Annotated in this window: 36 protein-coding genes (1 of these 36 only partly in view); 21 read left to right on the top strand and 15 right to left on the bottom strand. The window is 68.7% G+C overall.

Going from position 1 to position 45,683, the window contains the following annotated elements; translation table 11 throughout:
* Nucleotides 1–165: 165 nt before the first annotated feature.
* Together JTE92_RS00655 and JTE92_RS00650 are read left to right on the top strand one after the other, a co-directional pair.
* On the top strand, nucleotides 166–555 hold the full coding sequence (locus tag JTE92_RS00655; protein WP_063237775.1) for an OsmC family protein: 390 nt from the start codon (nucleotides 166–168) through the stop codon (nucleotides 553–555).
* Between the two features lie 412 nt (nucleotides 556–967).
* The gene (locus JTE92_RS00650; protein WP_063237794.1) at nucleotides 968–1,789 is read left to right on the top strand and encodes a hypothetical protein; all 822 of its coding nucleotides are present in this window, start codon (nucleotides 968–970) and stop codon (nucleotides 1,787–1,789) included.
* 207 nt (nucleotides 1,790–1,996) lie between these two features.
* On the opposite strand, the gene JTE92_RS00645 is transcribed toward JTE92_RS00650, so the two are convergent.
* The 6 genes from JTE92_RS00645 to JTE92_RS00620 form a co-directional block, all read right to left on the bottom strand.
* A complete protein-coding gene (locus JTE92_RS00645) occupies nucleotides 1,997–2,770 on the bottom strand; it encodes a lipoyl protein ligase domain-containing protein (RefSeq protein ID WP_063237774.1) in 774 nt (257 codons plus the stop codon).
* A 53-nt stretch (nucleotides 2,771–2,823) separates the two neighbouring features.
* A complete protein-coding gene (locus JTE92_RS00640) occupies nucleotides 2,824–3,165 on the bottom strand; it encodes a carboxymuconolactone decarboxylase family protein (protein ID WP_063237773.1) in 342 nt (113 codons plus the stop codon).
* Nucleotides 3,166–3,240: 75 nt separating this feature from the next.
* Nucleotides 3,241–4,356, bottom strand: a complete 1,116-nt coding sequence (locus JTE92_RS00635; protein ID WP_063237772.1) for an acetoin dehydrogenase dihydrolipoyllysine-residue acetyltransferase subunit — start codon at nucleotides 4,354–4,356, stop codon at nucleotides 3,241–3,243.
* Nucleotides 4,356–5,372 carry an alpha-ketoacid dehydrogenase subunit beta gene (locus tag JTE92_RS00630; protein WP_063237771.1) on the bottom strand — a complete coding sequence of 339 codons (1,017 nt, stop codon included), beginning with the start codon at nucleotides 5,370–5,372 and terminating at the stop codon, nucleotides 4,356–4,358. The genes JTE92_RS00635 and JTE92_RS00630 overlap by 1 nt, the downstream gene beginning before the upstream one ends.
* A 47-nt stretch (nucleotides 5,373–5,419) precedes the next feature.
* Nucleotides 5,420–6,421: a thiamine pyrophosphate-dependent dehydrogenase E1 component subunit alpha gene (locus JTE92_RS00625; protein ID WP_063237770.1), complete on the bottom strand. Its 1,002-nt coding sequence runs from the start codon at nucleotides 6,419–6,421 to the stop codon at nucleotides 5,420–5,422.
* A gap of 33 nt (nucleotides 6,422–6,454) precedes the next feature.
* Nucleotides 6,455–7,534: an ATP-NAD kinase family protein gene (locus JTE92_RS00620; protein ID WP_063237769.1), complete on the bottom strand. Its 1,080-nt coding sequence runs from the start codon at nucleotides 7,532–7,534 to the stop codon at nucleotides 6,455–6,457.
* A 366-nt stretch (nucleotides 7,535–7,900) separates the two neighbouring features.
* Between JTE92_RS00620 and JTE92_RS00615 the strand changes: the two genes are divergently transcribed.
* From JTE92_RS00615 to JTE92_RS00600, 4 genes are all read left to right on the top strand, one after another.
* Nucleotides 7,901–8,845, top strand: a complete 945-nt coding sequence (locus tag JTE92_RS00615; protein WP_063237768.1) for a YncE family protein — start codon at nucleotides 7,901–7,903, stop codon at nucleotides 8,843–8,845.
* A gap of 126 nt (nucleotides 8,846–8,971) precedes the next feature.
* Nucleotides 8,972–10,324 carry an MFS transporter gene (locus JTE92_RS00610; RefSeq protein ID WP_084254480.1) on the top strand — a complete coding sequence of 451 codons (1,353 nt, stop codon included), beginning with the start codon at nucleotides 8,972–8,974 and terminating at the stop codon, nucleotides 10,322–10,324.
* On the top strand, nucleotides 10,321–11,289 hold the full coding sequence (locus JTE92_RS00605; RefSeq protein ID WP_063237767.1) for an amidohydrolase family protein: 969 nt from the start codon (nucleotides 10,321–10,323) through the stop codon (nucleotides 11,287–11,289). The genes JTE92_RS00610 and JTE92_RS00605 overlap by 4 nt, the downstream gene beginning before the upstream one ends.
* 60 nt (nucleotides 11,290–11,349) lie before the next feature.
* A complete protein-coding gene (locus JTE92_RS00600; protein WP_063237766.1) occupies nucleotides 11,350–12,348 on the top strand; it encodes a LysR family transcriptional regulator in 999 nt (332 codons plus the stop codon).
* On the opposite strand, the gene JTE92_RS00595 is transcribed toward JTE92_RS00600, so the two are convergent.
* Both JTE92_RS00595 and JTE92_RS00590 read right to left on the bottom strand, forming a co-directional pair.
* Nucleotides 12,345–14,351 (bottom strand): sigma-54-dependent Fis family transcriptional regulator, encoded by a 2,007-nt coding sequence (locus tag JTE92_RS00595; protein WP_063237765.1) that lies wholly within the window; start codon nucleotides 14,349–14,351, stop codon nucleotides 12,345–12,347. The genes JTE92_RS00600 and JTE92_RS00595 overlap by 4 nt on opposite strands.
* Nucleotides 14,352–14,577: 226 nt before the next feature.
* A complete protein-coding gene (locus JTE92_RS00590) occupies nucleotides 14,578–15,618 on the bottom strand; it encodes an LLM class flavin-dependent oxidoreductase (RefSeq protein ID WP_063237764.1) in 1,041 nt (346 codons plus the stop codon).
* A 212-nt stretch (nucleotides 15,619–15,830) separates the two neighbouring features.
* Here JTE92_RS00590 and JTE92_RS00585 point away from each other — a divergent pair, with 212 nt between their 5' ends.
* Nucleotides 15,831–16,586 (top strand): IclR family transcriptional regulator, encoded by a 756-nt coding sequence (locus JTE92_RS00585; protein ID WP_063237763.1) that lies wholly within the window; start codon nucleotides 15,831–15,833, stop codon nucleotides 16,584–16,586.
* Between the two features lie 22 nt (nucleotides 16,587–16,608).
* Here JTE92_RS00585 and JTE92_RS00580 read toward each other — a convergent pair whose 3' ends face one another.
* The gene (locus JTE92_RS00580) at nucleotides 16,609–19,395 is read right to left on the bottom strand and encodes a hypothetical protein (protein ID WP_063237762.1); all 2,787 of its coding nucleotides are present in this window, start codon (nucleotides 19,393–19,395) and stop codon (nucleotides 16,609–16,611) included.
* Between the two features lie 178 nt (nucleotides 19,396–19,573).
* Here JTE92_RS00580 and JTE92_RS00575 point away from each other — a divergent pair, with 178 nt between their 5' ends.
* From JTE92_RS00575 to JTE92_RS00550, 6 genes are all read left to right on the top strand, one after another.
* The gene (locus JTE92_RS00575) at nucleotides 19,574–20,287 is read left to right on the top strand and encodes an IclR family transcriptional regulator (RefSeq protein WP_063237761.1); all 714 of its coding nucleotides are present in this window, start codon (nucleotides 19,574–19,576) and stop codon (nucleotides 20,285–20,287) included.
* Between the two features lie 82 nt (nucleotides 20,288–20,369).
* Nucleotides 20,370–21,977, top strand: a complete 1,608-nt coding sequence (locus JTE92_RS00570; RefSeq protein WP_063237760.1) for an OPT/YSL family transporter — start codon at nucleotides 20,370–20,372, stop codon at nucleotides 21,975–21,977.
* A gap of 55 nt (nucleotides 21,978–22,032) precedes the next feature.
* On the top strand, nucleotides 22,033–23,217 hold the full coding sequence (locus JTE92_RS00565; protein ID WP_063237759.1) for an aminotransferase class V-fold PLP-dependent enzyme: 1,185 nt from the start codon (nucleotides 22,033–22,035) through the stop codon (nucleotides 23,215–23,217).
* 29 nt (nucleotides 23,218–23,246) lie between these two features.
* On the top strand, nucleotides 23,247–24,002 hold the full coding sequence (gene pepE, locus JTE92_RS00560) for a dipeptidase PepE (RefSeq protein ID WP_063237758.1): 756 nt from the start codon (nucleotides 23,247–23,249) through the stop codon (nucleotides 24,000–24,002).
* A gap of 181 nt (nucleotides 24,003–24,183) precedes the next feature.
* Nucleotides 24,184–25,344: a porin gene (locus JTE92_RS00555; RefSeq protein WP_063237757.1), complete on the top strand. Its 1,161-nt coding sequence runs from the start codon at nucleotides 24,184–24,186 to the stop codon at nucleotides 25,342–25,344.
* Nucleotides 25,345–25,403: 59 nt separating this feature from the next.
* Complete coding sequence (locus JTE92_RS00550) at nucleotides 25,404–26,360, top strand: DUF1177 domain-containing protein (protein WP_063237755.1); 957 nt, start codon at nucleotides 25,404–25,406, stop codon at nucleotides 26,358–26,360.
* A 10-nt stretch (nucleotides 26,361–26,370) separates the two neighbouring features.
* Here the strand turns inward: JTE92_RS00550 and JTE92_RS00545 are convergent, their stop codons facing one another.
* Nucleotides 26,371–27,351, bottom strand: a complete 981-nt coding sequence (locus JTE92_RS00545; protein WP_063237754.1) for a DedA family protein/thiosulfate sulfurtransferase GlpE — start codon at nucleotides 27,349–27,351, stop codon at nucleotides 26,371–26,373.
* Between the two features lie 347 nt (nucleotides 27,352–27,698).
* Here JTE92_RS00545 and kdgD point away from each other — a divergent pair, with 347 nt between their 5' ends.
* Both kdgD and JTE92_RS00535 read left to right on the top strand, forming a co-directional pair.
* Complete coding sequence (gene kdgD / locus JTE92_RS00540) at nucleotides 27,699–28,613, top strand: 5-dehydro-4-deoxyglucarate dehydratase (RefSeq protein ID WP_063237753.1); 915 nt, start codon at nucleotides 27,699–27,701, stop codon at nucleotides 28,611–28,613.
* Between the two features lie 103 nt (nucleotides 28,614–28,716).
* Complete coding sequence (locus tag JTE92_RS00535; protein ID WP_063237751.1) at nucleotides 28,717–30,243, top strand: aldehyde dehydrogenase (NADP(+)); 1,527 nt, start codon at nucleotides 28,717–28,719, stop codon at nucleotides 30,241–30,243.
* Between the two features lie 322 nt (nucleotides 30,244–30,565).
* Here the strand turns inward: JTE92_RS00535 and JTE92_RS00530 are convergent, their stop codons facing one another.
* The 3 genes from JTE92_RS00530 to gudD form a co-directional block, all read right to left on the bottom strand.
* A complete protein-coding gene (locus JTE92_RS00530) occupies nucleotides 30,566–31,576 on the bottom strand; it encodes a Bug family tripartite tricarboxylate transporter substrate binding protein (RefSeq protein WP_063237750.1) in 1,011 nt (336 codons plus the stop codon).
* A 104-nt stretch (nucleotides 31,577–31,680) separates the two neighbouring features.
* On the bottom strand, nucleotides 31,681–32,706 hold the full coding sequence (locus JTE92_RS00525) for a Bug family tripartite tricarboxylate transporter substrate binding protein (RefSeq protein ID WP_063237749.1): 1,026 nt from the start codon (nucleotides 32,704–32,706) through the stop codon (nucleotides 31,681–31,683).
* Nucleotides 32,707–32,751: 45 nt separating this feature from the next.
* Complete coding sequence (gudD, locus tag JTE92_RS00520) at nucleotides 32,752–34,125, bottom strand: glucarate dehydratase (RefSeq protein WP_063237748.1); 1,374 nt, start codon at nucleotides 34,123–34,125, stop codon at nucleotides 32,752–32,754.
* 112 nt (nucleotides 34,126–34,237) lie between these two features.
* Between gudD and JTE92_RS00515 the strand changes: the two genes are divergently transcribed.
* Complete coding sequence (locus JTE92_RS00515) at nucleotides 34,238–35,038, top strand: FadR/GntR family transcriptional regulator (RefSeq protein ID WP_063237746.1); 801 nt, start codon at nucleotides 34,238–34,240, stop codon at nucleotides 35,036–35,038.
* Nucleotides 35,039–35,121: 83 nt separating this feature from the next.
* Here JTE92_RS00515 and JTE92_RS00510 read toward each other — a convergent pair whose 3' ends face one another.
* A complete protein-coding gene (locus JTE92_RS00510; RefSeq protein WP_063237745.1) occupies nucleotides 35,122–35,751 on the bottom strand; it encodes a response regulator transcription factor in 630 nt (209 codons plus the stop codon).
* Nucleotides 35,752–36,005: 254 nt separating this feature from the next.
* On the opposite strand from JTE92_RS00510, the gene fusA reads away from it, so the two are divergent.
* Nucleotides 36,006–38,114, top strand: a complete 2,109-nt coding sequence (gene fusA, locus JTE92_RS00505; protein ID WP_063237744.1) for an elongation factor G — start codon at nucleotides 36,006–36,008, stop codon at nucleotides 38,112–38,114.
* An 85-nt stretch (nucleotides 38,115–38,199) separates the two neighbouring features.
* Here fusA and JTE92_RS00500 read toward each other — a convergent pair whose 3' ends face one another.
* Nucleotides 38,200–39,222, bottom strand: a complete 1,023-nt coding sequence (locus JTE92_RS00500; protein WP_063237742.1) for a DUF1338 domain-containing protein — start codon at nucleotides 39,220–39,222, stop codon at nucleotides 38,200–38,202.
* A gap of 187 nt (nucleotides 39,223–39,409) precedes the next feature.
* Between JTE92_RS00500 and JTE92_RS00495 the strand changes: the two genes are divergently transcribed.
* The 4 genes from JTE92_RS00495 to JTE92_RS00480 all read left to right on the top strand — a co-directional run.
* A complete protein-coding gene (locus tag JTE92_RS00495) occupies nucleotides 39,410–40,345 on the top strand; it encodes a LysR substrate-binding domain-containing protein (protein WP_063237741.1) in 936 nt (311 codons plus the stop codon).
* Between the two features lie 423 nt (nucleotides 40,346–40,768).
* Nucleotides 40,769–41,854, top strand: a complete 1,086-nt coding sequence (locus tag JTE92_RS00490) for a porin (protein WP_063237740.1) — start codon at nucleotides 40,769–40,771, stop codon at nucleotides 41,852–41,854.
* 172 nt (nucleotides 41,855–42,026) lie between these two features.
* The gene (locus JTE92_RS00485; RefSeq protein ID WP_063237738.1) at nucleotides 42,027–42,452 is read left to right on the top strand and encodes a PRC-barrel domain-containing protein; all 426 of its coding nucleotides are present in this window, start codon (nucleotides 42,027–42,029) and stop codon (nucleotides 42,450–42,452) included.
* 91 nt (nucleotides 42,453–42,543) lie between these two features.
* Nucleotides 42,544–45,683, top strand: the 5' portion of a protein-coding gene (locus JTE92_RS00480; RefSeq protein WP_371136892.1) for a response regulator. 1,225 nt of this gene lie beyond the right edge of the window; only the first 3,140 of its 4,365 coding nucleotides appear in the window; it begins with the start codon at nucleotides 42,544–42,546; its stop codon lies off the right edge, out of view.

Here is a 45,683-nt window from a genome sequence, read left to right as displayed (position 1 = left end):
GGGCGAATATTAAGGGAGCGTGACAGGGTTGGCAAGCACTTTTTCGGAAAACGCCGAAATCACCGAAAAAGTGAAGTAAACGACGCCTTCGATCGTTGGCAGCACCCTGTATAGAATGACTGCTCCGGCCCGCCGGGCCGCATTCTTATCAGACAGGGACGACCGATGACTATCCAAGCGACCTGGCAGCCGAGCCAGGGCAACACCACCTGCCACCTGAACAACGGCACCGCCAAATGGCAGGCCGACCTGGATGCCTCCGCGGGCGGCGATACCAGCTACCCCAGCCCTCACGACTTGCTCGACTCCGCGCTGGCCGCCTGCACGACCCTGACACTGCAACTCTATGCCAAGCGCAAAGGCTACGCCATCGCCAGCATCGACGTGTCGGTGGCCCATGAAGAAGCCAACGGCACCTATACGCTGAAGCGCGAGGTCAAGGTCAGTGGTGAACTGACGCCCCAGATCCTGGACGATCTCCTGCGGGTCGCCAACCGTTGCCCGGTACACAAGACGCTGTCGGGGCAGATCGCTATCGAGACATCGATCGGCTGAGAATCGAGGGATTCCTGTTGCTATCGAGAATGATAATCGTTATTATTTGTACTCTCGGGTTCTGACACGGCCTGAGTCAGCAAATGGGTTACCGGACACGCTTCGTGTCCGGTTTTTTCTTCCCGCCCGCGCCTCAATCCCTGGCGCGCTCGCCTCGCATTGGCATGTCATCGTCCTGACGGCATGTCATCGTCCTGACGCCAGCCAAGGCTACCGTGCGGCTGACGGCCGCCAGGCCCCACCCGATCGGGGGGATGCAGCCACCAATGTGTTGGCTGTCCCACGAAGGTTGCGTCGTATTCAGGCTAATCCGGCACCGCGCGCTTTGTCTGTGATTCAGCGCCGGCTTACCATGATCGAAACGCAGAACAAGAAAAAAACGCACCAGAAGCGTCGCGAGCGGGGGGAGTCCTTGACCAACTTCATTGAAGCGTATTGCTCTCAGGTACGGCTTGCCGGCGCCGTCGGCGTCATTGCCAGGCCAATCCTGGTCGCGCAAGATGGCATGTACGCCATGCACTACGTACCGTGCGAGTACCTGAACACACAGGCGCGGCTGGTGCTCGTCAGCACCACCCCGGGCCATGCCCATGTGCGGCTGGCAGCGTCCGTGACCGAGGAACTGATGCGCAGCCACACGGCGGGCCGCGTGATCCAGCGCGAGAACAAGCGGCGCGTGGAACTGGGCGGCAAGCTGGTTCGCCCGAACCTGATCCGCATGCTCGACCACTTCCGCGTACCCGAGCTGGTCGGCCTGCCACATGCCGCGGCGCTGTGGAACGAAGGCTTCGAGCAACTGCAGCCACTGGCCTTGTTGCCGCATGCCACCACCCGGCGCGGGCTCGTCTTCGACGGCCCCTTCGAAGACTTGATGGCGGCGCCCATGCTTCGCGAAGTCTTCGAAAACCAGTTTCTCGACACCATCCGGCAGATGCGCACCGACGCTTTCTATATCGCGCTGGGCCGCACCGCCTGGGCCGGGCTCCGGCATGCTGTCAGCCGGCGGCTGATCGCGCCCCACCAGTTGCTGGGCATGATGCCGGTACCCGCGCGAGCGGGCAGCATGGTGCGCTATTTCCTGCGTGAACTGTCTGTCAGCGACCTGTCGCCGAAGGATCCCGTGCGCCATCGCGTGGGATGGCTGGACGCCGCCCATGCCGAACTGGAAGCCAACGTCCGCAAGGTCAAGGCGGCGGCCGAACCGGATCCGCAGGGCACCTACCTTATCGCGTAGGCGATCGCTCGCCCGGCATACTGTGACGCATGCGCCCCACCGAAGTGGGGTCTTGCGAGGGCCATTTGGCGTCGATAACGTCTCCTGAGGAAACTGACCTCCTCGCATTCCCGATTGGCGGCCCCACGTGGGCCGCAATTTTTTTGTGCGACCCGCCCGCGATGCGGCCCGGCGATGGGCACACAGCCTTGCCTCACGGCGCGTCAGCTAGGCAGGCAGCGGCGTCTGCGCGGCGCTATGCCGCAATGTCTTCCGCAGTGTCTCCAATACCTGCGCCATCAGCCCCGCACCATCCGCGGCGGCACGCCCCTGCGCCAGCAGCGCCTCGCGCACGCTGACCACCTTGCCGGGATCATAGCGGCGGCCGCTGCCGAGCGCCGCCTCGAACGCATTCGCGCGTGCGTTGATCTGAACCGGATCCGCGCTTACCAGCAGCACCGCATGGGCCAGCACCAGATGCCGCTGGCCGTCGCCGGACTGCATTGCCGCGGGTGCCCGCCGCCAGTACTGCGCAGTGCCGGCGATCTTGCGCGCCGCCTCCGGCGGCCCCCATGCCAGGTTGAAGCGGCCGTCGCAGAACGAGCCGGCCACCGCCTGCCAATGCGTGGGCACGCCGAGCGCCAGCAGCCCCTTGCCGATCACCTCGCACAGGTGCAGGTAGACCGCATCGCTGAGCGCACCCGGCGGCTGGCCAACGCTATAGGCCAGGCTCAGGTTGAGGATGCCCGGGCCTTGCGGCACCAGTCCCCCGCCCGACATGCGCAGGAACACCGGGCAGCCCTGCCGCGCGAACTCGCTGCGCGCGGCCTCGAAGCCGGCATGCCGCTGGTAGGTACGCGGCACCACCAGCGACAGCGGCGCCTCCCACAGCTGGGCGACCTGCCGGCCCTGCGCGGCGAGCTCGAGCAAGGCCAGTTCGTCCTGCAGTGGATCCGCATGCGGCTGGCCGGCAGGCGCGGGCTCGACGAACTCAAAAGGCATGGCGCGGCAGCGGTCTTGGCCGGTCGGGTAACGATAGGCCGAGTCTAGCAAGGCTAATCGTTGAGCGCATCGAAGTAGGCCAGCGCTTTCGACGCATACATCGCGCCCGGGCCGCCGCCCATCTCGATATTGAGCGCCAGCACTTCGGCCAGTTGCGCGCGCGTGGCGCCGTGGCGCAGCGCCTGCGCCGTGTGGAACAGCACGCAGTCGTCGCAGCCCTTCTGCACGGCCAGCGCGACCGCGACCAGCTCCTTGACGGCGGCCGGCAGGCTGCCTTCCTGCGTGGCGGCCTTCATCAGGCCCTGGAATGCGCTCATGGCCGCGGGCTGGGCCTGCGCGAGCGCGGCGAACTGCTTGTTGATCTGGGCGAGGCGGGTCTTCAGTTCTGTGCTCATAGGAACCGTTGTCGTGATTCGGTGGATGGAAGACAAAGGCGGGCGGCAGCGCACGCCGCCGCCCGCGCCGCGGCCTCAGCCGCCGAGGTGCTGCCTGAGCAGCGCGTTGAAGTCGTTGGCCTTCTCCATCTGGCTCATGTGGCCGGCGTCGGCAAAGACCTTGACGGTAGCGTCGGGCGGCGCCGCCTCGGCATGCTCAGCCGGGATGATGCGGTCCTGGCCGCCCCACACCATCAGCACGCGCTTGCCGCTGCCGGCCAGCCGCTGGCCGGGCTGCTCCTTCTGCCGGCCTCCGGCAAACAGGCCCTGGCCCAGGGAGGTCAGCGCTTCGGTCACGCCATCCAGCCGCTTGTAGCGCAGCAGGTCGTCGAGCATCTGCCGGCTGACCAGCCCGGCATCCGCGAACAGCAGTTCGATCACCGGCTTCAGCTCGCGCCGCGACTGCGCATTGACAAAGCCCTCGGTATAGCCGCTGTTGATGGCTTCGCCGAAGCCCACCGGCGACACCAGCGCCATCGACAGCACCCGCTGCGGCGCGTCCACGGCGAGTTGCGCCGCCACGCCGCCGCCCATCGAATGGCCGACCAGGTGCGCGGCTTCGATGCCGGTCTCGTCCATGAAGCGCGCTACAAAGCCGGCCATCTGCGCCAGCGTCGTGCCCGCGAGCCGCGGCGACGACTGTCCATGGCCGGGCAGGTCCAGTGCCACGACCGTGTACGCGTCGGCAAGGGGATCGAGGTTGAACAGCCAGTTGTCCAGGTCACCGCCAAAGCCGTGGAGGAAGAGCACGGTCTCGGCGCCGCTGCCCTTGCGGGCGTAGCGGACGCGGACGCCGTCCACGTCGGCGAACTGGTACGCGGCGGCGGCGTCTTCCTCGTCACCGTCTTCCGCGGGCGCTTCATAAGCCGATACATACGCGTCGATATCCGCATCGCTCACCTCCGCCGGAGCCAGCACGCCAAGCAGCGCCTTGACCGGCAGCACGTCGCCGGCCTGCGCCACCTTGCGGCGCAGCGTGCCGGCGTCCGGCGCCTCCACCGCATTGGCAATCTTGTCGGTTTCCACATCGAGGATCGGCATGCCCACGTTAATTTCGGTGCCCTCGTCGACGAGCCAGGCATTGACCGTGCCTTCCTTCATCGACAGGCCCCATTTGGGCATCACGATCGGGGTAATTGCTGCGCTTGCCATCACTGCTTGCCTCCCTTGACCGTCTTGCGCGCGGCGGCAGCGATCTGCGCGGCGCTGGGGATGTACAGGTCTTCCAGCGTGGGTGAGAACGGCACCGGCGTATGCGGCGGGCACACCATCTCGATGCCGGCCCTGAGCGCGCCGAAGGCCTGCTGCGCGACCTGCGCAGAGATATCGGTGGCGATATTGCAGCGCGGGCTGGCTTCATCCACCACCACCAGGCGGCCGGTGGTCTCGACCGACTCCAGCACCGTGTCCATGTCCAGCGGCGACAGCGTGCGCAGGTCGATCACTTCCGCCTCGATGCCTTCCTTCGCCAGCGTCGTCGCCGCTTCCAGCGCGCGGTGCACCATCAGCCCGTAGCTGACGATCGACACGTCCTTGCCGTCGCGCACGATATTGGCCTCGCCAAACGGGATCGCGTACGCGCCCTCCGGCACCTCGCCTTCGAGCCCGTACAGGTTCTTGTGCTCGCAGAAGATCACCGGGTCGTTGTCGCGGATCGCCTGGATCAGCAGGCCCTTGGTGTCGTACGGCGTCGATGGGCACACCACCTTGAGGCCGGGGATATGCGTAAACAGCGGCGTCAGCATCTGGCTGTGCTGCGCGGCGGCGCGGAAGCCGGCGCCGACCATGGCGCGGATCACCACCGGGGTTTCGGCCTTGCCGCCGAACATGTAGCGGAACTTGGCCGCCTGGTTGAAGATCTGGTCGAAGCACACGCCCATGAAGTCGATGAACATCAGCTCGGCGATCGGGCGCATGCCGCAGGCCGCGGCGCCGATGGCGGCGCCAACGTAGGCCGACTCGGACAACGGCGTATCCAGCAGACGGTCGCCATGCTTGGCGTACAGACCCTTGGTCACGCCCAGCACGCCGCCCCAGGCGTCCTTCTCGCCGTCCGCGCCGGCGCCGCCGACGATGTCTTCGCCCAGCATGATGACGCTGGGGTCGCGGGTCATTTCCTGGTCGATCGCCTCGTTGATCGCCAGCTTGATGCTCAGTTTGCGAGCCATGTTTGTCTCCTGATAGTTCGGTTAGCCGTCTGGTTGGCGAGAGGCGATCAGTAGCTGACGTAGACGTCGGTGAGCAGGTCTTCCGGGCCGGGCAGCGGCGCGGCCTTGGCTTGCTGCACGGCGTGCTCGATCAGCGCGGCGACTTCACGGTCGATGGTGTCGAGCTCCTCGCGCGCGATTACGCCGGCCTGCGTCACGGTGCGGGCGAACAGCTTCAGGCAGTCCTTGTTGGCGCGAATATCGTCGAGCTCGCCGGCGGCGCGGTAGGTCTGCGCATCGCCCTCGAAGTGGCCATAGAAGCGGACCATCTTGCATTCGAGCAGCGACGGGCCGCCGCCTTCGCGCGCACGGCGGATGACTTCGCCGGCGGCCTCGTGCACGGCGAAGAAGTCGGTGCCATCGACAGTCACGCCCGGAATGCCGAAGCCGGCGGCGCGGTCGACGTAGCTGTCCACCGCCGTGCCATAGTCGCGCGAGGTCGACTCGGCATAGCCGTTGTTCTCGATCACGAAGATCACCGGCAGGTTCCACACCGCGGCCAGGTTCAGGCTTTCCAGGAAGGTGCCCTGGTTGGAAGCGCCGTCGCCGCAGAAGGTAATGCCGACCTCGCCCTTGCCGCGAAACTTGGCGGCCAGCGCGGCGCCGCAGATCAGCGGCGCGCCGGCGCCCAGGATGCCATTGGCCCCCATCATGCCCTTGGACAGGTCCGCGATATGCATCGAGCCGCCCTTGCCGTTGCACGAGCCGCCCTTCTTGCCATAGATCTCCATCATCATCGCCACCGGATCCACGCCCTTGGCAATGCAGTGGCCATGGCCGCGGTGCGTGCTGGCGATGCGGTCGCCATCGTGCAGGTGATGCAGGATGCCGACGCCCGCGGCCTCCTCGCCCGCGTACAGGTGGACGAAGCCCGGGATGTCGCCACGCGCGAAGTCCACGTGCAGGCGCTCCTCGAAATCGCGGATGGTGCGCATCTTCCGGTACGCCGTCAGCAGCGTCTCCTTGTCGAGCGGCAGCGCGGCGGAATCTTGTGATGCTCTGGCTGTCATGTTTGTCTCCTTCGTTCTATCGAGGGTTGCACTTCAGGAAAGGCAGGTAAGCAACGGGTTTCTGCTGCGCATCAGCCGATGCTGCGCGGCATAGCGCATGCAGCCCGCCACGTCGATGCTGCGAAAAGCGTGTTCATGCAGGGTCACGGTGACTTCGTCGTCGGGGCCGAAGGCCAGCTCGCGCTCGCCGTCGAGCGCGACGATGCCGCTGCGCTGGCGCACGCGGTGCGGGCGCCCGTGTTCGAGACGTTCCCAGCCCGCGACCGGCACCGTGCACAGCAGTCCTGGCGCGATCGGTGCGCGCAGGTCGAATTCGCCTTCTCCGGGCGCGGCCAGTTCGATCGCCAGCCCGCCGGGATCGCGCCGGCCCAGCGGTTCGAGCAGGCCGGCGATGGCCGACAGGCCGATGGCCTGCGGATCGGCGAACGACACATAGACCGCGGCGAGCGTGTCGGTCTTCCACAAGGCCCGCGCGCCGATGAAGTGCTCGTGCGAGATCACCGCATCCACCAGCGCGATGTCGCGGCGAAAGCCGCCGTCGCCGTCGCGGATGACGATGTCGAGCCGCTTGTTGGAGGCAAGCGCGTGCTTGTCGGGAACGCGTCCGGTGGCGTAGAGCCCGGTGGCGAGGCCGGTGATGGTGGGTTCGCGCATCTCCGGATAGGCGTTGTTGGTGCCGGTCGACAGGCCGGCAATGGGAACGCCGCCGCATTCACGCACTACCGCACGATGGGTGCCGTCGCCGCCGAGCACGATGATGGCGGCCACGCCGGCATCGGCCATGCAGCGCGCGGCGTGCAGCGTGTCGTCGACGCGTGCGGTCACTGGCATGTCGAGGTATTCGACGGCTGGCAGGCCGGAGTCAGGGCCGTGGCCTTGCCGGCGCGCCAGGTGCCGCGACAGCATGACGCGCAGGCCTTCGCGGTCCGGCATCATCAGCACGCGGCCCACGCCGCATGCCGCCAGCGCGGACAACAGGCGCAGCACGATATTGACGCGATCGGCCAGTTGCAGGCTGTTGGCGTTGGCGATCACGCGGCGGATATCGCGCGCGGAAATCGGGTTGGCGATGATGCCGACCAGTGGCGTGCCGGCGCTGGCTGCGTGCCCCATTGCCTGCTCCTGTTGTCATTGTGGTGACAGGCAAATTGCAATGGCTGTGCCAGCGCGCGGAAGCCGCCGCGAGATCGGAAAACATCCCTCCGGCGCAGTTCAACTTAAGGGATAACCCGCAAAATTTTCCATGCTCGGCGCGGCAAACAGCCCAGCGCGACGGTCACGGCGAGACAGGTGTCACAGTGCAGTTGTACAGACTGGACAACCGTATCGCGCAGCAGCGGCCGCAGGTGCGGCCGATTACTTCCGGGAATACCTCGATGTGCAATATTCAATGGTTGGTGACGGCTTCCTGCGCCAGACTCTCCTCCTCAAACAACGACCTGCTTCGCCATGCCGCCGCGAAGCCAATGAGGAGACAGAATGGATACGCGCTGGATCGCAGTGCTGGTGGAGAAGTTCGGCCACAGCTTCAGCGGCTATGACCTGGAAAGCGGTGCGCGCCGCTTCAGCGTGCCGCTGCCGGACTACCCACATGAATTCGTGGTCGACCGCGCACGCCTGCGCGGCTATGTCGGCCACTACGGCGTGCAGACCTTTGCGCATGCCGGCGATGGCGGCGCCGCCGTGTGCTGCGTCGATATCGCCGGCGGGGGGCGTGAAGGGGACCTGGAATGCGCGCCTTATCACCGCATCCATGGGTTGCAGATCGACGCGCGAGGCCGCGTCTATGCCCTGAGCGAACGCGACAACATGCTGCTGGTGTTCGAAGCGCCGTGGGAGAGCCGCACGCCTGCGCGCGCGGTGCCGTCCGGCGGCGTCAAGAGCCACCTGTTCGTACTGACGGGCGACGGACAACGCGCCTACGTCACCAACCTGCTGTCGCATACGGTAACGCTGGTCCACCCCTACGATGCAAGCCGGCCGCCGCGCGCTGCCCACGCCGGCCGGCGGCCTGAAGGCTGCTGCCTGAGTCCTGACGAATCGCTGCTCTATGTCTCAAGCCGCGACGACCATACCATCGCGCGGCTCGACGCCCACACGCTCGAAGTGCTCGGCACGGTCGCCACGGGCGAGGATCCCACCCGACTGTACTGGTCGCCTTGCGACCGCTTGTTCGCGCTCAACTATGGCGAGCGCAGCCTGCGCATCTTCGACCCGCACACGCTGGTCGAGCTGGGACGGGTCGATACCGGCGCCAGGCCGATCGCACTGGCATTCCATCCCGCCGACCCTGGCCGCGCCTGGCTTGCGCTCAACGACCACAGCGTCAGCGAACTGGACCTGCGCACGCTGGCGTTGCGCCATGCCTTTGCCACCGGCAAGGAGCCGGACGGCCTCGCCATCCTGGCGCTGCCGTCCCGATAAGCGTCGGGTTCCACAGACCCGGCGCCGCCACCGCCGGCCGGCACTCATTCCATTTCGCCGCAGCACAGACTCAGACGCTAAAGAAGCCGCCCAAGCAGCCGCCGAAGGCGCCCATGAAGGAGACCCATGACCATCCCGCAGCAAGCGCGAGCCGACAGCGCCGACGCCCTCGATACTCCTGCCGGCACGACGCCCGGCACCGCCACGGCCACCGCCCGAATCCCAGCGCAGCGCTGGTGGCGCATCATCCCGCCCATCCTGATGGTGTGCATCGTGTCATATATGGACCGGGTCAATATCGCCTTTGCCATGCCGGGCGGCATGAACGAGGCGCTTGGCATCGGTGCCGGCATGGCGGGCCTGGCCGGCGGCATCTTCTTCGCCGGCTACCTGTTGCTGCAGGTTCCGGGCGGCAAGCTGGCCGTACGCGGCAGCGGACGCAGGTTCATCGGCTGGTCCATGCTGGCGTGGGCCGTGATCTCTGTGCTGACCGGCCTCGTGCGCAACGAGACCGAATTGCTGGTCCTGCGCTTTGCGCTCGGCGTGGCCGAGGGCGGCATGCTGCCGGTGGTGCTGACGATCGTCGGCAACTGGTTTCCAGACCACGAGCGCGGCCGGGCCAATGCGCTGGTGATCCTGTTCGTGCCGATTGCCGGCATGATTACCGCGCCGCTGTCGGGACTGGTCATCGCCGCGCTGGACTGGCGCTGGCTGTTTATCATCGAAGGTGGTATCTCGGCGCTCTGCCTCGGCGTCTGGTTGGCATTGGCCTGCGACCGGCCGCAGGAGGCGCGCTGGATTTCCACGGCAGAGCGCGATTACGTACTGGCGCAACTGCGCGCCGAGCAGCAACGGGCGGCGCCGGCTGCCGCTGCGCCAACGAACCATGCGACTACGCGCACGGTGATCTTGCGGCTGCTGTCGGATACCGTGATCCGTCGCCTGATCGGCCTGAATTTCCTCTACCAGGCTGGCATCTACGGCTATACGTTGTGGCTGCCCACCATTCTCAAGGACCTGACCCACGGCGGCATGGGCCAGGTCGGCCTGCTGGCGATGGTGCCGTACGTGGGAACCATGGCCGGCATCCTCGTGGTGTCTGCCTGGTCGGACCGTAGCGGGAAGCGCCGCGCCTTCGTGATGTGGCCCTTGCTGGGCTTTGCCGCCTGCCTGGCCGGATCGGTATGGTTTCATGGCAATACCTGGCTGGCCTACGGTCTGCTGGTCGGCTGCGGCGTGTTCCTGCAAGCCGCCGCGGGCGTGTTCTGGACCCTGCCCCCGCGCCTGCTGGCCGCAGACGATGCGGGCGTGGCGCGCGGCCTGATCAACGCACTTGGCAATCTTGGCGGGTTCTGCGGGCCGTATGCAGTTGGGCTGCTGATCCAGTATTTCGATGCCGGCGTGGGCGTCTACATGCTCGCTTGCGCGCTCGTGCTGGCTGCCGTGCTGACCGCCACCCTGCCGGAGTCCTGCCGATGACGCGCAACGCCTTGCCTGCCGGCGAGCGCCTGGCGATCGTCGATGCCCACCATCATCTGTGGCAGCTCGATGGCGGGCACTACCCCTGGCTGCAGGAGGGGTACCAGCCGGCAACGTTCTTTCTCGGCGACTACCAGGCCTTGCGCCATGACTATCTGGCGGCTGAGTACCGGCGCGATACGGCCGACGTATCGGTGCTGGCAACCGTCCACATCGAGGCCGAGCGGGACCGGGGCGAAGCCATCGCCGAGACGGCGTGGCTGCATGAGCCCCGCTGGCCCCGGGGCATGGCCGCCTCCGTGGTCGCCTACGCCCCGCTCGGCACCGCAAACTGCGCCGAACTGCTTGCGCGCCAGGCGGGTTTTGCGCGGGTGCGCGGTATCCGCTGCAAACCGCTGACGGCATCCGCTCCGGGCAAGTCGGTTGCGGGCCGGGCCGGATCGATGCAGGATCCCGCCTGGCTGGAAGACCTGGCGCGGCTGCCGCGCCACGGGCTGTCGTGGGACCTGCGCGTGCCGTTCTGGCATCTGCAAGAGGCGGCGCAGGTGGCCGCCGACCTGCCCGAGCTGGCGATCGCACTGAATCATGCCGGCCTGCCGCTTGACCGGTCCGAAGCCGGGCTGGCGCACTGGCGGCGCGGCATGGAAGCGCTGGCCGCCTGCCCGAACGTGATGGTCAAGTTGTCCGAGTTCGGACTGCAGGGCGGCCGCTGGGATGTGGCAGGGAATCGCCGCATTGTGCGCGAGACGCTGGCCATCTTCGGACACGAGCGTGCCATGTTCGGCAGCAACCTGCCGGTTTCGTCGTTGAGCGCCGCGTTCGGCACGGTGCTGCGCATGGTGACCGAGGCGCTGCCGGACCCGCTCGCCAGGCAACGGGTATTGGCCGGCAATGCTGCGCGCTTCTACCGTATTGCCGCCAGGCACATGTCCCCGGCACCAGCCCAGGACAGCACCATGTGTTGATTCCGGTCGCAGTGTGGTCCGCCATGCGTGCTATAAAGCCGGCGTCCACCGTACACTGCCATGCCCGAATCCCTGACCCAGCTCAGCAACGCCGCCACGCTGCGCAAGCGCCTGCAAATGCGCCATCTTCGCCTGGCGCTGGCACTCGCCGAACACGGCTCGCTGCGTGGCGCCGCCAGCGAGATGGCGCTGACTCAGCCTGCGGCGACCAAGGCACTGCACGAGCTGGAAGACACCGTCGGAACGCTGCTGTTCACGCGCCACGCCCGCGGCATCACGCCGACCGTGTTCGGCGAGGCGCTGATCCGCTATGCGCGCGTGGCGCTGTCCGATCTCGATGCCTTGCACGACGAGCTTGCCGCCATCGCCGCGGGCGAGATCGGCAAGGTGCGCATCGGTGCGATCCTGGCACCGGTGCCAGACCTGCTGGCCGGCGCCATCAACGGACTCAAGGCACGGCACCCGCAGCTGCACATTGCGCTCCAGGTGGATACCAGCGACGTGCTGGTGCAGGCGCTGCGGCAGGATGCACTGGACGTGGTGGTCGGCCGTATCCCGGCCGGCTCGCTTGCCGAGGACCTGGCTTTCGAGCCCCTGTGCGAGGAGGTCCTGTCGATCGTAGCGCGCCCCGGGCATCCGCAGGCTCGCAAGCGCAGCGTACGGCTGGCGAGCCTGTCGAGCTATCCATGGATCATCCAGCCCGCCGCCAGCCCGATGCGCCAGATCATCGACCAGACCTTTCGCGATGCGCGCGTGCCCTTGCCGGAGGATGTCATCGAAACCTCATCCATCATGGCGACGCTGCCGCTGCTGGCGGGCAGCGACCGCATCGCCGTGGTACCCAGCGCGATCGCCGGCTATTTCGCCGCGATGGGCGCGCTGGCAATCCTGCCGGTGGCAATGCGGGGCCGGCTGGTCCCCTACGGCATCGTGGCGCGCAAGCGCCGTACCGCCACGCCCGGCGTGCGCTTGCTGATCGATGCGCTGCGCGCGGCGTGCACGGCCGGCGGCCCGCCATCGGCTGCCACCGCAGTCAGCAGGATCGGGCGGCGCGGCTAGCTGCCCGCGCCGCCGTCGCGCCGGTTCGGCGACTGGATGCCATAACGCTCCATGCGCCGGTACAGCGTCATGCGGCTGATGCCGATCTGGCGCGCGACCGCGCTCAGGTTCCAGCCGGAAGCGCGCAGGTACTGCATCAGCAGCATGCCTTCCGGCGGCAACTGGTGCGGGTCGAACGGCGCGGCGGCGCTGTCGTCGGCGCTGCCGCCGATGATGTCGGCAGCTCGCGGCGGCGCCGCGGGAATGGCCGCGGTCCCGAGGCCGTCGGGCAGGTCGTGCTCATCGATATAGCCGCCGGTGCAGACGGCGCGCGCGTATTCGAGCACATTGCGCAGCTCGCGCAGGTTGCCCGGCCAGCGATGGCGATGCAGCCGCTCGCGTGCCGCCGGCGACAGCGTCGTGGCCTGGCCGGCGCCTTCCTGCAGCAGCTTGGCCATCAGCCAGTCGAGGTCGTTGCGTGCGCGCAGCGGCGGCAGCTCGAAACGGGCGCCGTTCAGGCGGTAGAAGAGGTCTTCGCGGAAGCGCCCTTCGGCGACCAGTTGCTCCAGCCCGTGGTGCGTCGCGGAAATGACGCGCAGCCGCACCGGCACGGGCCGCGCGGCGCCGACCGGCAGCACCTCGCCCTCGGCCAGCACGCGCAGCAGCCGCGACTGCAGCTCGCGCGGCATGTCGCCGATCTCGTCCAGGAACAGCGTGCCGCCGTCGGCTTCCTGGATCAGCCCGCGCTTGCCGCGCGGGCCGGCGCCGGAGAAGCTGTTGGGCAGGTGGCCGAACAGTTCGCTTTCGATCAGCGTTTCCGGAATCGCCGCGCAGTTCACCGCGATGAACGGGCCGCAGCGGCGCGCGCTGGCCTGGTGCAGGGCCTTGGCGAAGAACTCCTTGCCGCTGCCGGTCTCGCCGTGGATCAGCAGGTTGATCGGCGAATCGACCAGCCGCGCGGCGCGCTGCAATTGCTGCTGCAGCGCAGCGTCGCCGCCGGTCAGCGCGGCCAGCGCCTCGGGCATGGCCACCGGCGCTTCCTTGGCCGGTGCCTGCCAGCGCAGCGCGGGCGGCATCACGCTCAGGTACAACAGCCCGCCGCTGCGGTTCAGCGCCACCAGCCGCTGCTCGCTGGGCCGGGAGTAGACATAGTTGCCAAGGTCTTCCAGCCGGGCGCCGAACAGCGTCTCGAAGCGCTGGCCGAGCACGGTGGCGCCTCCCGCGCCTCCCAACTCGCCCTCCAGCATCAGCCGGGCGCGGTGGTTGTGGCCGACGATGCGGCCGGCTTCGTCCAGCGCCAGCAGGTATTCGGGATTGACGTCGACGAACTCCGGCGCCACGTTCAGCTTCAGGATCCAGTCGCGCCGGTGCGCGCGCAGGAAGTTGGCGTTCTCGATATGCGCGGCATAGATGCGCACCAGCTGCAAAGCCAGCCCCTGGCTGTCCTTGGCGTGCGGCGAGGTCAGCGCGGAGATGTCGAGGATGGCGTGCAGGTTGCCGTGCGTGTCGAACAGCGGCGCGGCGGTGCAGGTCAGCGGGATATGGGTCGCATCGAAATGGTCGGCCTGGTGCACCGTCAGCGCCTGGCCGGTGACCAGCGCCGTTCCCACCGCGCAGGTGCCGGCGCCGCTCTCGCTCCATTCCGCGCCGAGGTAGAGGCCGGCGTGCCGCAGTGCGGTATCGGTGCGCGCATCGCCGATATAGTCGACCGTCACGCCCTGCGCATCGGTCAGCAGCACCACGTAGCCCAGCGCCGCCACCTGGCCGTACAGGCTCTGCAGGCCGTGGCGCGCGATGCGCGCGAAATCGTCGATGCGTTCCTGGTGTTCGCGCAGCCGCGGCTGCGGCAGGATGCGCGCTTCCTGCATGCGCGAGGGATCGAGCCCGTACTGGTGCACGCAGCGCCGCCATGAGTTCTGGATGATGGCGTCATGCGCGATCCGGTCCGCCAGCACGGCGGGCGGGGCTAGGTATGTGGTGGCCTGGACCACCGTCTCGATGTGCTCGCGTTGCCGCAGGTCCATCGCTGTCTCCTGGTCGTCGCTGCCGCGGGCCCCGGGAGTGTCTCTGAGGGGGCGGTGGATCGGGCGGACTGTGCGGGCGCGTGCCTGGGCGGCCGCGCCTCTGTCTGGTCTCGGCCTTCTAATGTATCCGAGCGCATCGGCGGGATGCAAACCAGAATGGCAGGCAGGACTCACGAGACGCCGGCAGGCGCATGCCGCATGTGCGGCGTGCGCCATACCGGATGGCTCAAAGTGCGGCGTTGGCCTTGAGGCTGCGCGCCGCGCCGGCGGCGATCTCGAAGGAGCGCAGGCGCGCCTGGTGGTCGTAGATCTGGCCGGTCAGCATCAGCTCGTCCGGCTGCAGGTCGTCGACAAAGCGCTGCATGCCGGCGTGCACCGAGTCCGGATCGCCCACCACCGAGCAGGCCAGCGAGCGGCGGATATGGTCGGCCTCGCTCTCGGTCCATAGCGACTCGATGTCGTCCACCGGCGGGCGCAGTTGCCCCGGCGTGCCGCGCACCAGTGCCAGGAACTGCTGCTGCAGCGAGCTGAACAGGCGGCGCGCCTCGTCGGCGCTGTCCGCGGCAAAGACATTGAAGCCGAGCATCACGTACGGGCGATCCAGCGTTTCAGAGGGCCGGAAGGTGCGGCGGTACAGGTCGAGCGCCTGGCGCATGAAGCCCGGCGCAAAGTGCGAGGCAAACGCGAACGGCAGGCCCATGGCCGCGGCCAGCTGCGCGCTGAACAAGCTCGAGCCCAGCAGCCAGATCGGCACCTTCAGGCCGGCACCGGGGACGGCGCGCAGGCGCTGGCCGGGACGCACGTCATCGAAATACGCCTGCAGTTCTTCCACGTCCTGCGGGAAGGTATCGGCGCTGTCGCTGGTCAGATGGCGGCGCAATGCGCGCGCGGTGGCCTGGTCGGTGCCGGGCGCGCGGCCCAGTCCCAGGTCGATGCGCCCCGGGTAAAGCGAGGCCAGCGTGCCGAACTGCTCGGCGATCACCAGCGGCGAATGGTTGGGCAGCATCACGCCGCCGGAGCCCACGCGGATAGTTTGCGTGCCGTTGGCGACATAGCCGATCAGCACCGCGGTGGCGGCGCTGGCGATGCCGGGCATGTTGTGGTGCTCGGCCAGCCAGTAGCGGTGGTAGCCCAGCCGTTCGGCATGGCGCGCCAGGTCGAGCGAGTTGCGCATGGCCTGGCCGGCGTCGCTGCCCTGCGGGATGGGGGCCAGGTCGAGCACCGAGTAAGCGATGCCCTTGCCGGCGGGGAGAGAGTCGCGATTCATGTTGTGGTCTGAGGGGCGGGGTACGCCACACGGGCGCCGCCCGGCTGCAATGCGGATGGTTCGCTATGTTAGTGAGCCTGCGCGGAACGTGCTGGCGACGGATTTGCGGCCCTGCGGGCGGCGTGGGTATCGGCCGCGCGGGCTCCGGGCGGCAAGGATTGAGCGCGGCGCCGCTTGCCCTTACCATTCAGCCCGATGCGAAGGAACGATCGATGACTCTCAAGACACTGGACGGCGCGCTGGCCCTGCTGACGCACTTCACCGTGCGCCAGCCCACCTGGGGCGTGCGCGAACTGGCCAAGCACAGCGGCGTGCACTACGCCGTGGTGCACCGCGTGCTGGCGACCTTTGCCGCCAATGGCTTCCTGGTGCAGGACGCGGCCACCGGAAAGTATTCGCTGGGGCTGCGGCTGTTCGAGCTGGGACAGGTGGTACGCAAGAGCTTCTCGCCGGACGAGATCGTGCGACCGGTACTCGAGAAGCTGGCCGCGCAAAGCGGCGAGACCGTATTCCTGTCGTGGCTCGACGGCCATGAAGGCCTGTGCGTGGGGCTGGTGCAGAGCCAGCACCAGCTGCGTTTCTCGATCGAGCTGGGCGAGCGCTTTGCGCTGTACGCGGGGGCGCATGCCAAGGCGATGCTCGCCTTCCAGGACGATGCCTTCCGCGACGAAGTCTACCGCCAGGGCATGGCGCGCGTGGGCCCGCACACCACGCTGGACCGCGAGCGCATCGAGCAGCAGCTGGCCGAGGTGCGCGAACGCGGCTGGGCCCATACGCGCGAGGAGGCCGCGGCCAGCGTGGCCGGGCTGGCGCTGCCGCTGTGGTCGCGCGACCGCAGCGCGGTGGTGGGCTCGGTGGCGATTGCCGGGCCGCAGCAGCGCCTGGACGAGGCCGCCGTGCCGCGCCTGCTGGAGGCCTTGCGCGACGCCAGCGGCCGGCTGGAAGACGTGATCGGCTTCGTGCGCTGACGCCAGCGTTCAGGCGGCCCGATCACGCAAGCAGCGCCTTTCCCACTTCGCCGCCCAGCACGCGCTGGCCGATCGCATGCCCCAGCGCCCGATAGCTTTCCCATTGCGCCTCGTCGAAGAACTGATCGCCGGTGCCTTCCTGCGGGAAGGCCGGGTGCGTGGCGCCATAGTGCCGCACGTCGGCCGGCGCCCATGACACCAGCCGTGGCTTGAGCAGCACGATGCGGCAGACCCGCGCGCGCGGCGCCGCGCATGCCGGGCCGGTGCGGTACACGTTGAGCAGCACCGCGCATTTGTCGGCGGCAGGGCCGCTGGCCGCCGCGCCCGGCAGGAAATCATCCGGCACGCCGAAGACCCGGCTCAGCACCGGGTTCGTGGTGGCGGCCTCGGTGTCGACGACGATCTCCAGGCCATGGTCGATGCGCGCGAGCCGGATCAGGTTGGCGAGGTCGCCGAAGCGATAGTCCGGATCGCCGCCGCAGTCGCACAGCACGATCAGCGCGACGTCCCGGCCCGGACGCAGCAGCTCGTAGACGCCGGTGTTGTCGAAATGCCCGCCGTCCGACAGGTATTGCCAGCCGCGCCGCGTGCCATGGAAGCGGGCGCTCAGCTCGCACCCCAGGTAGTACTGCGTGCGGAACATGCCGGCGGCCAGCCACGGATGCGTGGCGCGTTCGGGATGGCGCCGCTGCTCGCCCTCGCGCCCGCCCTGGCGCGCGTACCTGGCCGGATACGAGGGCCACCACGTGCCGAGCCGCAGGTTGGCCAGGCCCAGCAGCAGCGAGGTCCCGAGCGTGGTGGCCCGGCCCAGCCCCGTTGACACCACCGCGCCCGAGATGGCGATCCAGTCCCCCACCGTGAGCGATTGCGCCAGCTTGCCCGATGCGGGCCATGATGCGTCCGGGCAGCACTGCCGGCCGTCGATGGTGAAGCGCGCATAGGCATCCGGCGCGATGGTGGCCGCGGCACCCTGCTGGGCCACGCCGGCGCCGGGTGCCAGGCACAGCGGCTTGCCCTTGCGGTCGCGCTGGACCAGTTGCTCGGCCGGATCGACGGTCAGGTTCAGCGTCACGTTGATCAGGTGCAGCGGCGCCAGCACGCGCGGATCGTAATAGGCGTTGAGGCTGAGCTGGTCGCCGGGCACGGGCTCCGCCACGCTGAAGCGCGCGCGCCGGCGGCGGTCCGCGACCGGATCGGGATCGGGCGCGGCAAAGCGCTCGCCGTTGGACGCGCCCAGGTAGGCACGCGTGAGCCGCGCCGCGTAGAAAGGCTGCAGCGTGGAAAGGTTCAGGAATCCGGTAAAGCGGCCGGCGGCCAGCGCCAGCACCAGCGCCACCACCGTCAGCGTGGCCAGCGCCGGCCCGGTGTAGGCCGTGCCGTACACCAGCCAGTCGACCGGCTCGCGGCCATCCCAGCGCACCCACAGCACCAGCCACGACCACAACACGAACAGCAGCAGCGCCAGCACCGCCGCGGCCGCGCCGGCCAGCAGCGAGACCGGCAGGCGTGCCCACAGTGCGCGCCAGGCGGTCCCGGCGCTGCCCTTGCGGCCTTCGTCGAGGCAGCGCGCGCCGTAGCGCACCAGCCAGACCAGCACGCCCAGCACGCTCGCCGGCAGCGCCACGCCCCACGGCTGGCCGGCGGCATGGGCATACAGATAGGTGGTTCGTGCGGCGGTATCGGCCAGGCCCAATGCCGCCAGCCACAGCGTCAGCGTGGCCGCCGTGCGCAGCGCGCGCGTGGCCCGCACGCGGTAGCCGGACACGGTGCGCGGCTCGCCCTGCAGCATCACCAGGCAGCTCAGCACACCCAGCCACGTCAGCACGCCGAGCGCGGCAAAGAGCTGCGCCGGGACCAGCTCCGCGCCAAGCCACTCCGACCAGCGCGCGGCGGCAAGCAACAACAGCCCCAGCAGCATGGCGACCATCGGGGCGGGGCTGAAAAAACGCCCCGGCGCCTCCGGGTCGCTGGCGCGCGGATAGACCAGCCAGTACGCCAGGCCGGGCGGCACCGCGCCGATCACCGCCGTGGCCAGCGGCAGCCACAGCCAGGGGCTCCACCAGATCGCGCATTCGCCCTGGTTGAAGGCCTGCCGCGCATCGTGCAGCAAGTCCATCTCGTAGCGACCGAACCCGTACCACGCTCCCGCCGCGCCGTGCAGCAGCAGCGCCAGCAGGGACAGCACCACCAGCAGCGCGCTGCCGATCACGTAGTGCATGGCCAGCCAGTTGCGCACCACCAGCGCGCCGGCATAGAGGTTGTCGCCGGCGCCCGTGGGCGACAGGTAGCGGCCGTTCTCGCGCAGCCACGCGAGCGCGCCGCGGCCGGGATCGGCGGCATAGGACACCGAGGTATGGATGCGCCCCGGCGGCTCGCATTGGAGCGTGTGGTAGGCGTCGGCCGCGGCCTGGACCGGGCCGGTGCCGCGGCGCAGGCGCCCCGGCACGAACAGGCTGACGAAGAAGGCCCCCAGGTAGCCACCGCCGCTGACGGTGGACAGGTAGTCGAACTGCGCCAGCAGCGAGGCCAGCCCCGGCACGGTCTGCGCCGCGGCGGCGGTGCCCGCTGCGGGAGTTGGAGGCGCCTCGGTGTCCGCGGTGGCGGCCAGGGTGGTGGTGGCCGGCATGTCAGTGCCGGCCATCGCCTGCGTCACGCCAAGGCAGAACGTGGCGCTGCGGATGCCGCCGCCGGACAGCGCCAGCGCCCAGTTGCGCTGGCCCTCGTGCGTGCGCGGCGCGATGCCGAGCTGGCGGCGCCGATGCGCGATGCGGGCCGCTTCGTCGCCGAAACCGTGGTCTTCCGCAGCCATGGGCGCCTCCCGTAGCAGTCGCTCTGCGCCAAGTATAGGCAACGGCGCATGGTCGATATTCGCCCAGGCACCGGCTGCGATTGCGCGTTAACCCTGATTGTTGCGCGTCGGGGCGAGGCCTAGCATTTCTCTTTATTAGAGACTTTGTCTCTTAAATAGAGACACAAAGCAGCCAGTCATGCTCAAGACCCTGGACGGCGCCCTGGCGCTGCTCACCCATTTCACCGCCCGCCAGCCCAGTTGGGGCGTGCGCGAACTGGCACGCGAAAGCGGCGTGCATCACGCCGTCGTGCATCGCGTGCTCGCCACCTTTGCCGCCAATGGCTTCCTGACGCAGGACGCCGCCGGCCGCTATGGGCTGGGCTTGCGCTGGGTCGAGCTGGGACAAGTGATGCGCAAGACGTTTTCGCCGGCGGAGGTGGTCCAGCCCGCGCTGGAGGCGCTGGCGCAGGAAAGCGGCGAAACGGTTTTCCTGTCGTGGCTGGACGGTCACGAAGGCCTGTGCACGGACATCGCCCAGAGCCAGCACCAGCTGCGCTTTTCGATCGAGGTGGGCCAGCGCTTCGCGCTGGACGCCGGCGCGCATGCCAAGGCGATCCTGGCATTCCAGCCCGAAGCATTGCGGCGACGGGTCATCGGCGATGCACCTGACCTGGCCGCGCAGCTGGCCCAGGTCCGCGCCGACGGCTTTGCCTATACCTGCGAGGAATCCACGGCCACGGTGGCCGGGCTGGCCTTGCCGCTGCACCACCGCGAGACCCAGGCGGTGGTGGGATCCCTTGCCATCGCCGGCCCGCTGCAGCGGCTGACGCGCGAGGCCGTGCCGCGGCTGCTGGAAGCGCTGCGCGCGGCAAGGAAGACGATCGGCCCGGTGGCGGGCTTCATGCGATAGCCGGGTCGGGATCGCCGGCCCGCGCAACGCGCGCACACACGACACACAAAACCAGACAACACTACGGGGAGCGGTGGAAGACATGACCATGCCAACACAACTGAACGCGCCGGTGGCGGCGCAGCCCGCGACACGGTCGCGCTTCATGGAGCCTTTGCTGCTGCTGGTCTCGGTGGCGCTGTCGGTATTCGGCGCCATGATCGGCATGCAGCTGATCGTGTCGCTGGGAATCTCGGCCAATACCTCGATCATCGGCGCGCTGATCGCGATCGTCTTTTCTCGCATCCCGCTGGAGATCACGCGGCGCTTCCGCGTGCTGGAGCGGCAGAACCTGGTGCAGACCGCGATCTCGTCGGCCACCTTCGGCGCCGCCAACTCGCTGATGATCCCGATCGGCGTGCCGTATGCGATGGGCATGCCCGAACTGGCCACGCCGATGCTGATCGGCGCGGTGATCGCCATGTTCGTCGACGGCGCGATGCTGTACTTCCTGTTCGGCAGCAAGATCTTCCCCGCCACCGGCACCTGGCCGGCGGGCATCGCCACCGCCGAGGCGATCTGGGCGGGCGACCGCGGCGGCCGCAAGGCGGCGTTCCTTGGGCTGGGCATTGCCGTGGGCGTGGGCGGCGCGTGGCTGGGCGTGCCGATGTCGGCGTTCGGCGCGGCGTTCCTGGGCAACCTGGCGGCACTGACCATGTTCGGCATCGGCCTGCTGGTGCGCGGCTATTCGGTGGCCGTGACCGGCATCGATATCGCCAAGGCCTATATCCCGCATGGCCTGATGATCGGCGCCGGCATCGTCGCGCTGTTCCAGGTGGCCATGGAAATCCGCCGTGCACGCAACGCGCCGGCCGCCGACGCGCGCACCATCGAAGTCCCGGCCTCGCGCGCCAGCCGCATCCTGTCGGGCGGCTTTGTCATCTACCTGGCGATCGCGTTGCTGATCTCGCTGCTGGCCGGGCATGTATCCGACATGTCGCTCGGCATGCTGGTCGTGTTCGTACTGTATGCAGCCTTTGCCGCGTATGTGCACGAGCTGATCGTCGGCATCGCGGCGATGCATTCGGGCTGGTTCCCGGCCTTCGCGGTGGCGCTGATCACGCTGACCATCGGCATCCTGATCGGCTTTCCGCCGACGGCGCTGGCGGTGCTGGTGGGCTTCTCGGCCGCCACCGGCCCGGCCTTCGCCGACATGGGCTATGACCTCAAGACCGGCTACCTGCTGCGCGGCGAGGGCCGCGACATGGAGGCCGAGATCGCGGGCCGCAAGCAGCAGTTCCTGGCGGCGATGGTCGGCTTCGGCGTGGCCGCGGTGGTGGTGATCGTGTTCCACGGCACCTTCTTCTCGCAGGGCCTGATCCCGCCGGTGGACCGGGTCTATGCGGCGTCGATCAAGGCCGGCTCGTCCGCCGAGATCGCGCGCAACCTGGTGATCTGGGCCATCCCCGGCGCGCTGCTGCAGTGGCTCGGAGGCTCCAGGCGCCAGCTCGGCATCCTGCTCTCCACGGGCATGCTGATCGCCTCGCCGCTGGCCGGCTGGGCGGTGCTGGCTGGCCTGCTGATCCGCTTCGTGGTGCAGCGCCTGCGCGGCGACAAGCACCTGGCCGAGATGAGCGCCTTTGCCGGCGGCGTGATCGCCGGCGACGCCCTGTTCAGCTTCTTCGGCTCGGTCACCAAGCTGAAGAAGTAAGCCATACCTCGGGGCGCCTGCGCCGCGCCCCGCCTGTCATTACCCGAGACATTCCATGGATATCCAAGCAATCCGCGCCGACACGCCGCTGACGGCCTCCACCATTTATCTCGACACGGCCGCGGCCTCGATTCCGCCCGACGCCGTGCTCGACACCGTGCGCAGCTACCTGCTCGATACCGGGCACGTCGGCATCTACCTGCCGGCGTTCCGCAAGGAGACCTATGCACGCGTGGAAACCGTGCGCGGCAAGCTGGCCGGACTGCTCAACTGCGCGGCCGACGAGATCGCCTTTACCAAGAACGCCACCGAAAGCATTTCCATCGCCGCGCGCGGCATCGCCTGGCAAGCCGGCGATGAAGTGCTGGTGGCCGACACCGAGATGCTGAGCAACCTGCTGCCGTGGCGTCGGCTGGAGCAGTCGCACGGCATCGTGGTGAAGATGGTGCCGGCCGATGCCGAAGGGCTGCTGTCGCCCGAGGCCTTCGCGGCCGCGATCACGCCGCGCACACGCCTGCTGACGTTCTCGCACCTGCCCAATTCCACTGGCGCCGTGCAGCCCGCTGTGCAGATCTGCGCGGTCGCGCGCAAGCATGGCGTGCTGTCGCTGGTCAATGCCGCGCAGAGCGTGGGCATGCTGCGCTCCGACGTGGCGCAGCTGGACTGCGACTTCCTTGCCGGCTGCGGGCGCAAGGCGCTGCGCGCGACCGAGGGCTCGGGCTTCCTGTATGTGCGCCGCGCGCTGATCGGGCAGGTCGAGCCGATGCTGGTAGGCTGGTGGAACGGCGCGTACGACCGCAGCACCGGCGCGCTGTCGCTGGTGGCGGGCGCAAAGCGTTTCGAGGCCGGCTGCCCGATTGTGCCGGCCATCCTCGGCATGGGCACCGCCATCGACTACGCCACCGCCATCGGCATCGACGCCATCGAGGCGCGCGTGCGCGACCTGACCGAGTACGCAGTGGCGAAGTTCGCCGCGATTCCGGGTTTCGAGCTGTACGGTCCCACCGACGTGACCCAGCGCATCGGCATCGTGCCGTTCAACGTGCGCGGCGTCGACCCGGCGCGCATCGTGGCCGCGCTGGAAGCGCAGCAATGCATCGTCGAAGCGGGCAACTTCATGGCCGATTCGATCCTGGCGCGCTATGGCGTGTCGACCATGGCGCGCGTGTCGCTGCACTACTTCAACACGCACGAAGAGATCGACCGCGTCGCCGCACTGATCCGCGCCACCATCGCCTGAACTCCTCACCGAAAAACGGAAACCAAGACATGACCCAACGCATCCTCCTGATGAGCAGTTCGCGCAAGGACAACCTCGGCTACCTGGAGCACGCCGGCGAGCAGATCCACACGCTGCTGCAGCGCGAGCCGCGCAAGGTGCTGTTCGTGCCGTTCGCGGGCGTGACCTTCAGCTTCGATACCTATGAAGGCATGGTCAAGCCGGTGTTCGAAAAGCTCGGCTACGCGCTCGAGTCAATCCACCACAGCGCCGATCCGCTGCGCGCGGTGCAGGAAGCCGAAGCCATCGCCGTGGGCGGGGGCAACACCTTCGCGCTGCTCAAGCGCATGTACGACGCCGGCATCGTCGAAGCGATCCGCGCCAAGGTGCGCGCGGGCACGCCGTACGTCGGCTGGAGCGCCGGCAGCAACGTGGCCTGCCCGACCATCCGCACCACCAACGACATGCCGATCGTGCAGCCGCCGTCGCTGCGCGCGCTGGGCCTGGTGCCGTTCCAGATCAACCCGCACTTCATCAGCGGCAAGCCTGCGGGGCACAACGGTGAAAGCAGGGAAGAGCGCCTGGCGGAGTTCCTGAACATCAATGCGCCGGAACAGGTGTTCGCGCTGCCGGAAGGCTCGGCGTTGTACTCGGACGGCACCAGCGGCACCGTGCTGGGCGAGCGCAATGCGCTGTGGTTCCCGGCCGAAGGCAAGGTCGAGACCATTCGTGAGGGCGAGCCTTTTCCGCTGTCGCGGATTACCGGGCCTGCCGGGATGGAGGATTGGCTGGGATTTGCGGCCTGATTGTTTTCGCCGCTCTCCCGCAAGCGGGAGAGGGGAGCAAACCAGCGGTAGAGGCATTTGATCAGCAATCAGACACGTCCGGGCTAGTCCCGACCACAACCAACAAACAAACATAACCACCCCGCGGGCCGCGCTGCGCCGCCCGCGCGGCCCCCTTTTGCCCTCTGGAGGAGAAAACACAATGAGCCAAACCCTTCGCCACGCCGCCCGGCTGACCTTCCCACTGATGCTGGCCCTGCCCACCGCCGCGATGTCGCAGTCCGGCGTGACGCTGTACGGCGTCATCGATACCGCGCTGACGTACCAGACCCATTCCAACCCCGCCGGCGATGCACAGGTCGGCCTGCAGCAAGGCGGCGAAGGCTTTCTGTCGGGCAGCCGCTTCGGCCTGAAGGGCGTCGAAGACCTCGGCGGCGGGGTCAAGGCCGGCTTCGTGCTGGAGAACGGGTTCCTGGCCGACACCGGCAGGTTCGACCAGCAGGGCCAGCTGTTCGGCCGCCAGGCGTATGTGAAGATCGGCAACCAGTGGGGCGAGCTGGCGCTGGGCCGGCAGTACACCACGGCCAACACCATGCTGTACTACGTCGATCCGCTCGGCGTGGGCGCGGCACCGTCGAACTCCTGGATGGTGTACCTGACCGGCCAGCGCTACGACAATGCCGTCAGCTACACCGGCAACTTCGGCCCGGTGTCGCTGATCGCCGAATACGCGCTGGGCGAGACCGCGGGCAACACCCGCGCGATGTCGTCGATGTCGTTCGGCGTCAAGTACGCGGCCGGCCCGATCACCGCCGTCGGCGACTTCCAGCAGACCCGCGACAGCCAGAGCCGTACCGCGAACATCTACCTGGCGGGCCTGAAAGCCGCGGTCGGCCGCGCCAGCCTGTTCGCCAACTACATCCACAGCGACCGCGACGCGGGCTTCGACTCTTCCAGGGGCGGCACCGATACGGCCACCATCACCAGCATGTCGACCGCGGCCACGCCGACCAACCGCGCGGCGATCAACTCGGTGTTCGGCAGCGGCCGCCACGATGACTTCTTCACGCTGGGCGCGAGTTACCCCGTGACCGGCAACGTCACCCTGACCGGCAGCGTGATGCACAACCGAACCCGCGCCGACAGCTTCAGCGGCAACCGCACCACCGCGTATGCCGTGGCCGACTACGCCTTCAGCAAGCGCACCGACACCTACCTGGCAGTGGCCTACGAGCGCGTGCACGGCGACTGGTCGGGCCTGTTCGGCAACAACACCACCAGCTGGACCGGCGGCAGCGGCACGCCGCTGGACGGGCGCGACAGCCAGACCACCGTGATGGTCGGCCTGCGCCACCAGTTCTAACGATTCAACCGACGCCCCGCCCGCATCGCGCGGGCCGGGCACATCATCTGGAGAAAGCCATGGCCCTGCAGCAGACGCTGGTCATTCACGAAGCCCTGGACAGCCCGCACGCCAACGGTGCGGTCGTCAGCGAACTGTTCGCGCCCTACGCCGGCGCCGGCGTGACCGTGCAAGTCACCACGGTCAACAACGCGCCGCCCGAGAACACCGCCAACACCACCGACTTCATCACCATCGTGATCCCCGGCAGCGCCGGCAAGCGCGGCGGCGGCAAGGCGCCGACGCTAGGCGTGATCGGCCGCAACGGCGCCATCGGCGCGCGTCCGGAACTGGTTGGCCTGGTGTCCGATGCGGACGGCCCGATCGGCTGCCTGGCGGTGGCGCTGAAGCTGGCGCAGATGAAGGCGCGCGGCGACCACCTGCAAGGCGACGTGATCGTGACCACGCACCTGTCGACCGATGTCTCGATGGTGCCGCACGACCCGGTGCCGTTCATGGGCATGCCGGTGTCCTCCGACACCATGAACGACTACCAGGTGCTGCCGGAAATGGATGCGATCCTGTCGATCGATGCGTCCAAGGGCAACAGCATCATCAAGCACCGCGGCTTTGCCATCTCGCCGACGGCGATGCAGGGCTATATCCTGCGCGTGGCGCCGGACCTGGTGGCGACGATGGAATCGACCACCGGCTGCCCGGCGGTGACCTTCCCGATCTCGCTGCAGGACATCACGCCGTACCACAACGGCCTGTACCACTTCAACAGCATCATGCAGCCGCACGTCGCCACGGCGGCGCCGGTGGTGGGCGTGGCCGTGACCGCGCAGTCGGTGGTGTCAGGCAGCGCCACCTCGGCCAACCACGAGATCGATATCGCCGAGGCGGTGCGCTTCTGCGTGGAGGTGGCCAAGCGCTTCGGCGCCGGTAAGTGCCAGTTCTTCAATGCCGCCGAGTGGGAGAAGATCCGCGCGATCTATCCGGACCTGTCGGTATTCCAGACCGCGGGCAAGCGCTGAGGCTTGCGGCTCAGCGTGCCGTCGCCTTGCCCGGATCGGGATGCGTGACGGCAGGCGGCACGGTCTCGCCGTGCCGCCGCTTCCATTCGTCAAAGCCCCCGGCCAGCGCCCAGGTCCTGGGGTAGCCGGCAACGCGCAGGCGTTCGGCCAGCAGCGCCGCGGACATCTCGTGCGGGCAGGCGCAATAGACCACGATGTCGGCCTCGGCGGGCGGCACGCCCAGCGCGTCGAGGCTGTCGAGCGCGCCCTGCATGTCGAGCACCATCGAGCCGGGGATGCGCTCCATCGGCATGTCGCCATGGGCCCTCACGTCGATCACGACGGGCAGCGTGCCGGCCACGCGGCGCGATTCCAGTTCATCCACGCTCATGCGCGGTACGCGCCTGGTGATGCGCAGCAGCCGGAAGCGGCGCCACGAGCGCCATGCCAGGAACACCAGGAATGCCCCCACCACCGCCACCACGGCCATATGGCCGTAGGTGCTGAAGCCTTCCAGGATGGCATCGATGAAGTCGCTGAACACCACGCCGATCAGCAGGCCGCTGCCCGCCCATACTAGCGCGCCGATCGCGTCATAGAACAGGAACACCGGCAACGGCGTGCCGGTCATGCCGGCCATCGCGGTGGACAGCGCGCCGGCACCGGGCAGCAGTTTCGCGACCACCAGCGAGCGCGGCCCCACGCGCAGGTACAGCGACTGGGTCTGGCGGATGCAGGTATCGGGCGAGATCGATACCTTGCAGATGGTGCGCAGCATCGGCTGCCCCAGCCGGCGGCCGGCGAAGTACCAGCCGGTATCGGCGATCAGGCAGGCGACGATCACCGCGGCCAGCACCGCGCCGATCGACGGACCGGTTTCCTGCATGCCGAGCGCGCCGGCGACGAACAGCATCGGGTACGCCGGCACCGGCAGCCCCGCCTGTTCAACCAGCACGTTCAGGAATACCAGCATCAGCCCGTGGTTTTCCAGCAAGGCTTGCAACTCTCCCACCGTGTTCTCTCCCTTGGTTCAGGGTGCCAGTGTGCCAGCCGGCCGCGGCCAATGCACGGGGTGGCTTTGCATGGACGTATCAAAATTATTGACTATCCGTCACCTACGTTGTCCTACAACCCGATAACACTCAGTTGTCATGGCGCAGTGTGGATCCGTCTTCTTCCAACGCGCTTACTGCGGCCCACGCGCGCCGTCTCCGCCTCCCGGTAAACCCGGGGCCAGTTCTACCCTATTGCCTTTGCCGGGTCATTGTCGTACGATGACTGATAACTCGGATGACCTGCCGCCAGGCAGGTCGCCGCCGTCACCACCCTGGGCCCCGCCGGCCCGATCAGGATTTCGCAATGCTCGCACCCAACGAACTCAAGCAGATCGTCTCCGAAGGCCTGCTGTCCTTTCCCATCACCGACTTCGACGCCAAGGGCGACTTCAACGCGAAGTCCTATGCCGCCCGCCTGGAATGGCTGGCGCCGTACGGTGCCACCGCACTGTTCGCCGCCGGCGGCACCGGCGAGTTCTTCTCGCTGACCCCGGCCGACTACACCGCCGTGGTCGACACCGCGGTCAGGACCTGCGCCGGCAAGGTGCCCATCCTGGCCGGCGCAGGCGGCCCGACCCGCACCGCCATCGCCTATGCGCAGGAAGCCCAGCGCCTGGGCGCGGCCGGCGTGCTGCTGCTGCCGCACTACCTGACCGAAGCCAGCCAGGACGGCATCGCCGCCCACGTGGAAGAGGTCTGCAAGTCGGTCGACATCGGCGTGATCGTCTACAACCGCGCCAACTCCAAACTGAACGCCGAGCAGCTGTCCCGCCTGGCCGACCGTTGCCCCAACCTGATCGGCTTCAAGGACGGCGTGGGCGACATCGAAGCCATGGTCAGCATCCGCCGCAAGCTGGGCGACCGCTTCTCGTACCTGGGCGGCCTGCCCACGGCCGAGGTCTACGCCGCCGCCTACAAGGCGCTGGGCGTGCCGGTGTACTCGTCGGCGGTGTTCAACTTCATCCCGAAGACCGCGATGGACTTCTACCGCGCTATCGCCGCGGACGACCAGGAGACGGTGGGCCGCCTGATCGACAACTTCTTCCTGCCGTACCTGGCCATCCGCAACCGCAAGGCCGGCTATGCCGTGAGCATCGTCAAGGCCGGCGCCCGCATCGTCGGCCGCGACGGCGGCCCGGTGCGCGCGCCGCTGACCGACCTGACCGGCGAAGAGATGGAAATGCTGGGCACGCTGATCAACAAGCTCGGCCCGCAGTAATCCGTCCTGCCATTGCATCGCGACAGGCCGGCCGCGGGGCACTTTGCCCCCCGGCCGGCCTGTCCTCTTCTGCCACATTCACACGCTGACAAGGAATCCTTCCATGCACATCACCGGCGACATGCTGATTGGCGCGCAAGCCGTGCGCGGCGCGCAATCGACGCTGCAGGCTATCAACCCCTCCACGGGTGAAGTCCTGGGCCCCGACTTCCACGGCGGCGGCCAGGCCGACGTCGAGCGCGCCTGCGCGCTGGCCGAAGCGGCCTTCGATACCTATCGCCATACCTCGTCCGAGCAGCGCGCGGCGTTCCTGGAAGCGATCGCCGCCGGCATCGAGGCGCTGGGCGACACGCTGATCGAGCGCGCGCACCAGGAAAGCGGCCTGCCGGTCGCGCGCCTGCAGGGCGAGCGCGGCCGCACCGCCGGCCAGCTGCGCCTATTCGCCACCGTACTGCGCGAGGGCCGCTGGCAAGGCGCCACCTTCGACGCCGCGCTGCCCGAGCGCACCCCGCCGCGCCCCGACCTGCGCATGCAGCGCATCGCCATTGGGCCGGTGGCCGTGTTTGGCGCGAGCAACTTTCCGCTGGCCTTCTCCGTGGCCGGCGGCGACACGGCCTCGGCGCTGGCCGCCGGTTGCCCGGTGGTGGTCAAGGCGCACTCCGCGCACCTGGGTACGTCCGAACTGGTCGGCCGCGTGATCCAGAAGGCCGTGCAGGACGCCGGCCTGCCGGAAGGCGTGTTCTCGCTGCTGGTGGGCGCGGGCAATATTGTCGGCACGGCGCTGGTGTCGCATCCCGCGATCCAGGCGGTCGGCTTTACCGGCTCGCGTTCGGGTGGCATGGCCCTGATGCAGGCGGCCAACGCACGCCCGCAGCCGATTCCCGTGTATGCCGAGATGAGCAGCATCAACCCGGTGTTCCTGCTGCCTGCGGCACTGCAGGCGCGCGGCGCCGAGATCGGCCGCCAGCTGGTCGATTCGCTGGTGCTGGGCGTGGGCCAGTTCTGCACCAACCCCGGCCTGGTGATCGGCATCGAAGGCCCGGCGCTGGACCAGTTCCGTGCCGCGGCGCTCGACGCGCTGGGCGGCAAGCCGGCCGCGACCATGCTGACGCCGGGCATCCATGCCGCCTATGAAAAGGGCGTGGCGCAGCTGTCGTCGCTGGATGGCCTGCAGCGCATTGGCGACGGCGTTGCCGCCACGGGTGTCAACCAGGCCCGACCGGTGATGTTCGAAACCACCGCCGCGCAGTTCGTGGCCGACCACCGCATGCAGGCCGAGGTGTTCGGCCCGTCGACCGTGCTGGTGGTGTGCCGCGACCTGGAAGAGGTGCTGGCGCTGGCCAACCAGCTCGAAGGCCAACTGACCGCTACGATGCAGCTCGACGATGCCGACCACGAGGCCGCACGCCGACTGCTGCCGGTGCTGGAGCGCAAGTCCGGGCGCGTGCTGTGCAACGGCTATCCGACCGGGGTGGAGGTGGCTTATGCCATGGTGCATGGCGGCCCGTTCCCAGCCACGTCGGACGTGCGTTCGACCTCGGTTGGGGCCACGGCGATCGATCGCTTCCTGCGGCCGGTCTGCTACCAGAACCTGCCGCAGGGGTTGCTGCCGGCGGCGCTGCGGGGATAAGCGCAACACCTGCAGTGATGAGCCCCGCCTTGTGCGTAATGCCGTTCAGTTAAGGCATCAAACACTACCGTCATTCCCGCGAAGGCGGGAATCCAGCGTCTTCACGTCCCCTTGGGGATCACGTCCCCTTCGGGGACGAAGTCACTGGGTTCCCGCCTACGCGGGAACGACGGTGGTTAACTGAACGGCATTACCGCCTTGTGCGGGGTTTTTTGTTTTGAGAAGCCAGCGCAAAAAAGAGAAGCGGCCCGCGTTCTCACGCGGGCCGCTTCTCGCTCATCGCGTCGAAGCGCCCTGCCTGGGCGCTCCGATCCCTGCCTGGTCAAGCCTCCAGCTTGATCCCCGCCTGCTTCACCACCCCCGCCCAGCGCGCCTGTTCGGCCACGAAGAACTTGCCGGTCTCGGCCGGCGTCATCGTCACCACTTCAGCCCCCTGCGCCACCAGTTGCGAACGCAGCTCCGGCGCGCGGATGATCTTGATCAGCTCGGCGTTCAGCCGCGTCACCAGCGCATCCGGCATGCTGGCCGGCGCCATCACGCCCTGCCACGTGCCCGACTCGAAGTTGGGCACGCCCTGCTCGGCAATGGTCGGCACGTTCTGCAGCAGCGGCATGCGCGTGCGCTTGGATTGGGCGATCAGCTTGAGCTTGCCCGACTGCACATGCGGCAGCGTGGCCAGCATGCCGTTCATCAGCACCTGCGCGCTGCCGCCCACGGTGTCCGCAATCGCCTGCGAGCCACCCTTGTACGGCACGTATTGCCACTTTGCGCCAGTGGCCTGTTCCACCGCCACGCCGGCCAGGTGCGGCGCGCTGCCGATCGCGGTCACGGCAAAGTTCAGCTGGCTGCGCCTGGACAGCTCGACCAGTTCCTTCACGCTGCTGACCTGCACCGACGGATGCACCACCAGCAGGTGCGGCGAGTAAGCCAGCATCGTCACCGGCTTCAGGTCCTTGGCGATATTGAAGCTGAGCTTGGTATAGACCGACGGGCTGATCGCCAGCGCGCCGATATCGCACAGCATCAGCGTGTGGTTGTCGGTCGCCTGCGCAACCATGGCCGCGCCGACGTTGCCGTTGGCGCCCGGCTTGTTGTCGACCACCACGGACTGGCCCAGCGCTTCGCCCAGTTGCTTGCTGATCAGCCGCGCGATGATGTCGGACGAACCGCCGGCGGTGTACGGCACCACCAGGCGGATCGGGCGCGTCGGCCACGCCTGTTGGGCGGCATGGGCAACGTTGGTGCCGGTGGCCAGCCCGGCCAGCGGGCCGGCGGCGATGCCCGCGGCCAGCGCGGAAGTCTGCTTGAGGAAGATGCGGCGTCCCTGGGTCATGCTATGTCTCCGTTGTTGTTGCAGGTGCGCCGGCGCGGCACGGTGGTCGTGCGGCGGCCGGCGCTGTCGGTGTATTGGTCAGGTGCGGTCGATGCTTGTTGCGCTCAGTCGAGCACGATGCGGCCCTTCTCGATCACGGTCTTCCAGCGTTGCAGTTCCTGCGCTTCAAACTGGCTGAATTGCTCGGGCGTATTCGCCACCACCTCGAAGCCGTTCTCCGACAGCTTCTGGCGCATCTTCGGATCGTTCAGCGCGCCGACCAGCGCGCCGTGCAGGCGCGTCTTCACGTCGGCGGGCAGCCCGCGCGGCGCGGCCACGCCCTGCCAGGAATAGACCTCGACTTCCTTGACGCCGGCCTCCGCCATGGTCGGCACGTCGGGCAGCACGGCCGGGCGCTTGTCCGCCGTCACCGCCAGCGCCTTGAGCTTGCCGGTGCGGATGTGCTGCAGCACCGCGTTGATATTCTGGAACGACACGTCCACCTGGCCGGCGAGCAGGTCGGAGATGGCCGGCGCACCGCCCTTGTACGGCACGTGCAGGCCGTCGGTGCCGGTCTTCTGCCAGAACAGCGCCGCGGTCAGGTGGTCGGACGAGCCCGCGCCGGACGAGGCAAAGCTGACCTTGCCCGGGTTCTTCTTCATGTGCGCCACCAGTTCCTGCACGTTGTTTGCCGGGAACTGCGGATTGACCACCAGCACGTTGGGCGCGCGCACCGCCACCGTCAGCAGGTCGAAGTCCTTGACCGGGTCGTAGCCCAGGTTCTTCTGCAGGAACGGGTTGACGGCGAAGACGCCGATCGACGCCACCAGCATGGTGTAGCCGTCCGCCGGCGCGCGCTTGACGAAGGTCGCACCGATGGCGCCGGTCGCGCCGGGCTTGTTGTCGACCACGAAGGGCTGGCCCAGCTTCTCGTTGAGCGGCGCCGTCAGCATGCGCGCGATGGTGTCGGTGGAGCCGCCCGCGGGGAATGGCACCACCACCGAAACCGGGCGCTGCGGCCAGTCCTGCGCGGCGCGGGCGTTGCCGGCCGCCAGCGCGGCCAGCGCCGCGACCGTCAGCACCGAGCCGGCTGCAACCGCGCGCAGCCAGTCTTGCAGGCGCAGCGCGCCCGTGCGTTGGAAGGGATACATCGTTGTCTCCTGCTCTGTCTTGTCGATATCGGACTGCCGTCCGGTTTAGCGCACCATGCAGGGCGCCTTGTTGTTGAACTGCCAGCCGGGGATCAGGAACTGCATGGCGATGGCGTCGTCGCGCGCGCCCAGGCCCTTGCTCCGGTACAGCGCATGGGCGCGGCCCAGCGCGTCCATGTCGAGCTCCACGCCCAGCCCCGGCGTCTTCGGCACCTGCACCAGGCCGTTCTCGATCTTCAGCGGCGCCCTGGTCAGGTTCTCGCCGTCCTGCCAGATCCAGTGCGTGTCGATAGCGGTGACGCGGCCCGGCGCGGCGGCGGCCACGTGGGTGAACATCGCCAGCGAGATATCGAAGTGGTTGTTCGAGTGCGAGCCCCAGGTCAGGCCCCATTCGGCGCACATCTGCGCCACGCGCACCGAACCCTGCATGGTCCAGAAGTGCGGGTCGGCCAGCGGGATGTCGACCGACTGCAGGCGCACCGCGTGGCCCATCTGGCGCCAGTCGGTGGCAATCATGTTGGTCGCCGTGGGCAGGCCGGTGGCAGTACGGAACTCGGCCATCACTTCGCGGCCGGAATAGCCGTCCTCGGCGCCGCACGGGTCTTCGGCGTAGGCCAGCACGCCGCGTTTGTCGCGGCACAGGCGCACGGCCTCGGCCAGCGACCAGGCGCCGTTGGGGTCGAGCGTGATGCGCGCCTTCGGGAAGCGCTCGGCCAGTGCCAGGATCGCCTGCATTTCTTCTTCGCCGCGCAGCACGCCGCCCTTGAGCTTGAAGTCGTTGAAGCCATAGCGCTCGTACGCGGCCTCGGCCAGGCGGACGACCGCCTCCGGCGTCATCGCCACTTCGTTGCGCAGGCGGAACCAGGCGTTGTCGGCATCGGCTTCGGTGCGGTAGTCCAGCGTGGTGCGCTGGCGGTCGCCGACATAGAACAGGTAGCCCAGCATCTCGACGGCGTCGCGCTGCTGGCCTTCGCCCAGCAGTGCCGCCACCGGCACCTCCAGGTGCTGGCCGAGCAGGTCGAGCAGCGCCGCTTCCAGTGCGGTGACGGCGTGGATGGTGATGCGCAGGTCGAAGGTCTGCAGGCCGCGGCCGCCGGCGTCGCGGCTGGCGAAGGTGGCGCGCACGCGGTTCAGGATGGCCTGGTATTGGCCGATGGGCTGCCCGACCAGCAGCGGGCGGGCGTCTTCCAGCGTCTGGCGGATGCCTTCTCCGCCCGGCACTTCGCCCACGCCGGTGTGGCCGGCGCTGTCGCGCAGGATCACGATATTGCGCGTGAAGTACGGGCCATGGGCGCCGGACAGGTTCATCAGCATGCTGTCGTGCCCGGCCACGGGCACCACGGTGAGTTCGGTCACCACGGGGGTCTGGCCGGCACCGGCGTATGTGGCGGGGGCGGCGGAAGTGGCGGGATGGGTCATTCGGGTCTGGTCTCCGGCATTACTATGTTATCGGTCATCGTATGACTGATAACCCAGTATAATGAGGGTATCTTGAACCGGTCAAGTCCGGGAAACCCCGCCCGTATCCGCCATGCCTACCGCACGCAACCCTGCCCTGTCCGACCCGCTTGCCGCTGCCGGCGGCGCGCCCAACGCCGCTGCGGCCGTGCCGTTACGCCGCCGCGGCCGCACCCTGGCCGAGGAAGTGGTGCAGGCGCTCTCCGAAGAGATCCGCCAGGGCCAGCTCAAGCCCGGCGACAAGCTGCCGACCGAATCGGAAATCATGGCGACACAGGGCGTCAGCCGCACCGTGGTGCGCGAGGCCTTGTCGCGGCTGCAGGCCAGCGGCCTGGTCGAGACCCGCCACGGCATCGGCACGTTCGTGCTGGCGCGCGCCGCGGAAGCGCCGTCGCCGTTCCGCATCGGCCCGGATACGCTGGGCACCGCGATCGATGTGATGGCGATGCTGGAATTCCGCGTCAGCCTGGAGGCAGAGGCTGCCGGACTGGCCGCCGCGCGCCACAGCAACGCCCAACTGGCCGCCATGCGCCAGGCGCTGGACGAGCTCAAGCGCAATACCGGGGCCGGCAGCGACGCGGTGGACAGCGATTTTGCCTTCCACCTGGCCATCGCCCGCGCCACCGGCAACCGCTACTTCACCGATATCATGGGCCACCTGGGCACCATGCTGATCCCGCGCAGCCGGCTGCAGGTCAATACGCCGGAACGCGAGCAGTATTTGGAGCGGGTCCAGTTCGAGCACGAGAACATCTACGACGCGATCGAGCGCCGCGACCCGGACGCGGCCAAGGCGGCGATGCGCATGCACCTGACCAACAGCCGCGAGCGGCTGCGCAAGGCGTCGGGCTCCGGCAGCGCGCAGCCGGCCTGAGGCCCGGACGCGCGGACGCCCCGCGGGGCGTCTGTGGGGCGCCCCCAGTCATACGATGTCCGAACAACTGCCGTTGCCAGCGTCTACAAGGCGAGGTGGCAGCGGCGCGCGAAGTCGACCAGTTCCACCAGCGACGACACCTGCAGCTTGGCCATGATGCGCGCCTTGTAGCTGCTGACGGTCTTGTTGCTGATAAACAGGCTGGCACTGATGGCCTTGTACGACATGCCGCGCGCCAGCATCTGCAGCACCACCAGTTCCTTGTCGGAAAGCCGGCGCAGCATCTCGTCGTCGGCGGAAACGGCATGGCGCGAGCCGCCATCCCGCCCCATCGCGGGGAACACCGTGTAGCCGGCCAGCACAGACTCGACCGCGCGCAGGATTTCCTTCAGGTCCTGCGTCTTGCTGACAAAGCCCTGCGCGCCGACCTGCCACGCGCGGCTGACGAACACCGCCGGGTCGAGCGCCGTCACCACCAGCAGGCGCACCTGCGGATGGATCGCCCGCAGGCGCGGCGCCACGTCGAGGCCGCTCGAGCGCGGAATGTCGAGATCGAGCAGCACGAGGTCGGGCATGCGCGCGCGCACCAGATCGAGCGCGCTTTGCCCGTTGTCGGCCTCGAGCACTTCATCGACGCCGAGCAGCTGCAGCAGGTGGGTCTTGAGAATCAGCCGCATCGCCGGGTGGTCGTCAACGATCAGGATGGTGGTCATGCGTCGGTTCGCGTGAATGGGTATGTCGGCGCATCGGCCGGCGCGATGCAGCCCCAGTATAGGGATGCACGGCGGCGCGCAGGATGGGAGGATTCCGCAAGACATTGCAGCTCGTCCCTAGGCTCGCCTCAGACGCCGCGCACCGGGTTGCATGCACGACCGCGCGCCGCGCGCGCGCCCCTGCGGGAGGCAGGGACAACGGCAAGGGTCCAGTGGTGCTACTCTATTCCGGAGGTGTCACCCAGGAGAACACTGTGCCCCGCAAGACCCCCATCGAGCGCTACCGCAACATCGGCATCAGCGCGCATATCGACGCCGGCAAGACCACGACGACCGAACGCATCCTGTTCTACACGGGCGTCAACCACAAGCTGGGCGAAGTGCACGATGGCGCTGCCACCATGGACTGGATGGAGCAGGAGCAGGAGCGTGGCATCACCATCACGTCGGCTGCCACCACCGCCTTCTGGAAAGGCATGGCCGGCAATTACCCCGAACACCGTATCAACATCATCGATACGCCGGGACACGTCGACTTCACCATCGAAGTCGAGCGCTCGATGCGCGTGCTCGACGGCGCCTGCATGGTCTACGATGCGGTCGGCGGCGTGCAGCCGCAATCCGAGACGGTCTGGCGCCAGGCCAACAAGTACGCGGTGCCGCGCATCGCCTTCGTCAACAAGATGGACCGCGTCGGCGCGGACTTCTTCCGCGTGCAGGCGCAGATCGCCGACCGCCTCAAGGGGCGCGCCGTGCCGATCCAGATCCCGCTCGGCGCCGAAGACCATTTCCTGGGCGTGATCGACCTGGTCAAGATGAAGGCCATCGTCTGGGACGATGCCAGCCAGGGCGTTCGCTTCGAGTACCGGGAGATCCCTGCCGAGCTGCTGCCGACCGCGCAGGCCTGGCGCGACAAGATGGTCGAAGCCGCCGCCGAGGCCGACGAGGCGCTGCTCGAGCGCTACCTGTCGGGTGAAGCGCTGACCGAAGAGCAGATCAAGCGAGGCCTGCGCAAGCGCACCATCGCCAACGAGATCGTGCCGATGCTGTGCGGCAGCGCCTTCAAGAACAAGGGCGTGCAGAGCATGCTCGATGCGGTCATCGACTACCTGCCCTCGCCCGCGGACGTGCCGGCCATCCTCGGCCACACCGAGGACGACCGCGAGGCCGAGCGCCATCCGAGCGACGACGAGCCGTTCTCGGCGCTGGCGTTCAAGATCATGACCGACCCCTTCGTCGGCCAGCTGATCTTCTTCCGCGTGTATTCGGGCGTGGTCAATTCCGGTGACACCGTCTACAACCCGCTCAAGGCCAAGCGCGAGCGGCTCGGCCGCATCCTGCAGATGCATGCCAACGTGCGCCAGGAGATCAAGGAAGTGCGCGCCGGCGACATCGCCGCGGCGGTCGGACTGAAGGAGGCAACCACCGGCGATACGCTGTGCGACCCGGACAAGGTCATCATCCTGGAGCGCATGAGCTTCCCCGAACCCGTGATCTCGCAGGCGGTGGAGCCCAGGACCAAGGCCGACCAGGAAAAGATGGGCATGGCGCTGAACCGCCTGGCGCAGGAGGACCCGTCGTTCCGCGTGAACACCGACGAGGAATCCGGCCAGACCATCATCTCGGGCATGGGCGAGCTGCACCTGGAAATCCTGGTCGAGCGCATGCGCCGCGAGTTCAACGTGGAAGCGTCGGTGGGCAAGCCGCAGGTGGCTTACCGCGAGACCATCCGCCAGCCGGTCAAGGACGTGGAAGGCAAGTTCATCAAGCAGTCCGGCGGCCGCGGCCAGTACGGCCACGTGGTGCTGAACCTCGAGCCGATGCCGCACGGTGCCGGGTACGAATTCGTCGACGCGATCAAGGGCGGCGTGGTGCCGCGCGAGTTTATCCCGGCGGTGGACAAGGGCATCCGCGAGACCTTGCAGGCGGGCGTGCTGGCCGGCTATCCGGTGGTGGACATCAAGGCCACGCTGGTGTTCGGCTCGTACCACGACGTCGACTCGAACGAGAATGCCTTCCGCATGGCGGGCTCGATGGCGTTCAAGGAAGGCATGCGCCGGGCCCGGCCGGCGCTGCTGGAGCCGATGATGGCGGTCGAGGTCGAAACGCCTGAGGAGTTCACCGGCAACGTGATGGGCGACCTGTCGTCACGCCGCGGCATGGTGCACGGCATGGACGACATTGCCGGTGGCGGCGGCAAGATCGTGCGCGCCGAAGTGCCGCTGGCGACGATGTTCGGCTACTCGACCACGCTGCGCTCGCTGACGCAGGGCCGTGCGACGTTCACCATGGAGTTCAAGCACTATGCCGAGGCACCGGCCAACGTCGCCGAAGCGGTGATTTCGGCGAAGAAGCTGGGCTAGCGATGGTTCGCTCCCCTCTTCCGCTTGCGGGAGAGGGTGAGGGAGCACACAGTCTGCGGAACCGAAGCTGTCCGCTGGTCCGCGCTCAGCACGCCGCCGCAGTCATCCTGAAAATCCCCTGCGCATTGCCCGCGTCAAACCCGAGGTCATAGCGCTGCGGCGCCGCTTGCGCTTCGGCGAAGCGCTCGCGCGTGATGAACTCGTAGAACGATCCCGGCACCTCGCGCTCGACGGCCTCGCCCTGCGCACCGACGAACGTGCGGCGCACGGTATCGGCGCGGAACGCCGTCTGCCTGACGCGCCCGCTGCCCGACACCTCGACCTTGTCCTTCATCGGCCGGCCCAGCCGCTTCTGCTGCTCGGCCAGCGCGAACACGTCGTCGACGCGGTCGGTGGCGTGGTTGAAGGCATTGCCTTCGGTGGCGATCCACGCCATCTCGGCCGATTCACGCAGCAGCGCTTCGTAGTCAGCCAGCCGCGGCGCGGCGTGCTGGCGCTCGAAGCAAGGCACCAGCAGGCCGACCAGTTCGGCGCCGTCGGCCACTGCCAGCGCGCCGTCGCGCTCCAGTTGCCACAGCAGCGTCTGCGCGCGCGGCGTCAGCGGATCGGCGGAGCTGCCGGTCACGCGGCTGACCGCGGCGCGGAAATCTTCGCTGAAGCGCTCGGGATGGAATTCGCTGACGAAGAACTGGGCAATGTCCTCGGGTGCGTCGGCGTGCGCGTACGAGCGCCCGGTCATGCCGATGCGGTCGAGCGGATAGGTGCCGTTGAGCACGTAGCCCAGCGGCCGCAGGATGCGGGTAAAGGCGGCCTCGCCTTCGGGCAGCGCGCCGTTGTCGCGCCACTTGACCGTGCGCAGCGCGCCGTGGTCGAAGGTGACCTTGCCGCCGGCGGCGGCGACGTCGTCGGTGTAGGCGCGGCCGGTCGGCACGCGTTCCAGGATGCCGCCGAACAGCACCATGTTCAGCGCCTGGGCGATCTCGGCGCGGGTGGCGCGACCGTGTGGGTCCTGGGGCAGGCTGGCCGGCAGCGTGACCAGCGACATCAATTGCGCGGCGCGGGTGGCGCCGACGTTGGCGGTGAGGAGCGAGGAGATATTGGATGACATGGGCGCGTGGAAGTGGGCTGGACCGGCTTCCGCCCCGGCGGGCGATACGGCAACGATCCGCGGGGCAGGATAGTGGCCCGCGCCGCCCGCGCACAAGCGCGCATTGCGCACAACGTTGTGCGCGCGGCGCACGACCTCCGGTGCCGCGCCGCTGTTTATACTGTCGGACTTCCTTCCCCGCCGTCCCATGAGAAACGACATCCCCAACCTGGGCGCGCTGCAGGCCTTCGAGGCCTCGGCACGGCTGGGCAGCTTTACCCGCGCCGCGGCCGAGCTGGCGCTGACGCACAGCGCGGTGGGGCGGCAGGTGGCGCAGCTCGAGCAACGCCTGGGCGTGGCGCTGTTCACCCGCGTGCGGCGGCGCCTGGAACTGACCGAGACCGGGCGCGAGTACGCCGCGCGCATCCGCCGGCACCTGGACCACCTGCAGCGCGACACGCTGGAAATCAGCACCGGCCGCGCCATGGGCTACACGCTGGAACTCGCGGTGGTCCCCACCTTCGCCACGCAGTGGCTGATCCCGCGGCTGCCGGATTTTGCGCGGCGCCATCCCAACGTCACCGTCAACCTGTCGGCGCGCTCGCAGCCGTTTTCGTTCCAGGAGTGCGCCTACGACGCCGCCATCTATTTCGGCGACCAGTTCTGGCCCGGCACGCGCGGCGGCATGATCTTCCGCGAGGGCGGCATGGTGCCGGTGTGCAGCCCGGCCTTCCTTGCCGATCATGCCGACCATGCCGGCCATCCCGTCACCGATGCCGCCGGCCTGGCACGCTGCCGCCACCTGCACCTGAGCACGCGCGCCAACGCCTGGCGCGACTGGTACGCGGCGCAGGGCTGGGACTTCAGCCTGGCGGCCTCGCGCGGGCCGCGCTATGAGCTGTTCACGATGATGACGGCCGCCGCCGCCGCGGGGCTCGGCATCGGCCTGGCGCCGCGGCTGCTGATCGAGCGCGAGCTGCAGACCGGGCAGCTGGTGACGCCGCTGGCCGGCATGCTGGACGAGCACCAGGGCTACTACTTCGCCTATCCCGAGGGCCGGCCGGAATCGGAGGCACTGGCGGCGTTCCGTGGCTGGATCCTGGGCCTGTCGCGCGACATGCCGGCCGCCTCTTCCGAAGGCTGACGCAACCCTCCAGCGCGGCGCCAGATAAATCACTTTTTCGGGGTGGCCGCGCGGACAAGGTAAACTAGCGCCTGTTCGCCGCCCCGGGGCCGACCCGGGACCAGCCTGATACATCACGCCGGCAAATGCCGGCGCGACCGCGAAGCGGGCGCCGGCGAACCTGCCCCATGGCCTTCGGGCCGCCCCCGCGTGTACTGCCGACAGTGCCGCACCTGGCTTGCCCGGCCCCGCTGCCGGCATTCGCCGCCTCCTGGCTTCGCCGCCCGCTTCGCCCTTCGCCCGGGCCGTGCGTACCCATGCGCACGCCCGATGACGACCCGCGCGTTCCCCCGCGCGCGACTGGAACCCACAGGCTCGCAGGCCTGCCCGGATCCATGCCGGTGCCGCCGCGCCCGGCCGGAATCCGCCTTCCGGAGGAAATCCATGCGCAAGACAGCCAGCTCCTGGCTGCTGGCGGCCGGACTGTTGTCCGCCGCCGCCCCATCTGCCCACGCCGAGCCAGGCGTGACCCTGTACGGCATCGTCAGCTCCGCCGTGCGCTATACGTCCAACCTGGACGGACACCACAACGACCAGGCCGCGCTGGTCTCCGGCGGCCTGGTCGGCAGCCGCTTCGGCCTGAAGGGCGACGAGGACCTGGGAGGCGGCAACCGCGCGCTGTTCCAGTTCGAGGCCGGCATCGGCAGCGACGACGGCCGCGCGAGCTACAACGCGCTGTTCGGCCGCCAGGCCTTCGTCGGCCTGAGCGGCGCCTGGGGCAGCCTGACCGTCGGGCGCCAGTACAACGCGCTGAACAATATCGGCTGGGCCTTCGACCCGCTGGCGCAGGGCTGGGGCAATTTCTGGTCCGATCCGCTGTATATCGGCGGCGACATCTTCTTCCAGGACTACCGCATCGACAACAGCGTGGTCTACAAGCGCGCCATCGGCCCGCTGACCGTGCAGCTGGACTACGGCGTGGGCGAGCAGCGCGGCAGCCTGGCCCGCGGCACCACCCTGGGCGGCGGGGTGATGTACCAGCAGGGTGCGCTCGCGCTGGGCGCGGCCTATGACCAGCGCAAGAGCGACGACGGCGGCAATACCGTGCGCAACTACTCGGTCGGCGGTTCGTACGCATTCGGCAAGGCCACCGCCTACCTCGGCCATATGGGCCGGCGTGAGTCGGCCGGCGACGCGCGCTTCAATATCGCCTTTGCCGGGCTGGGCTACCAGCTCACGCCGGCGCTGCACCTGTCGGGGGCCTACTACCGCTACTGGCAGGGCGGCAACGTGACCACGCAATTCCAGGACGTGCCGGCGCTGCTCGGCAGCGGCAACGCCGACAGCATTGCCGTGGTCGCCGACTACGCGCTGTCCAGACGCACCAGCGTGTACGTGGAGGCGGACGCCGTGCATGCCCGCGGCGGCGCGGTCGGCCGCGAGACCGAATACTGGGCCGGCACCCCGGCCGCCGGCGTGGACAGCAGCACGCGCGTGGGCGTCATGCTGGGGATGCGCCACCAGTTCTGAGCGCGGCCGTCCCGGCGCGCATTTTTGCAAAGCCGGCGCGAAAGAATTACCTTGCCACGCGCCCTGCGCTGCGGGACGGCCCTGGATGGCTTGGCGCGGCGCCGCTTGCGTTGCAGGCATGGTCATTGCGCACGACCCATGTTCCTGCATTCACTGGAACAAGGAGCCCAACATGCAAACCCAAACTCCCAGCAGTCAAGGCGCGGCCATCGTCGGTTCGGGCGTGGGCGAAGGCCCCGGCCCGGAAGTCATGGCGGCATCCAGCCTGGACGGCACCAAGGCGTACTCGTCGGACGGCGAACACGTCGGCACGATCTCCGAGATCATGCTGGACGTGCCGCACGGCCGCATCGCCTACGCGGTGCTGAAAGCCGGCGGCTTTCTCGGCATCGGCGATACGCTGCACGCCATCCCGTGGAACGCCCTGGTGATGGACACCGACGAGAAGTGCTTCCGGATCGGTGTGACAGCGGATCGCATCAAGTCCGCGCCCGGCTTCAACAAGGACAGCTGGCCGGCCATGGCCGATCCGCAGTGGGGCAGGTCGCTGCACGAGTACTACGGGCGCGACCCGTACTGGGTGAGCCCGCCGCTGTAGTCCCCGGCGCAGGCTTGCATTGCGCCACCAGGCTGGGCAAAGTCTTGCGAGACGCGCGCGGTGCAATGCCGGCGCGGCTCGGGAGACCACCATGAGCAAACCCGACGGCACCGCGCCGCAAGCGTCCGACGCGGCCAGCGGCAGTGCCTGCCCAGACATGCCTGGCTTCCTGGCCGGGGGCGGCGAGATGGGCGCGCTGATCCGCGCGCACGAATGGGCCGCTACGCCGCTGGGGCCGCCCCAGGCATGGCCGCACAGCCTGAAGACGGCCATGCGCATCATGCTGACCTCGCGCCAGCCGATCTGGATCGGCTGGGGCGAGGCGCTGCATTTCTTCTACAACGACGCCTACCAATCGATCATCGGCGGCAAGCACCCCGGCGCGCTGGGCCAGCCGACCGCGGTCGTCTGGCGCGAACTCTGGCCGGAAATCAGCCCCCTGCTCGACACCGCGATGACCCGCGCCGAGGGAAGCTTCGTCGAGCAGAAGCTGCTGATCATGGAGCGCAACGGGTATCCGGAAGAGACCTACTACACCTTTTCGTACAGCCCCGTGCCGAACGACCACGGCGGCACCGGCGGCATCATCTGCGCCAACAGCGACGATACGGAGCGCGTGCTGGCCGAGCGGCAACTGAACGTGCTGCGCGACGTGGCCGCAGCGGCCACCGACGCGCGCTCGTGGCGCGAGGCGTGCGAGCGCACCATGGGCGCGCTGGCATCGGACCCGCGCGACATCGTCTTCGCGCTGCTCTACATCGCCGAGCCTGGCGCCGCCGAGCTGCAGCGCGTGGTCGCGAGCGGCATCGATGCTGCCCACCCCGCCGCACCGCCCGCCATCCCGCTCGAAGGTGTAACGCCGTGGCCGGTGGCCGAGGTCCTGCAACAGCAACAGCCGGCACTGATCGAGCATTTGGCGACGCGCTTTGCCGCGCCGCTGCCCGCCGGCGCATGGAGCGTGCCCACGGACGCGGCCGCGGTGATCCCGGTGGTCCCCTCTGGCAGCGCCTCGCACCGCGGCGTGCTGGTGGTCGGACTGAACCCGTACCGGCTGTTCGGCGAGCGCTACCGCAGCTTCCTGAACCTCGTGGCCGGCCAGATCGGCGCGGCCATGCATTCGGCCCAGGCCTACGAGGAAGCACGCAAGCGTGCCGAGGCGCTGGCCGAGATCGACCGCGCCAAGACCACCTTCTTCTCCAACATCAGCCATGAGTTCCGCACCCCGCTGACGCTGATGCTGGGGCCGCTCGAAGAACTGCTGCGGCGCGCCGGCGCCGGCGGCGGCAGCGCCGGCGACGAACAACGCTCGCTGCTGGAGATGACCCACCGCAGCGGCATGCGCCTGCTCAAGCTGGTCAATGCGCTGCTCGACTTCTCGCGCATCGAGGCCGGCCGCATCCGCATGCGGCGCCGGCCCACCGACCTCGCGGCCTTCACCGCCGATCTCGCCTCGCTGTTCCGTGCCAGTGTCGAGAGCGCCGGCATGTCGCTGCAGGTGGAATGCGAAGCGCTGCCGCAGCCGGTGGCGGTGGACCGCGACATGTGGGAGACCATCGTGCTGAACCTGGTCTCCAATGCGTTCAAGTTCACGTTTGCCGGCGGCATCACCGTCAGCGTCGCGGCGCAGGGGGACAACGCGGTGCTGCGCGTGCGCGACACCGGCATCGGCATTCCGGCCGGCGAGTTGCCGCGCATCTTCGAGCGCTTCCATCGCGTCGAAGGCGCGCAGGGCCGTTCGATCGAAGGCAGCGGCATCGGCCTGGCGCTGGTGCAGGAACTGGTGCGCCTGCATGGCGGCACCGTCGAGGTCGACAGCGTGCAGGGCCAGGGTGCCTGCTTCACCGTCACGCTGCCAAGGGTAGGCGCCGACGACGAGCAGGCGGATCCCGCGGCGGCGCCCGCGGCCAGCAGTGCGCAGGCCCGCGCCTACGTGGACGCGGCGCTGCGCTGGCCATATGCCGAGGCGCCGGCGATGGCCCTGGCCGCAGAGGACGGGCAATACAGCCGGCAGGACTGGCACGACCGCCAGCCGCCGGCGCCCGACGGCGAAGCGGCTGTGGCCGCCACCGTGCTGGTGGTGGACGACAACGACGACGTGCGCGACTACATGCGCCGGCTGCTGAACGCCGCCGGCCATCGCGTCGAGGTGGCGCCCGACGGCGAAGCCGCGCTCGAGGTGGCGCGCCGCCAGCAGCCCGCGCTGATCGTGTCGGACGTGATGATGCCCCGGCTCGACGGCTTCGGCCTGGTGCAGGCCGTGCGCGCGGACCCGGTGCTGCGCGACACGCCGGTGCTGCTGCTGTCGGCGCGCGCCGGCGAGGAAGCGCGCGTGAGCGGCCTGGGCTCGGGCGCCGACGATTACCTGGTCAAGCCTTTCTCGGCCCGCGAATTGCTGGCGCGCGTGGCCAGCAACCTGCGGCTGTCGGAGCTGCGGCGTGCCACCGAGCGCCGCCTGCAGGACCTCAATGCTTCGCTCGAGCGGCGCATCGCGCAGGCCGTGACCGACCATGACCGGCTCTGGGAACTGAGCGAAGACCTGCTGATCGTGGCCGGCTTCGATGGCACGTTGCAGCGCGTCAGCCCGGCCTGGACCCGCACGCTTGGCCATGCCCCGCACGAGGCGCTGGGCCGGCCTTACCTGTCGTTCATCTATCCGGACGACCTGGTGCTGGTAACCGCGCGGCTCGCGGCGCTGCGCCACGACGGCACGCCGGTGCGTTTCGAATGCCGCCAGCCGCGCGCCGACGGCACGCTGCGCTGGCTGGCCTGGACGTTGACGGTGGACCCGTCCAACGGCCATCTTCACGGCATCGGCCGTGACGTGACCGGCGACCGCGAGGTCCAGGCGGCACTGCGCCATGCCGAAGAGGCCCTGCGCACGGCGCAGAAGATGGAAGCCATCGGCAAGCTGACCGGCGGCGTCGCCCATGACTTCAACAACCTGCTGCAGGTGATCGGCGGCAACCTGCAGCTGCTGGCGCGCGACCTGTCCGGCAACACCGACGCCGCGCCCCGGCTGCGCAATGCGCTGGCCGGCGTGGCCCGCGGCGCCAAGCTGTCGTCGCAGCTGCTGGCATTCGGGCGGCGCCAGCCGCTGGCCCCGCGCGTGGTCAACCTGGGCCGGCTGGCGCGCACGCTGGACGACATGCTGCGGCGCGCGCTGGGCGACGGCATCGAGATCGAGACCGTGGTCGCCGACGGCCTGTGGAACACGCTGGTCGATCCGTTCCA

This window comes from Cupriavidus oxalaticus (assembly GCF_016894385.1).
Lineage (GTDB): Bacteria > Pseudomonadota > Gammaproteobacteria > Burkholderiales > Burkholderiaceae > Cupriavidus > Cupriavidus oxalaticus.
Note: the sequence above shows the minus strand (reverse complement) of the source record. Positions and strands in the feature narration are given on the sequence as shown.

What these genes read in the sequence shown, in the direction of transcription:
- JTE92_RS00565 (WP_063237759.1), top strand. Translation starts at nt 22,033, where the DNA reads ATGGATATCCAAGCAATCCGCGCCGACACGCCGCTGACGGCCTCCACC.
- JTE92_RS00500 (WP_063237742.1), bottom strand. Translation starts at nt 39,222, where the DNA reads ATGTCATCCAATATCTCCTCGCTCCTCACCGCCAACGTCGGCGCCACC.
- JTE92_RS00485 (WP_063237738.1), top strand. Translation starts at nt 42,027, where the DNA reads ATGCAAACCCAAACTCCCAGCAGTCAAGGCGCGGCCATCGTCGGTTCG.
- JTE92_RS00535 (WP_063237751.1), top strand. Translation starts at nt 28,717, where the DNA reads ATGCACATCACCGGCGACATGCTGATTGGCGCGCAAGCCGTGCGCGGC.
- gudD (WP_063237748.1), bottom strand. Translation starts at nt 34,125, where the DNA reads ATGACCCATCCCGCCACTTCCGCCGCCCCCGCCACATACGCCGGTGCC.
- JTE92_RS00550 (WP_063237755.1), top strand. Translation starts at nt 25,404, where the DNA reads ATGGCCCTGCAGCAGACGCTGGTCATTCACGAAGCCCTGGACAGCCCG.
- pepE (WP_063237758.1), top strand. Translation starts at nt 23,247, where the DNA reads ATGACCCAACGCATCCTCCTGATGAGCAGTTCGCGCAAGGACAACCTC.
- kdgD (WP_063237753.1), top strand. Translation starts at nt 27,699, where the DNA reads ATGCTCGCACCCAACGAACTCAAGCAGATCGTCTCCGAAGGCCTGCTG.
- JTE92_RS00615 (WP_063237768.1), top strand. Translation starts at nt 7,901, where the DNA reads ATGGATACGCGCTGGATCGCAGTGCTGGTGGAGAAGTTCGGCCACAGC.
- JTE92_RS00525 (WP_063237749.1), bottom strand. Translation starts at nt 32,706, where the DNA reads ATGTATCCCTTCCAACGCACGGGCGCGCTGCGCCTGCAAGACTGGCTG.
- JTE92_RS00630 (WP_063237771.1), bottom strand. Translation starts at nt 5,372, where the DNA reads ATGGCTCGCAAACTGAGCATCAAGCTGGCGATCAACGAGGCGATCGAC.
- JTE92_RS00610 (WP_084254480.1), top strand. Translation starts at nt 8,972, where the DNA reads ATGACCATCCCGCAGCAAGCGCGAGCCGACAGCGCCGACGCCCTCGAT.
- JTE92_RS00620 (WP_063237769.1), bottom strand. Translation starts at nt 7,534, where the DNA reads ATGGGGCACGCAGCCAGCGCCGGCACGCCACTGGTCGGCATCATCGCC.
- JTE92_RS00510 (WP_063237745.1), bottom strand. Translation starts at nt 35,751, where the DNA reads ATGACCACCATCCTGATCGTTGACGACCACCCGGCGATGCGGCTGATT.
- JTE92_RS00600 (WP_063237766.1), top strand. Translation starts at nt 11,350, where the DNA reads ATGCCCGAATCCCTGACCCAGCTCAGCAACGCCGCCACGCTGCGCAAG.
- JTE92_RS00645 (WP_063237774.1), bottom strand. Translation starts at nt 2,770, where the DNA reads ATGCCTTTTGAGTTCGTCGAGCCCGCGCCTGCCGGCCAGCCGCATGCG.
- JTE92_RS00515 (WP_063237746.1), top strand. Translation starts at nt 34,238, where the DNA reads ATGCCTACCGCACGCAACCCTGCCCTGTCCGACCCGCTTGCCGCTGCC.
- JTE92_RS00585 (WP_063237763.1), top strand. Translation starts at nt 15,831, where the DNA reads ATGACTCTCAAGACACTGGACGGCGCGCTGGCCCTGCTGACGCACTTC.
- JTE92_RS00495 (WP_063237741.1), top strand. Translation starts at nt 39,410, where the DNA reads ATGAGAAACGACATCCCCAACCTGGGCGCGCTGCAGGCCTTCGAGGCC.
- JTE92_RS00580 (WP_063237762.1), bottom strand. Translation starts at nt 19,395, where the DNA reads ATGGCTGCGGAAGACCACGGTTTCGGCGACGAAGCGGCCCGCATCGCG.
- JTE92_RS00570 (WP_063237760.1), top strand. Translation starts at nt 20,370, where the DNA reads ATGACCATGCCAACACAACTGAACGCGCCGGTGGCGGCGCAGCCCGCG.
- JTE92_RS00575 (WP_063237761.1), top strand. Translation starts at nt 19,574, where the DNA reads ATGCTCAAGACCCTGGACGGCGCCCTGGCGCTGCTCACCCATTTCACC.
- JTE92_RS00635 (WP_063237772.1), bottom strand. Translation starts at nt 4,356, where the DNA reads ATGGCAAGCGCAGCAATTACCCCGATCGTGATGCCCAAATGGGGCCTG.
- JTE92_RS00530 (WP_063237750.1), bottom strand. Translation starts at nt 31,576, where the DNA reads ATGACCCAGGGACGCCGCATCTTCCTCAAGCAGACTTCCGCGCTGGCC.
- JTE92_RS00640 (WP_063237773.1), bottom strand. Translation starts at nt 3,165, where the DNA reads ATGAGCACAGAACTGAAGACCCGCCTCGCCCAGATCAACAAGCAGTTC.
- JTE92_RS00625 (WP_063237770.1), bottom strand. Translation starts at nt 6,421, where the DNA reads ATGACAGCCAGAGCATCACAAGATTCCGCCGCGCTGCCGCTCGACAAG.
- JTE92_RS00595 (WP_063237765.1), bottom strand. Translation starts at nt 14,351, where the DNA reads ATGGACCTGCGGCAACGCGAGCACATCGAGACGGTGGTCCAGGCCACC.
- JTE92_RS00590 (WP_063237764.1), bottom strand. Translation starts at nt 15,618, where the DNA reads ATGAATCGCGACTCTCTCCCCGCCGGCAAGGGCATCGCTTACTCGGTG.
- JTE92_RS00605 (WP_063237767.1), top strand. Translation starts at nt 10,321, where the DNA reads ATGACGCGCAACGCCTTGCCTGCCGGCGAGCGCCTGGCGATCGTCGAT.
- JTE92_RS00655 (WP_063237775.1), top strand. Translation starts at nt 166, where the DNA reads ATGACTATCCAAGCGACCTGGCAGCCGAGCCAGGGCAACACCACCTGC.
- JTE92_RS00555 (WP_063237757.1), top strand. Translation starts at nt 24,184, where the DNA reads ATGAGCCAAACCCTTCGCCACGCCGCCCGGCTGACCTTCCCACTGATG.
- JTE92_RS00490 (WP_063237740.1), top strand. Translation starts at nt 40,769, where the DNA reads ATGCGCAAGACAGCCAGCTCCTGGCTGCTGGCGGCCGGACTGTTGTCC.